General features: G+C 40.7%; 67 protein-coding genes (1 of these 67 running past the window's edge). 9 read left to right on the top strand and 58 right to left on the bottom strand.

The window, feature by feature from the left end; translation table 11 throughout:
* Positions 1-57 precede the first annotated feature (57 nt).
* From FTU62_RS06525 to FTU62_RS06510, 4 genes are all read right to left on the bottom strand, one after another.
* Entirely contained in the window at positions 58-912 is an 855-nt protein-coding gene (locus FTU62_RS06525; RefSeq protein ID WP_180102227.1) for an EamA family transporter, read from the bottom strand.
* Between the two features lie 111 nt (positions 913-1,023).
* Complete coding sequence (fba, locus tag FTU62_RS06520) at positions 1,024-2,061, bottom strand: class II fructose-bisphosphate aldolase (protein ID WP_078193509.1); 1,038 nt, start codon at positions 2,059-2,061, stop codon at positions 1,024-1,026.
* A 121-nt stretch (positions 2,062-2,182) separates the two neighbouring features.
* Positions 2,183-2,458: a hypothetical protein gene (locus FTU62_RS06515; RefSeq protein WP_078193510.1), complete on the bottom strand. Its 276-nt coding sequence runs from the start codon at positions 2,456-2,458 to the stop codon at positions 2,183-2,185.
* A gap of 151 nt (positions 2,459-2,609) precedes the next feature.
* Positions 2,610-3,797 (bottom strand): phosphoglycerate kinase, encoded by a 1,188-nt coding sequence (locus tag FTU62_RS06510; protein WP_180084314.1) that lies wholly within the window; start codon positions 3,795-3,797, stop codon positions 2,610-2,612.
* A 140-nt stretch (positions 3,798-3,937) separates the two neighbouring features.
* On the opposite strand from FTU62_RS06510, the gene FTU62_RS06505 reads away from it, so the two are divergent.
* From FTU62_RS06505 to FTU62_RS06490, 4 genes are all read left to right on the top strand, one after another.
* Positions 3,938-4,321, top strand: coding sequence for a DUF2237 family protein (locus tag FTU62_RS06505; protein ID WP_078193708.1), 384 nt, complete (start codon positions 3,938-3,940; stop codon positions 4,319-4,321).
* Positions 4,321-4,914, top strand: coding sequence for a nucleoside triphosphate pyrophosphatase (locus FTU62_RS06500; RefSeq protein ID WP_078193512.1), 594 nt, complete (start codon positions 4,321-4,323; stop codon positions 4,912-4,914). Before FTU62_RS06505 ends, FTU62_RS06500 begins: the two co-directional genes overlap by 1 nt.
* 106 nt (positions 4,915-5,020) lie before the next feature.
* On the top strand, positions 5,021-5,566 hold the full coding sequence (locus FTU62_RS06495; protein ID WP_162689708.1) for a hypothetical protein: 546 nt from the start codon (positions 5,021-5,023) through the stop codon (positions 5,564-5,566).
* Positions 5,567-5,662: 96 nt separating this feature from the next.
* Positions 5,663-6,829 (top strand): cupin domain-containing protein, encoded by a 1,167-nt coding sequence (locus tag FTU62_RS06490; protein WP_180102226.1) that lies wholly within the window; start codon positions 5,663-5,665, stop codon positions 6,827-6,829.
* Between the two features lie 51 nt (positions 6,830-6,880).
* On the opposite strand, the gene FTU62_RS06485 is transcribed toward FTU62_RS06490, so the two are convergent.
* The 6 genes from FTU62_RS06485 to FTU62_RS06460 all read right to left on the bottom strand — a co-directional run bounded on the left by FTU62_RS06485 (position 6,881) and on the right by FTU62_RS06460 (position 12,515).
* Complete coding sequence (locus FTU62_RS06485; protein ID WP_180102225.1) at positions 6,881-7,576, bottom strand: hypothetical protein; 696 nt, start codon at positions 7,574-7,576, stop codon at positions 6,881-6,883.
* Between the two features lie 23 nt (positions 7,577-7,599).
* Positions 7,600-9,438 (bottom strand): ATP-binding protein, encoded by a 1,839-nt coding sequence (locus FTU62_RS06480; RefSeq protein WP_306670173.1) that lies wholly within the window; start codon positions 9,436-9,438, stop codon positions 7,600-7,602.
* A gap of 53 nt (positions 9,439-9,491) precedes the next feature.
* Positions 9,492-10,175, bottom strand: coding sequence for a response regulator transcription factor (locus FTU62_RS06475; protein WP_078188703.1), 684 nt, complete (start codon positions 10,173-10,175; stop codon positions 9,492-9,494).
* A 225-nt stretch (positions 10,176-10,400) separates the two neighbouring features.
* Positions 10,401-11,180 carry a glutathione S-transferase N-terminal domain-containing protein gene (locus FTU62_RS06470; protein ID WP_180102223.1) on the bottom strand — a complete coding sequence of 260 codons (780 nt, stop codon included), beginning with the start codon at positions 11,178-11,180 and terminating at the stop codon, positions 10,401-10,403.
* Positions 11,181-11,326: 146 nt separating this feature from the next.
* Entirely contained in the window at positions 11,327-11,839 is a 513-nt protein-coding gene (gene rraA, locus FTU62_RS06465) for a ribonuclease E activity regulator RraA (RefSeq protein WP_180034795.1), read from the bottom strand.
* A gap of 10 nt (positions 11,840-11,849) precedes the next feature.
* On the bottom strand, positions 11,850-12,515 hold the full coding sequence (locus FTU62_RS06460; protein WP_180102222.1) for an NAD(P)H-binding protein: 666 nt from the start codon (positions 12,513-12,515) through the stop codon (positions 11,850-11,852).
* A gap of 215 nt (positions 12,516-12,730) precedes the next feature.
* Here FTU62_RS06460 and rpsT point away from each other — a divergent pair, with 215 nt between their 5' ends.
* Entirely contained in the window at positions 12,731-12,997 is a 267-nt protein-coding gene (gene rpsT, locus FTU62_RS06455) for a 30S ribosomal protein S20 (RefSeq protein WP_078188707.1), read from the top strand.
* Between the two features lie 104 nt (positions 12,998-13,101).
* Here rpsT and FTU62_RS06450 read toward each other — a convergent pair whose 3' ends face one another.
* Positions 13,102-15,696, bottom strand: a complete 2,595-nt coding sequence (locus FTU62_RS06450; protein WP_180102221.1) for a M66 family metalloprotease — start codon at positions 15,694-15,696, stop codon at positions 13,102-13,104.
* Positions 15,697-16,140: 444 nt separating this feature from the next.
* Between FTU62_RS06450 and FTU62_RS06445 the strand changes: the two genes are divergently transcribed.
* The gene (locus FTU62_RS06445; protein WP_180102220.1) at positions 16,141-16,584 is read left to right on the top strand and encodes a hypothetical protein; all 444 of its coding nucleotides are present in this window, start codon (positions 16,141-16,143) and stop codon (positions 16,582-16,584) included.
* Between the two features lie 88 nt (positions 16,585-16,672).
* Here FTU62_RS06445 and FTU62_RS06440 read toward each other — a convergent pair whose 3' ends face one another.
* Entirely contained in the window at positions 16,673-17,416 is a 744-nt protein-coding gene (locus FTU62_RS06440) for a histidine phosphatase family protein (RefSeq protein WP_078188709.1), read from the bottom strand.
* A gap of 69 nt (positions 17,417-17,485) precedes the next feature.
* Complete coding sequence (locus FTU62_RS06435) at positions 17,486-18,337, bottom strand: 3'(2'),5'-bisphosphate nucleotidase CysQ (RefSeq protein ID WP_180102219.1); 852 nt, start codon at positions 18,335-18,337, stop codon at positions 17,486-17,488.
* Positions 18,338-18,578: 241 nt separating this feature from the next.
* Here FTU62_RS06435 and FTU62_RS06430 point away from each other — a divergent pair, with 241 nt between their 5' ends.
* Complete coding sequence (locus FTU62_RS06430) at positions 18,579-18,803, top strand: hypothetical protein (RefSeq protein ID WP_180102218.1); 225 nt, start codon at positions 18,579-18,581, stop codon at positions 18,801-18,803.
* A gap of 31 nt (positions 18,804-18,834) precedes the next feature.
* Here FTU62_RS06430 and FTU62_RS06425 read toward each other — a convergent pair whose 3' ends face one another.
* The 14 genes from FTU62_RS06425 to FTU62_RS06360 all read right to left on the bottom strand — a co-directional run bounded on the left by FTU62_RS06425 (position 18,835) and on the right by FTU62_RS06360 (position 34,291).
* Entirely contained in the window at positions 18,835-19,341 is a 507-nt protein-coding gene (locus FTU62_RS06425) for a hypothetical protein (protein WP_180102217.1), read from the bottom strand.
* On the bottom strand, positions 19,338-19,847 hold the full coding sequence (locus tag FTU62_RS06420) for a lysozyme (RefSeq protein ID WP_180102216.1): 510 nt from the start codon (positions 19,845-19,847) through the stop codon (positions 19,338-19,340). The genes FTU62_RS06425 and FTU62_RS06420 overlap by 4 nt, the downstream gene beginning before the upstream one ends.
* Entirely contained in the window at positions 19,831-20,088 is a 258-nt protein-coding gene (locus FTU62_RS06415; RefSeq protein ID WP_180026358.1) for a holin, read from the bottom strand. Before FTU62_RS06415 ends, FTU62_RS06420 begins: the two co-directional genes overlap by 17 nt.
* Before the next feature lie 58 nt (positions 20,089-20,146).
* Entirely contained in the window at positions 20,147-20,380 is a 234-nt protein-coding gene (locus FTU62_RS06410) for a hypothetical protein (protein ID WP_180102215.1), read from the bottom strand.
* The gene (locus FTU62_RS06405; protein ID WP_180102214.1) at positions 20,373-22,460 is read right to left on the bottom strand and encodes a hypothetical protein; all 2,088 of its coding nucleotides are present in this window, start codon (positions 22,458-22,460) and stop codon (positions 20,373-20,375) included. Before FTU62_RS06405 ends, FTU62_RS06410 begins: the two co-directional genes overlap by 8 nt.
* Before the next feature lie 18 nt (positions 22,461-22,478).
* Positions 22,479-22,865, bottom strand: coding sequence for a hypothetical protein (locus FTU62_RS06400; RefSeq protein WP_180102213.1), 387 nt, complete (start codon positions 22,863-22,865; stop codon positions 22,479-22,481).
* Entirely contained in the window at positions 22,862-23,173 is a 312-nt protein-coding gene (locus FTU62_RS06395) for a hypothetical protein (RefSeq protein WP_180102212.1), read from the bottom strand. The genes FTU62_RS06400 and FTU62_RS06395 overlap by 4 nt, the downstream gene beginning before the upstream one ends.
* Positions 23,170-24,429 (bottom strand): hypothetical protein, encoded by a 1,260-nt coding sequence (locus tag FTU62_RS06390; RefSeq protein WP_180102211.1) that lies wholly within the window; start codon positions 24,427-24,429, stop codon positions 23,170-23,172. The genes FTU62_RS06395 and FTU62_RS06390 overlap by 4 nt, the downstream gene beginning before the upstream one ends.
* Positions 24,430-24,483: 54 nt before the next feature.
* A complete protein-coding gene (locus tag FTU62_RS06385) occupies positions 24,484-26,091 on the bottom strand; it encodes a hypothetical protein (protein ID WP_180102210.1) in 1,608 nt (535 codons plus the stop codon).
* Positions 26,092-26,095: 4 nt separating this feature from the next.
* Complete coding sequence (locus FTU62_RS06380) at positions 26,096-28,156, bottom strand: hypothetical protein (RefSeq protein WP_257223087.1); 2,061 nt, start codon at positions 28,154-28,156, stop codon at positions 26,096-26,098.
* Entirely contained in the window at positions 28,156-28,560 is a 405-nt protein-coding gene (locus tag FTU62_RS06375) for a hypothetical protein (protein WP_180102209.1), read from the bottom strand. The genes FTU62_RS06380 and FTU62_RS06375 overlap by 1 nt, the downstream gene beginning before the upstream one ends.
* Positions 28,557-32,750, bottom strand: coding sequence for a tape measure protein (locus FTU62_RS06370; protein WP_180102208.1), 4,194 nt, complete (start codon positions 32,748-32,750; stop codon positions 28,557-28,559). Before FTU62_RS06370 ends, FTU62_RS06375 begins: the two co-directional genes overlap by 4 nt.
* A 392-nt stretch (positions 32,751-33,142) precedes the next feature.
* The gene (locus FTU62_RS06365) at positions 33,143-34,054 is read right to left on the bottom strand and encodes a KilA-N domain-containing protein (protein WP_257223086.1); all 912 of its coding nucleotides are present in this window, start codon (positions 34,052-34,054) and stop codon (positions 33,143-33,145) included.
* A 75-nt stretch (positions 34,055-34,129) separates the two neighbouring features.
* Positions 34,130-34,291: a hypothetical protein gene (locus FTU62_RS06360; RefSeq protein WP_180102207.1), complete on the bottom strand. Its 162-nt coding sequence runs from the start codon at positions 34,289-34,291 to the stop codon at positions 34,130-34,132.
* A 113-nt stretch (positions 34,292-34,404) separates the two neighbouring features.
* On the opposite strand from FTU62_RS06360, the gene FTU62_RS06355 reads away from it, so the two are divergent.
* On the top strand, positions 34,405-34,722 hold the full coding sequence (locus tag FTU62_RS06355; protein WP_180102206.1) for an Arc family DNA-binding protein: 318 nt from the start codon (positions 34,405-34,407) through the stop codon (positions 34,720-34,722).
* Positions 34,723-34,734: 12 nt separating this feature from the next.
* On the opposite strand, the gene FTU62_RS06350 is transcribed toward FTU62_RS06355, so the two are convergent.
* The 20 genes from FTU62_RS06350 to FTU62_RS06255 form a co-directional block, all read right to left on the bottom strand.
* A complete protein-coding gene (locus FTU62_RS06350; RefSeq protein WP_180102205.1) occupies positions 34,735-35,352 on the bottom strand; it encodes a hypothetical protein in 618 nt (205 codons plus the stop codon).
* 2 nt (positions 35,353-35,354) lie between these two features.
* On the bottom strand, positions 35,355-35,576 hold the full coding sequence (locus FTU62_RS06345; RefSeq protein ID WP_171525816.1) for a hypothetical protein: 222 nt from the start codon (positions 35,574-35,576) through the stop codon (positions 35,355-35,357).
* A gap of 118 nt (positions 35,577-35,694) precedes the next feature.
* A complete protein-coding gene (locus FTU62_RS06340; RefSeq protein ID WP_180102204.1) occupies positions 35,695-36,285 on the bottom strand; it encodes a hypothetical protein in 591 nt (196 codons plus the stop codon).
* A gap of 41 nt (positions 36,286-36,326) precedes the next feature.
* The gene (locus FTU62_RS06335) at positions 36,327-36,578 is read right to left on the bottom strand and encodes a hypothetical protein (RefSeq protein WP_180102203.1); all 252 of its coding nucleotides are present in this window, start codon (positions 36,576-36,578) and stop codon (positions 36,327-36,329) included.
* On the bottom strand, positions 36,568-37,110 hold the full coding sequence (locus FTU62_RS06330) for an antA/AntB antirepressor family protein (protein WP_180102202.1): 543 nt from the start codon (positions 37,108-37,110) through the stop codon (positions 36,568-36,570). Before FTU62_RS06330 ends, FTU62_RS06335 begins: the two co-directional genes overlap by 11 nt.
* 266 nt (positions 37,111-37,376) lie before the next feature.
* The gene (locus FTU62_RS06325) at positions 37,377-38,111 is read right to left on the bottom strand and encodes a hypothetical protein (RefSeq protein ID WP_180102201.1); all 735 of its coding nucleotides are present in this window, start codon (positions 38,109-38,111) and stop codon (positions 37,377-37,379) included.
* 172 nt (positions 38,112-38,283) lie between these two features.
* Entirely contained in the window at positions 38,284-38,715 is a 432-nt protein-coding gene (locus FTU62_RS06320; RefSeq protein WP_180102200.1) for a hypothetical protein, read from the bottom strand.
* Entirely contained in the window at positions 38,705-39,256 is a 552-nt protein-coding gene (locus FTU62_RS06315; RefSeq protein ID WP_180102199.1) for a phage virion morphogenesis protein, read from the bottom strand. Before FTU62_RS06315 ends, FTU62_RS06320 begins: the two co-directional genes overlap by 11 nt.
* 7 nt (positions 39,257-39,263) lie before the next feature.
* On the bottom strand, positions 39,264-39,704 hold the full coding sequence (locus FTU62_RS06310) for a gp436 family protein (RefSeq protein ID WP_180102198.1): 441 nt from the start codon (positions 39,702-39,704) through the stop codon (positions 39,264-39,266).
* A 7-nt stretch (positions 39,705-39,711) separates the two neighbouring features.
* Complete coding sequence (locus tag FTU62_RS06305; RefSeq protein ID WP_180102197.1) at positions 39,712-40,068, bottom strand: hypothetical protein; 357 nt, start codon at positions 40,066-40,068, stop codon at positions 39,712-39,714.
* Positions 40,069-40,078: 10 nt separating this feature from the next.
* Positions 40,079-41,155: a major capsid protein gene (locus FTU62_RS06300; protein ID WP_180102196.1), complete on the bottom strand. Its 1,077-nt coding sequence runs from the start codon at positions 41,153-41,155 to the stop codon at positions 40,079-40,081.
* A gap of 3 nt (positions 41,156-41,158) precedes the next feature.
* Complete coding sequence (locus FTU62_RS06295; RefSeq protein ID WP_078193411.1) at positions 41,159-41,542, bottom strand: hypothetical protein; 384 nt, start codon at positions 41,540-41,542, stop codon at positions 41,159-41,161.
* The gene (locus FTU62_RS06290) at positions 41,542-42,507 is read right to left on the bottom strand and encodes a hypothetical protein (protein ID WP_180102195.1); all 966 of its coding nucleotides are present in this window, start codon (positions 42,505-42,507) and stop codon (positions 41,542-41,544) included. The genes FTU62_RS06295 and FTU62_RS06290 overlap by 1 nt, the downstream gene beginning before the upstream one ends.
* Before the next feature lie 54 nt (positions 42,508-42,561).
* Complete coding sequence (locus FTU62_RS06285; protein ID WP_180102194.1) at positions 42,562-43,764, bottom strand: phage minor head protein; 1,203 nt, start codon at positions 43,762-43,764, stop codon at positions 42,562-42,564.
* Positions 43,765-45,225 carry a DUF935 family protein gene (locus FTU62_RS06280; protein ID WP_180102193.1) on the bottom strand — a complete coding sequence of 487 codons (1,461 nt, stop codon included), beginning with the start codon at positions 45,223-45,225 and terminating at the stop codon, positions 43,765-43,767. It abuts the gene before it with no gap.
* Between the two features lie 12 nt (positions 45,226-45,237).
* Positions 45,238-46,485, bottom strand: a complete 1,248-nt coding sequence (locus tag FTU62_RS06275; RefSeq protein ID WP_180102192.1) for a PBSX family phage terminase large subunit — start codon at positions 46,483-46,485, stop codon at positions 45,238-45,240.
* Positions 46,486-46,497: 12 nt separating this feature from the next.
* The gene (locus FTU62_RS06270; protein ID WP_180084059.1) at positions 46,498-46,923 is read right to left on the bottom strand and encodes a DUF2280 domain-containing protein; all 426 of its coding nucleotides are present in this window, start codon (positions 46,921-46,923) and stop codon (positions 46,498-46,500) included.
* Positions 46,924-46,981: 58 nt separating this feature from the next.
* A complete protein-coding gene (locus tag FTU62_RS06265; RefSeq protein ID WP_180102191.1) occupies positions 46,982-47,623 on the bottom strand; it encodes a putative metallopeptidase in 642 nt (213 codons plus the stop codon).
* Positions 47,583-48,020 (bottom strand): hypothetical protein, encoded by a 438-nt coding sequence (locus FTU62_RS06260; RefSeq protein ID WP_180102190.1) that lies wholly within the window; start codon positions 48,018-48,020, stop codon positions 47,583-47,585. The genes FTU62_RS06265 and FTU62_RS06260 overlap by 41 nt, the downstream gene beginning before the upstream one ends.
* 301 nt (positions 48,021-48,321) lie before the next feature.
* On the bottom strand, positions 48,322-48,498 hold the full coding sequence (locus FTU62_RS06255; RefSeq protein ID WP_180102189.1) for a hypothetical protein: 177 nt from the start codon (positions 48,496-48,498) through the stop codon (positions 48,322-48,324).
* Between the two features lie 41 nt (positions 48,499-48,539).
* On the opposite strand from FTU62_RS06255, the gene FTU62_RS06250 reads away from it, so the two are divergent.
* Positions 48,540-49,472 (top strand): IS5 family transposase, encoded by a 933-nt coding sequence (locus tag FTU62_RS06250; protein ID WP_180102188.1) that lies wholly within the window; start codon positions 48,540-48,542, stop codon positions 49,470-49,472.
* Between the two features lie 70 nt (positions 49,473-49,542).
* Here FTU62_RS06250 and FTU62_RS06245 read toward each other — a convergent pair whose 3' ends face one another.
* From FTU62_RS06245 to FTU62_RS06195, 11 genes are all read right to left on the bottom strand, one after another.
* Positions 49,543-49,773, bottom strand: coding sequence for a hypothetical protein (locus FTU62_RS06245; protein ID WP_180102187.1), 231 nt, complete (start codon positions 49,771-49,773; stop codon positions 49,543-49,545).
* Positions 49,774-51,229: 1,456 nt separating this feature from the next.
* The gene (locus FTU62_RS06240; protein ID WP_180102186.1) at positions 51,230-51,679 is read right to left on the bottom strand and encodes an XRE family transcriptional regulator; all 450 of its coding nucleotides are present in this window, start codon (positions 51,677-51,679) and stop codon (positions 51,230-51,232) included.
* Positions 51,676-51,903: a hypothetical protein gene (locus FTU62_RS06235; RefSeq protein ID WP_180102185.1), complete on the bottom strand. Its 228-nt coding sequence runs from the start codon at positions 51,901-51,903 to the stop codon at positions 51,676-51,678. The genes FTU62_RS06240 and FTU62_RS06235 overlap by 4 nt, the downstream gene beginning before the upstream one ends.
* A 123-nt stretch (positions 51,904-52,026) precedes the next feature.
* Complete coding sequence (locus FTU62_RS06230) at positions 52,027-52,518, bottom strand: hypothetical protein (protein WP_180102184.1); 492 nt, start codon at positions 52,516-52,518, stop codon at positions 52,027-52,029.
* The gene (locus tag FTU62_RS06225) at positions 52,515-52,925 is read right to left on the bottom strand and encodes a hypothetical protein (RefSeq protein ID WP_180102183.1); all 411 of its coding nucleotides are present in this window, start codon (positions 52,923-52,925) and stop codon (positions 52,515-52,517) included. The genes FTU62_RS06230 and FTU62_RS06225 overlap by 4 nt, the downstream gene beginning before the upstream one ends.
* Positions 52,925-53,167: a hypothetical protein gene (locus tag FTU62_RS06220; RefSeq protein ID WP_168377690.1), complete on the bottom strand. Its 243-nt coding sequence runs from the start codon at positions 53,165-53,167 to the stop codon at positions 52,925-52,927. Before FTU62_RS06220 ends, FTU62_RS06225 begins: the two co-directional genes overlap by 1 nt.
* The gene (locus tag FTU62_RS06215) at positions 53,164-53,934 is read right to left on the bottom strand and encodes a hypothetical protein (RefSeq protein ID WP_180102182.1); all 771 of its coding nucleotides are present in this window, start codon (positions 53,932-53,934) and stop codon (positions 53,164-53,166) included. The genes FTU62_RS06220 and FTU62_RS06215 overlap by 4 nt, the downstream gene beginning before the upstream one ends.
* Position 53,935: 1 nt before the next feature.
* On the bottom strand, positions 53,936-54,823 hold the full coding sequence (locus FTU62_RS06210; protein ID WP_180102181.1) for a replication protein: 888 nt from the start codon (positions 54,821-54,823) through the stop codon (positions 53,936-53,938).
* Positions 54,820-55,128 (bottom strand): hypothetical protein, encoded by a 309-nt coding sequence (locus FTU62_RS06205; protein ID WP_180102180.1) that lies wholly within the window; start codon positions 55,126-55,128, stop codon positions 54,820-54,822. Before FTU62_RS06205 ends, FTU62_RS06210 begins: the two co-directional genes overlap by 4 nt.
* Complete coding sequence (locus tag FTU62_RS06200) at positions 55,125-55,382, bottom strand: hypothetical protein (protein ID WP_257223084.1); 258 nt, start codon at positions 55,380-55,382, stop codon at positions 55,125-55,127. Before FTU62_RS06200 ends, FTU62_RS06205 begins: the two co-directional genes overlap by 4 nt.
* 44 nt (positions 55,383-55,426) lie before the next feature.
* On the bottom strand, positions 55,427-55,837 hold the 3' portion of the coding sequence (locus tag FTU62_RS06195) for a phage regulatory CII family protein (protein ID WP_111884574.1). Its footprint extends 90 nt past the window's final position; only the last 411 of its 501 coding nucleotides appear in the window; the start codon falls outside the window, past its right edge; its stop codon occupies positions 55,427-55,429.

Genomic DNA, 55,837 nt, shown 5'->3' with positions numbered 1-55,837 from the left:
GCGTGGCTGAATGGGATGATGTACTACAGCACCCAATCGTTTTTGCTAAAAATTATCTTAGACAGACATGGCATATGCTAAGCAAACCACACTCATGATCCCTGCAATCAAACCAAATACGGTTGCGACTCTCAATTTTTCTTTAAAGATGATGAGGCCCGCAACCACACCTAAAACCACGACCAAAATATTCATTCCAGCAAACACGATTGCAGGTGTGTCTTTAAGCAACATGTGGGCTTTCACATACAGTGCGATATTGGCAAAGTTCAAGAGACCTAAGCCCAATCCAGCGAGGATATTTTTGGTCTGCCCCAAACTGCCGTGCTGTACGATGTTATAAATGCTCGAAAGTAAAAATGCACAAATAAACACCAAATTTAAAGTCACCGCAAACTGCATGCCCAAACCTGAAGCAAATTTTAATAGCACATCAATCAGTGCATAGCCTGCCCAAACGCTCAATAAAAATAAAATACCCTGCTTTCCATCAATGCTTCCCTTGCGCTGTGAAAATAAAATCAGCAATACCGCAAGTACACCAAGTGCAATACCAATGAGCTTAATGGCATTAAAATATTCACTGAAAATAAAATAGGCTGCGCTAAGAGAAAGCACAACAGATAAGCGCTGAGCCAATTCGGTTTTTAAAATACCCGCAGTTTGCAGTGAACGTGCTAAGCAATAAAAAATCGTCGGCAGTAATACACCCAAAGCCGCAATTAAAACCCATGGTGTTTTATTAATTGAAATATGCGCTAGATCCGGCTTAAACCACAGAAAACATAAAATACTCGCAGATGAATAATTCCATGTGATCATTTGTGCAGGGTTAAAACCCCGATCACGACAGAGTTTTAGAATTACTGAAACGAGAACACTGCAAATCGCGGCAGCAAAGATCAATCCCATGACACGCTCTTATTCTTGAGTTGTATTTAAAGCAATTTTTCTAAGTTCAAATCAAAGAAAAGCCCACTTAATTGTGGGCTTTTCTTCAAAAATAATCTATCTCAAGACAAATTATTTATAGTGACTCACCATTTTCTCTAAAGAAATTGGACGAATCTTGTCAGCATTACCCGCTGTACCAAATGCTTCATAACGATCGATACAAATTTGTTTCATCGCATCAACAGTTGCAGAGAAGAATTTACGTGGGTCAAATTCAGCTGGTTTTTCAGCCATCATACGGCGCATAGCACCTGTAGAAGCAAGACGTAAGTCAGTATCGATGTTAATTTTACGAACACCGTGTTTGATTGCGTCTACAAGTTGGTCTACTGGAACACCATAAGTTTCGCCGATGTTACCACCGAATTCATTAATTACAGCTAACCATTCTTGTGGCACAGAGCTTGAACCGTGCATTACAAGATGTGTATTTGGTAAAGCAGCGTGAATTTCTTTAATACGGTCAATTGCTAAGATGTCACCTGTAGGTGGGCGAGTAAATTTGTACGCACCGTGTGAAGTACCCACTGCAATTGCAAGTGCATCAACATTAGTATCGGCTACAAATGAACGCGCTTCTTCAACTGAAGTTAAAAGCTGAGAATGATCAAGTACGCCTTCAGCGCCTACACCATCTTCTTCACCAGCCATACCAGTTTCAAGGCTACCTAAACAACCGATTTCGCCTTCTACTGAAACGCCACACGCATGTGCCATTTGAACAGTACGACGAGTCACGTCTACGTTGTATTCGTATGAAGTTGGCGTTTTACCGTCTTCACCTAAAGAACCGTCCATCATCACTGATGAGAAGCCAAGTTGAATAGAACGTTGACATACATCAGGGCTAGTACCATGGTCTTGGTGCATAACCACAGGAATATGTGGCCATTCTTCGATTGCTGCCAAAATCAAATGACGCAAGAACGGAGCACCTGCATACTTACGTGCACCCGCAGATGCTTGTACAATTACAGGTGAATTTGTTGCATCTGCTGCAAGCATAATTGCACGCATTTGTTCTAAGTTGTTTACGTTGAATGCTGGTACGCCGTAAGCATGTTCGCCGGCGTGATCCAAGAGCTGGCGCAATGAAATAAGAGCCATAATATCCTCCCAGGTAATGCCGCATATTCTACATGCTCAATCATTTCAATTCAGCAACAAATAACACTATTTAAAAAAAATCCCTGCATTTGCAGGGACTTTTTAAATAAAGACAACAATCTTAGTGAGCTGCTGCTGCTGAAGCGGCTGTTTCAGCGTCAGCTGTTGCTTCGTCTGCAGGTGCATTTGCAATTTCAGCAGGAACATCTTGGTTCTTTTCATCCAATACTGGCTTATCAAGTTCATCAATGGCTTTTTGTTGTTCTGGCGTTGTTTGAGCATTGTCTACGGCAACAGCAGATGCTTCTGATTCCGTTGGTGCAGACTCTTTTTTAGCACAAGCTGTCAAAGTTAATGGTGCGATTAAAAGTACAGCAAGTGCAAGTTTTAAGTTCATCGTTGTTTCCTACTACTGCGAATTAGGTGTTGCGATGAATTTTATTGCAGAAATATTGCACTTTGATGACGGCAAAATGAATGGGCGATAAAAAAAGGCTGACCGAAGCCAACCTTTTTTAATACTGTACTATCTTATTAATAATACTAAATTAAGCACGGTCAAGAAGCGCTGCTACAGCAGGAAGAGTTTTACCTTCAACGAATTCAAGGAAAGCACCACCACCAGTCGAGATGTAACCAATATTGTCTGCAACTTCATATTTATCAATTGCAGCAAGCGTGTCACCACCACCCGCGATCGAGAAGCCTTCAGATTCAGCAATCGCTAAAGACAATGCTTTAGTGCCTTCGCCGAATTGATCAACTTCAAACACACCTACTGGACCATTCCATAGAATAGTTTTTGAAGTTTTCAAAATCTCAGCAAATGCTTTTGCAGTTTCAGGGCCCACATCCAAAATCATGTCGTTGTCTGTTACATCTTCAACTTTTTTCACGACAGCTTTAGCAGCAGCTAATGAACCGAGGAAGTCTGCAAAATCAATTTCAGCAGCATCAGCAACAACAACATCTGTTGGAAGTGGTACAGATACTTTTGCAGCAATGGCTTTTGCAGTGTCGATCAAGTCATTTTCACAAAGTGATTTACCAACATTGAAGCCTGCAGCAGCTAAGAATGTATTGGCGATACCACCACCCACGATCAATTGATCACAGATGTCAGATAGTGAAGTTAATACATCTAATTTAGTAGAAACTTTTGAGCCAGCAACAATCGCAACCATTGGTTTTGCAGGAGTTTTAAGTGCACGACCTAGCGCGTCAAGCTCAGCAGCAAGTAAAGGACCCGCAGCAGCCACTTTTGCACAACGTGCTACGCCTTCAGTCGATGCTTCTGCACGGTGAGCCGTACCAAATGCATCCATAACGTAAACATCACAAAGTGCTGCATATTTAGCTGATAATTCAGGATTGTTTTTCTTTTCACCCACGTTGAAACGGCAGTTTTCTAGTAAAACCACTTGACCTGGCGCAACGTCAACACCGTCTAAATAATCAGTGATCAGTTGAACATCTTGACCCAAAGCTTCTGTTAAATAAGCGGCTACAGGTGCTAGAGACTGTTCTGCTTTAGGCTCACCTTCAACAGGACGACCTAAGTGTGAATACACCATTACAGCAGCACCTTTTTCTAAAGCTGCTTTAATTGTTGGCAACGCCGCACGTAAACGTGCATCGCTTGTAATCACGCCATTTTTAACTGGTACGTTAAGATCTTCACGGATCAGAACACGTTTACCCGCCAAATCTAGGTCAGTCATACGCTGAAAGTTCATGCATTACTCTCTTTTATTGATATCAAAACGCGACGATTTTAAATGATTATGCAGAAAAACGTTAGCTTCTTTTGCAGAAAAGCTATGTCGAGCCAAAGTTTTGTTATGATAGCGAAAAGCCTTATAAAGATTCAGCGCTTATGTCGATTCATCCAGACCCAAATATTAATCGTTTAAATGTTTTAGGCGAACCCTTGGCAAGCTGTTGTTTTGATCCGATTACCGGATATTTTAGAAATGGCTTTTGCCATACAGCAACAACAGACCTTGGTCAGCATACGATGTGTGCACAAATGACATCTGAATTTTTAAACTTTTCCCAAAAAGTTGGCAATGACCTAATCACACCCTTACCCGAAGTTGGTTTTCCAGGACTACAACCTGGTGACTTCTGGTGTATCTGTGTGACTCGCTGGGTGGAAGCGTATCAAGAAGGATTTGCCCCACCTATTAAAATACAAGCGTGTCACCAAGCGGTGCTGTCTTATGTACCGCTTGATGTACTTATGGAATATGCAGTGTAATGAGTACTTCCAAAATCATTTTGGCTTCTAGCAGCCAAACCCGTAAAGACCTAATGGACCGTTTACGGATTGATTACCTCTCAATCGTACCAGATATAGACGAAACACCTCGTGGTGAGAACCACGCTGATGAGTTAGCAAAGCGACTGGCATTTGAAAAAGCTTCAGCAATTGCAAACCAACACCCAGACGCGATTGTGATTGGTTCTGACCAAGTCGCATGGCGCGAAGGCGCACCAGATATTTTTATCGGTAAACCGCTTTGCGATGAAAAAGCCATTAAGCAGCTTCAAGCCAATTCTGACAAAATCGTTTATTTCAGTACGGCACTCAGTGTCCAACAAAAATCGACAGGTTTTGAACAAACCCTTGTCGAGCACTATAAAGTGAAATTTCGCAAACTTAGCTTGCCTGAAATTGAACGTTATGTTCAGGTTGAACAACCGTTACACTGCGCTGGCAGTTTTAAATGTGAAAGCTTAGGGATTAGCTTATTTGAAGAAATGATCGGGCAAGACCAAACTACACTCATGGGTATGCCGATGATTAAACTCTGCAATATTTTGCGTGAGCTTAAGATCTTAGTCCCATAATTTTAAAATCTTTATCTGTTACAGCATAATAAACACATCATTAGCTCTTTATGGGCTAATGATTAAAAAGTCACTTACTTATTTATTACAACCAAGAACTGAAAACATGAAAACGTTTAATTTAATTTCATCTAGCCTCATTAGCATTAGCCTTCTATTTTGTTCGACAAACGGTCATACCAATACAGTGAATCAAACTGTGACCAACTCTCAGCAATACAACAAAAACTTAGTCAATGAGTGGGTTCAATATAAATTTATCTATGCTGAATTAGAACAACAAGGCGCTGCGATGCAGGAGCAAATCATTCAACAACTGGGCACTAAAACCAAAACCGGTGGTAGTAACACGCCAGAGCAACAAATCAATAAACTAGTTGCTCTAGGCAAACAAAAATTTGAAAGCATTCAACCACAAACAGTTGAAGTGAAAAAACTTCTAAAACTACAAACCGAAAATGTTGAAATGATGGCAAAAGTCATGCCGAATCATTTCAAATTAATGTCTGACAAAGAAAATACTAAAATTGACACCAATGCACATTTTGAGCAATTCATGAAATTTTCAGCGACAACGGCTGCTGCCAATAGCTATGATTTGGAAGTTGAAAAATTAGTCATGCAATATCTCAAAGACAATCCTTTAAAATAGTCTCAAGCTAATCGCAATAATTTAATGAAATAGAGCCTTGCTAAAAACAGGAATCTCAAGGGACAATATATCCATTGAAATTGTATGTATTTAGCTATGGCTCATTCTCTTGACATCCTCGGCGGTATCAGCGCTGAACAATTCCTTGCCGAATATTGGCAAAAAAAACCATTATTGGTTCGTAATGCACTCCCTGAAATTACCCAAATACTTGAACCGAAAGATGTTCTTGAATTGGCTTTAGAAGATAACGTCACTGCACGTCTCATCAAACAAAAAGATCGTGATCCTAACCAATGGACAGTAAAATCTTCTCCACTACTTAAAGCCGATTTTCAAAAAATGCCGAAACTGTGGACTTTATTGGTTCAAGCTGTCGATCATTATTCTTTTGACCTAGCCGAGCTATGGAAGCAGTTTTCATTTATTCCGCAATGGCGTCGTGATGACATCATGGTGTCGTATGCACAAAAAGGTGGCTCTGTCGGGCAACATTTTGATTTTTACGATGTATTCCTCGTACAAGGCTATGGTCACCGCCGTTGGCAATTGGGTCAGATGTGTGATGCAGATACTTCATTTGTCGAAGGTCAACCGCTTCGCTTACTGCCAGAAATGGACGTTCATTTTGATGAAGTACTTGCTCCCGGCGACTTACTTTATGTGCCACCAGGCCTATCACACTATGGCGTAGCTGAAGATGAATGTCTGACGTATTCATTTGGCTTCCGCATGCCAAATGTCACTGAAATGATGGATCGAGTGACAGACAAATTCACAGACAATCCTCTACTTAAAAATCCATTAACTGACATTTTACGTGACCAAATCAGTGCGATTGGCCAAGTGACTGAAAATGAACTTGAGTATTTAAAAGAAAAGTTATTTGAACAATTGCAAAATTCAACCGTACTTGAAGATGCAATCATGAGCTTAATGTCAGAACCTAAATATCCTGACAATATTCCTGAAGCCGAAGAAATCGGCACTGGTGATCTTGAAGAGGCCTTAGATCAAGGCTATCAACTCATGTTAGAACCGGCTTCACGCTTACTATATACAGAGCAAGATGGTGATATTTTGTTTTGGGCAAATGGTGAAGGAATCTGTATCTCAGACGAATTTGCAATGCATTTAAAAACCATTGCCGATGGTCAAAGTCTAGCGCTAGACGAATCTTTATATGATGCTGATATCTTAGAAGATATTGCCATGCTATTAAATGAATCTGTGCTCATGCTTGTCCCAACAGAAGCTGAATAAAATCAATACAAAAGGGAGCGTCATGCTCCCTTTTTATGCTACTGAATAGCATTATTTTCGCTTTCTACGATTTAAAAAATCTTCGACTTGATCGGCTTTTTTCTCTACGATGACGCGATAAACCCATACTATCAACAACACAAATCCAATAAACCAAAGATAACGCATTACGCCGTATTGACTACCTTTGCCTTGCCAAATTTGTAGTTCAATACTTTGAAACTCCACATTCCTCGACTCTAACAAACTCAGTTGACTGGTCATGCTATTTGGGTCGTTGGCAGCATTGACTGAAAAAGGGGCACCGTCCATAACAAAAGTAAATTCTTGTCCTGCATCCAATGTTTCTAATCGTTCAACCTGATCAATACCTGCACCCATTTGCATAAGATTGCTTGAGGTTTGTTGAATAGCGGCATTGTAGTTATCAATTTGAAATTTTACAGATACCTCACCACTGGTCATTGCCCTACCTCTGACCAACAAGACTGCACGATATGGGTTTTGGCTCGATGTCGCCGTGTAATCCACTGCAAATTTTTTAGTGTTTAATGTATTTGTATCGCTTTGACTTTCACTGAGTAATTGTTGAATTTCTTCAGTACTTAACACCGCATGCTGGAACAAAATCTGCCCATACTCACCTGGTTTAGGCGCATGATCCTGCGAACCACAAGCTGCTATAAAAGTGACACAGCAGAAGAATGCAATGCGCTTTAGATGACTTAATATCGAATTGATCATCATTTTTATTATTTCAACATATTATTTTATGCAGCTGATTTTAAATTAATTTCTGTTTGAATAATGGTACAGCCTTGCTGAGAATGAATTTTGAAATTCCCACCTATCCGCTCGACACGCATTTTCATACTTCGCATCCCAATACTCATGCCATGATTAGAAACACTATCAACATCAAAACCGACGCCATCATCTTCAATAGTTAATAACAATGCGCCATTCTCGAACTGTGACAGCGTCACATTGACATGATTTGCTTGGCTATGTTTCACAATATTGGTCAGGCTTTCTTCAATTACTCGTATTAAAGTCAGGCACTGAATTGCCGTTGGTTTGATCGCCCACTGTGAAGGAATGCACCATTTCGCATTCATTTCAACTTCATCCATTAACTGACTAAAGCGATGTCGTACAGGTGCGATCCAGAGCAAAGGTGAATCTGGCACTTTACTGTCTAAAGATGATCCACTATCAATAATTTGCCTTAAATCATCGCGCAATAATTTCAACATCGACAAGAACTGTCTGTTTGGAATATTACTTTCACACTGATCAACCAAGATCATCGAGCGCACAATGGATGCGCCCAGACCATCATGCAGATCATGCGATAATTTAATCCGTTCCTGCAGGCGTACATTACTCAGTTCAAGCTGATGTTTATCATTCAAGCTACTACATAGTTCATCACTGACTTTCTGAACTTCAAATGCCAGATCATCATTATATTTTTCAATTTTCTGTATATTTCGATTGAGTCTCGCCCCCAAGATCACCACTATAAATAAGGTTATAATCGGTGAAGTAAAGGGTGATAAAGGTGTAAAATTTTCTTTTGGAAAGAGTACCAAGACCATGATGTCAGCTATGACTATCACAATTATCGCAGTCAAACAGATTGCTAATAAAATATAGTCCTTTCTTCGTTCTTTGAAACAAATTTTACACAGATAGAGGTAAGTGATAAAAAAGAATGCACAATACAAAAAGAAAATAAGGCTCGAAATATCTGCATTTTGTTCGAATGGCCAAATACACACCACACCAATCAGTGCAGCAGTCAACATTGTAAATGACAGTTCTATTCGTGGAAACTTACGCCCAAGAAAGCGCAAGATATAGATACTAAAGCACTGAAAGTACAGCATTACAAATATCAGATTAGCTTTGGCAGAAAAAACCGAATCTGGGTATGGAAAGGTTTCAGTAGTCAGGGCATTACTGAGAAATAAAATCCACAGCACTGTTGAAAGCGCAAACCAGCCAAAACTGGTATCACGAGGACGCATCAACCAAATGATAAAGCAAATTAGACCCAAGACCCCAGAAAGAAAAATATTTAACTGTAAAATGGTCCGACGTGTAAATGTTGTTTTTTCGGCTTGCTCTACCGTTGCCATTACATTGTTAAATACTACTGGGCCCAAGCCAGCATTTAAACTCGAGTAACCATACACATAGATCAAAGTTTCATTATGATCATGTTTGATTCCACTTATCGGTAAAATCCAATAGCGCGCAACATTCCAACTTTTAGAAATCGGTTCTTGAAGATTTTTATTAGTCCACAGCAAGTCGCCATTCAGAAAGACTGAACCCGTATTAATGATATAATCAATATATAGTACGATGGGTTCTGCCAAACGGGCATTATTTTTACAGTACCAAGACCAGTCTAGTTTATACCAAGCACCACCTTGATAACCTTCCCAGTCTTTATCTTCTTTCCAACGATCAGGTAATTGTGTGGTTTTCCATCCCGTTCTGGGTAATTCTTGATTGGATGGTGTCTTCACCCTTGAAATGCTATTCACAGTTACATTACATTGATCATTTACAGGGAATACTTGCTCTGCATGACTCAAGCTCCCCCATACTAAACAGAGGATAAATAAGAAAAAATATCCTCCTTTACGCATTATAGAATACCCATAGATCTTGCTGTACTCACGGCTTTGGTTCGTTTCGTTACGGCTAATTTTCGGTAAATATGTTTAATATGGCTTTCTACGGTATAGCGTGATACAAAAAGCTGTTCAGCAATCTCACGGTTACTCAAACCTTGAGCAACCAAACATAAAATTTCTTTTTCACGACTGGTCAGCAGGTTTAAGTCTGCTTCATCGGCGACTGTTTGTTCTGGACTTGGTGCTTCAGCTTCGGATATTTGTTTGAGGATTTCTCGTGCAATAAATGGGTCAATCGGCGCCCCACCACGTAAAATACTCCGAATAGATAAAAGTACTTCAGCATCATCACGTTCTTTTAATACATAGCCTGTTGCGCCTGCTTTAATCGCAGCAAATAAGCTTTCTTGTGTACTCCATGCAGAGACAACCAAGATCATAGTATTACTTTCGAGGGAACGTATTTTTTCAATAATTTCGATACCACTGCCATCAGGCAAACCTAAGTCAACTAAGGCTAAGGATATCGGTTGTGTCTCTACGGCTTGAATAGATTCTTTAACATTTTTGGTGAAGATAAGCTCTTCACGCTTATAACCCAGCTCCGTCAAAATTTGACGTAAACGTAATTGAATAATTTCCTCATCTTCAACGACAAGCACCGGTACGGGTAGTATGACTTCTTGTGGTGACATGATTTACTTCCCCCGAAAACATGAAATGTCTTTTACATTAATCAGTTTAATCCTTTTAGGATATCCCTGTAATTAAGTAAATTTCTTATTTTTAATAATTTATTCTAATTCAATTGATGCAGTTATGATGCATTTTTCTTCTAATTTTAGACCCATTTATCATTACAATATGTGTATAGCCATCTGTCTGACTATACACTGCACTTAGCTTAAACTTGAGTAAGATTAGCTCAAATATTGCTTTTTCAGATATTGCACAATTTTTTCAGATTCGAAAAGTTCAACACCAGTATTAGGATCTTTCAAGTATGGCACTTGAATATTGTTCCCCATAATTTTTAACACTTGTTCACGCTTACCACCTTTCAGGGGTACATATTTACCAGGTTTTAAGCGCATCACCGCGAATCCCTGATCTTGCCAACGCTCCTTAGCCACATTATGAAAGGTATATGCCAATTCCATTTCAGACAATGCGCTACGTACAATGCGTGTATACGGACTCGCTTCAAAGCCCCATAGTTCTAAGAGTTGAGTTGGTGCATCACGATGAATAACTTTACGCTGCACCCACACCCCTTGAGCCCCATTAATTAAAGTTCCAACATAGGCAACATACGGAATTTTAGGATAATTGGCATACTTCTTAGGAGTCTGACCTGTTTTGCCATAATGTTTAAATAAATGATGAATAATTTGCTGAGATTCGTACAAACGATCCCCAGTATTGTCATCCACCAAGAAAGGAAATTGTTGTTTTCCACCCAATTTTTGCACGTCTAAACGGTACTTTTTAGCCCCTTTGGGACATGGGTAGACCTCATAATCCAAATTGAGTGTGGTTAGTACTTCTCGTACACGACGACAATAGGGAGACCCTTCAAATTCGTACAGTTTAAGGGCTTTTTCAGGTTGTTTGGGATAAGGCGTCCCATTTGTACCTCGTCCGCCCTCTGCTACGCCTGAGAGCAACGCTTGCGCCACTTTTAATTGATGCAACAACATACTTTTTTCCTTTCTTTTTTTATTTCGTATTTTTATACAACAGCCGAGAGTCCTCAGCTGATGTTTGTATTTTCTTTTTCACATTTATATCGTCGTGTATGAGTAAGAATTACGCTTTAATTCCACGACTAAAAATTCAAATACGCTTATAAAGCAACCAATTGCTCTTTTGAAACAACGATGCCGTTATTATCAGCATAGATAAAATCACCAGACTGAATGTTTACCCCACCAAAACTTAATGGAATATCTGTTTCACCCACGCCTTTGCGGTTACTTTTTTGTGGAATCGCAGCCAAAGCATGCACACCTAAATCAAGTTCGGCTATCGCATCGACATCACGCACACAGCCGTAAATAATGACACCATTCCAATGATTGTTAACTGCAGATTCAGCAATCATATCGCCCATCAAGGCACAGCGCATCGAAGCGCCACCATCCACAACCAATACTTTACCCGTACCATCGGTTGCCAATAATTCTTTAACACGAGAGTTATCTTCAAAACATTTGACCGTCACCACCTGACCGCCAAAACTTTTCCGTGCACCATAACTTTGAAAGAACTTACCATCCAATGACGGGATCACCACTTGTAATTCTTTATCTGGATGATCATCAAGTAAATCACAGGTGACGAATGGAACTGTAGACACGGTATTTCCCTCATTTAATTGTTAGTATGCGTAAATTATCATAAATCTCGAACTTTTCAGTCTGAGTTTGTGCCGCCTCGACCATAGTATGAGCCACTTGCTGTGCTGTCACTGGCTTAAACTTGAAACGGTCAGGTACAAAATGCGAAAAGCGCATATAGAGCTTCTGTGTCGCATCCTCTAAATGTCGAGATTCATGACGCTCACCAAGTAACAGCGAAGGCTTTAATATCGAAAGTTGATTTAACTTTAAGGTTTTTAAATAATATTCCAATTCCCCTTTGACTCGATTATAAAAAAATGCGGAATTGGCGTCAGCGCCCATAGCACTGACAATGATCAATTGTGTATCTGTATATTCTAATAATTCAGCAAAATGCGCATTGATGCTAAAATCAATTTGATAAAAATGATCTTTAGACCCTGCTTTTTTAATGGTCGAGCCTAAACAACTAAAGGCATGACTATAATCTCTCACATCATCCTGAGTCAGAGAAAGAAAGTCACTGATCACCATTTGTTGAACTTTTGCCAGTCCATTCAGTTCATGGTCACGCTGACGTACCACAGCAGTAATATTCTTACATCTTGCATTTTGACTGAGCTGACGAACCAATTCCCGCCCGACCAATCCTGTTGCTCCGATGACAATCGCATTCTCTATACTTTTAGTCATTTTTCATACAATCTCAATCACTTTAGACTAATCTAACGTTTTCTTTAAAATTTTTCTGCATCTAAAATGTTGTCAAAGCATGTCAAGACTTGACTTAAGCGCTTAGTTTAATCACAATATGGCACTTGTTTACGGGCTGGTGATAGTTCTTCTGATGTTGGTTTTCAGATGTAATTTCAGCCCGCCCAGACCAATCTATTTCAAGGAGTGCACGAGTGGCAAACTCTGCTCAAGCAAAAAAACGTGCTCGTCAAAACGTTAAAGCACGTCAACACAACGCAAGCTTACGTTCTATGGTTCGTACTTATCTTAAACGCACAGTAGCTGCTATTGCTGCTGGTGATTACGCTGTCGCTACAGAAGCTTACAAAAAAGCTGTTCCTGTAATCGACCGTATGGCTGATAAAGGCATCATCCATAAAAACAAAGCTGCTCGTCATAAGAGCCGTTTAAATGCACAAGTTAAAGCTTTAGCTAACTAATTTGTTGCGATGAAAAAAGCCCTTTTTAGGGCTTTTTTTGTGCCTATTGATTTTTAAAAGCAAAAAAATAAGGTCCTTATTGGACCTTATTTTCTATTTACAGATTATTTATTAATCAGTTTCATATTCGTCGCTGATAAATATGTCCATAATAAGTTTTTGCTTGCTGTCAAATTTGTCCAACGTTGATTGCCACCATTGGTACAGCTATATCGAATTAAATCCGCACGGTTATTTTGCAAACGTCCCGTATTTAAATCCATGCATTGACCACTTTGACGAATCGTTGTAGTCGCAGGGTCCATGGTCCAAATTTGGTTGGTTTGGTTTAACACGCAACGTTCTAGCGTCACTTTAGCTGAACCACCGTTGCCTGTTACGCATTGATCTGGATTTGACTTACTGTGTATACGGCCAATGGCATCATATACCCACTGTTCCGATTCGTCCGCAGTACATCCGCTTGGGCCACTGATGTATAAATTTAATGTTCCATCAGTTAAGGTTTCAGATTTCAAACAGTTGTTACCATTTTTGATCAATGTCGCCTGCTCGAACAAACCTTCTTGAGTGACTGAAAGCTTTTTCATAAATGCTTCGAGCGCGCTTTGCGCCTCAGGTACTTGATTGGTTAGGTCTTGTGCATACACATTCATCCAACGATTTAGTCGGTATGCTGTGTTTTGTTGCGACTCATAACGGGTTAATTGCTGACGCGCCACACTATTCATCAATGACTTGTCATTTTTATATGACTCATACAGCATTTTTTCAGTTGGATTAAGAGCAACAACAACATTTGCAGCTTGCGCTTCCAAAGCACTTTCTAATTGAGGAAGCTCGATAGCACGCAAAGCACTATAACCATGCTGACGTCCAATTTTGACGGCCGGCTTGATCGCTGTGCTGTAAACTGGAATATCAATATTTGCTAATAATTTGGCTTCTTCACTTGCTTTTTTACAATATAAATTGACCTTCTGTGGTTGATCTGCCAAAGCTAAATTGACATGCAGTTTATTGGCATTACTACCTAGTCGTACAGGTGCTAAAGCAATATTGTTGACTTTATTCGTGTATTGCACATTCAACCAACATGCCGCTTGATCCAAAGCGGTATTGGCAGCATTTAAGTCATACACATTACCCCAGTTTGAACGTGCAGCAGGATACAACAAACCAACTTGATTGACTGGATCATAACCCCCTAAAATGGTAATGACAGGCTGACCAAAGACCCGTGGTCGTGGATAATTTTGATCTGCGTTATACCAAACCGGAGCCGTAGAATTTGGCATCTTCGGTTGAGCGACTTCCATCTCACGAGTGGTTTTGTTCCACTTTTTGTAGCCGGTAGGCGAAGTTTCATCCCAGACATAACGGTCAAAGTGTGGTTGAATTTTCAGGAATGTGCTGTAACCAGTATAGTGTGTGTAGCGTGATACATTACTATCAGGATACCCGCCGGACATGGCATCTTTTCCGTACGGGAACAAATTTTTAAAATTTGGGATACCATTCGCTCCATCCCACTTCCATGTCGCCGTCCATGATAGATTTCCGCGCATCATATTGCGATTGGCAATATAACCCCATCCACTGTCCGCATGATGTGCAGCCCAAAATAGATTGTCACCTACCTGACCAGGGTAATGTCCTAAACCATAGTGATGGCCAATTTCATGGCTAAATTCATTCCCTACAGAATCATAAAGCGTGAGCATGCCATTACCACCACTCAGTCCATGAGTATGCACACCATTGGCATAGTTTCCCTTCGTATGATGGACAACTACTGTTTGGGTTAATTGTGGCTGACTTTGGTTGGCCATAGATGCACTGGTAATACCCCAGTTAGCAAGGTTTATACCAACACTAAAGGTTGATTTACCGACATCCTCACGCATGTCTCCTGCATAAACACCACCATCTCCGGCACTTTTACTGTCATAAATAACACCTGAAGATACCATTGCACGTGTTAACTGAATATCATCATATTGTGCAACCGTCATTTCTGCTGCAGGAATGGTTTGGAAATAATCTGTGCCCGCTTTTTCAGGCTCTAGTAGCATATAGTGGCCGGTAGAATTTGGCTTATCTGCCAACATACCAACACGGATATTATTTAAAACCAATTCACCTGGTGCAGCAAAATCGATTTTATCCTCAGCCAATTCACCGCTGACTTTATTTGCGTCAATAAATTTTAATCTTAGACCGGGTTTAACTTCATCCCAATTGAGCTTCGTGGTCCACGCGCGTTTACTGTACCAAACATCTGGACGACCTCTTTGCCCACTCTGGTCTGAAACAGGCATTTGCGTCGGATCATCCAATGTCGCGGTACGAATTAAGCGGTTGTTTTGATAGATTTCTACTTTGAGTTGCTTGATGTTTTGCATATCAAGTGTTGGCGTCACGATAAGCAGCGCTTCTTTTTCACTGGTTAACCGTGGCATTTTCTTGGATTCGTTCGCATTCGGATCGACGACATGACTTTGACCAAATTGAACTTGCGCTGAAAAGTTGCCGACTAAATCATTTCGTATTTCACGAACAGCATCATTTGCATCGTAGTCATAAAAGCCAATACTGGTATCATCGACTATGTCTTGAGTCGGTTCTGGATAATTTGCAGTTGATGCAGAACCACTTGAACTATCACCACCGCCTCCACCACCACAAGCAACTAACATTAATGACACAATATAAATTGATAATTTGTTATATGAAAAATCTATCACACTTTTCACTTTTATTCCCCAATTAGCCACAAAAGAATCCAATAAAGAGACTTACATAAAATATATAAATCAATAATTTACAACAAAGTTAATGCTATTTTCTTTTTTTTAATCATTCAATTGCCGTGTTTTGTCACTTATTAACAATTCAAATAAAATCTAAATATTTTGTATTGGTAGAATCATTATTAATGTGACAGGTACTTCACTTTTCAACTAAAATTAAGATGTAAACCTGTTAATACAATCGTATATTCCCGATAGAAATTGTCTGGATATTTTTAGAAACTTTGTAAATAAAAATTTTAAGAAAAGGTTTAATCCCATATATTTTTTATGGTATTTTAATTTTCATCCTAGGCAGCCATTGCTGTACAAATGAAAAGAGGGATAAAAATGTCGATTAACCAATTTTTGCCATCATTAGAAAAATTTGCAGAAGCAGAAAATCAATATATTGAATATTTTACAGCGAAAGGTGAAAAAGACATTTTAGGTAAAGTCATTTCAAATATGAAATCGACCGCTGAGATTCAAGCCTCTCAAGGCGTAGATTCATGGTTAGCATATGGCGTGTACTTACCAGCTGTAGAACGTATTTTTGCACTGCATCAAGGGGAAACAGAAGCTGAATTTTTTGAACGCACACAATATCCAGTTGAAATCGTACAAGCGTATAGCATTAAGGATCATGACATTGCGACATTGATTGCTGCAGACAAATACAGTCGAATCCACCAACAGCACCTCCCAGTTAATACTAGCCGCTGGCCTTATAGTGACGACGGTTCAAGTATTGATTTAAATCAATACCCTGCACGAATTAAAGCCAATATTTAATCTTTTACATAATGAAATACTGAAACAGATAAAAAAGGCATCTGCACATGGATGCCTTTTATAAATTTTTTATTATTAGCAAAATTTCTTAAAGTTGCTGTTCAGCTTGCTGAAATTCACGAATATTTAATTCATTTAGTTCACCACGCCAAATCCATTTCAGTTTTGACTCAAGGAATACATCTCCTTCAAACCAAACAAATAAACCTTCCATCATTTTCGGCCAGTCTTCGCGTGTCACGATATTTTTACCTGAAATAATGGCAAGAATTGCAGCCAAAATCGTATCATGACTCACCGCTAGACTCAGACCATAATCATTGGTTGGATGAGTGTTGTAAATCAACTCCAAAACATCTACCACCCCATGAATGGGCTGTTTCATCCCCGGCAAAGCATTATTCACAAAACTATTGATAAAGCCCAAGGCACCTTGCTTTTGAAAATATGGTCCTGCTTTTTTAATATCGAGCACAAAACTTCCCGGCTCGACCAATAATCCTTGTTCAATGATCTCGATATGGTGGGTATTCGGTTCAATCGTGACGTTATCTGCACCTTGAATCATCAATGCTGCCGTATCCACACAGCGCTGAATTGGACTCGAAATACAGTGTTGAATAACACGATCGGTATTTTCAACCAAATAGCTGCCCCACGCTTCAGCTAAATCACGTCCTTGATGGGTCAGTTGCAAGTCATAACCGGCCAAACCCTGTCCTTGTACAACTTCACGAATGGAATGACGTGTAAACAATGTTACAGGCGTCTTTTCATCCGGCAATAAGTCTATTGCTTTCAGCATACTAGGAGGGAGCAAATCTAGGGCCATAATTGACAGTTCTTAAATGCAGGAGATTTAACGGAGTGTACTGACACTATAGCATGAACCCGATTTAGCTCAAGTTTTGTCAGGCATGTTTGCCAAAGCATTTAAGGCCAATTCTTTCATTTCGGCATTTTTAAATGCAATAAATCCACCATTTAATAAAGTCGTACGCTGGTTATATAAAAATGCGCGACCTTTAAAATCAACCAAACCACCACCAATACGCTCGATTAAACATTGTCCAGCGCTCGTATCCCATTCACAGGTGGGATGAAAACGCGGGTAAATATCAACTCGATCTTCTAACATCATACAAAACTTATATGCACTACCAGCATGGTAGGCCTGATAAGGACTTAGTTTTTCTAAAGCGTCTAGATAGTCCCTATAAATCGGCTTATTTTTGGCACTTTGACTCAAGCCAACGTGTACGACATTCTCTACAGAGGTTTGAACATATTCATACCATGTGGTTGACTGGCTATCATATTTCAGCGGCAGTCCCGCAAATGGGCAAATATATACGCTATATTTCCCCGGGATCGCCAATATGGCAAAGGTAGTATTAGCACCCTCAACCAGGCTCAAATTAATAGTAAATTCAGGTCTTTTATGTAAAAACTCTTTGGTACCATCTAAAGGATCAAGCATCCAAAATTTTTGCCATTGCATACGTTCAGACTTGTCACCTTCTTCTGACAATACAGGCAAGTTAGAAACTTTGGATAATGCTTGAGTAATATAGCTATTTGCACGATAGTCAGCTTGCGTTACAGGTGAATCATCACTTTTACGTTCCACATCAAAATCCGCACCTGAGCAATAACGCCGATATTCTTCTCGCAAAATTTCGCAAGCTTGTGTCACAATGGGAACCAACTGCAAAATCAGTGGGTCTTGCGGTGCTGTTGTTGTTTTAAACATAGAATACCTTTATATGCCAAATTACTCAGAAAAGCCGACGATCATTTTCGATATGGACGGATAGCTCAATAAACCATTAATTTAAAATATTTATTTATAAAAAATACTCTAAAATAAGTTTTTATGTACACAATCTTGTACACATTTAATTATCTGCTCTGATTAAGTATAAGCAAAAAGTACTAATTTAATACTTTGAAATTATATAATCTAAGTATTACTAATGAAGTGGTAGCAACACATGATCGTCATGAAGAAAAATAAAAAGTACCTCTCCTATGTAAAACAAGAAGAGGGTCTTGATTATTGGGAATTATCAGAAGTGAATTTTGTAGATCAATCGGGTTGGCATTGGACCAGTGATTATGAGAAAGCCAAATATTTTATGAGCATTCGGGATGCTGATATTTTTCTAGCTAAGAAGAAAGGTGAATTTTGGGAAGGTGTTGAGATAGTTAGTGAGTGATTTAAAGAAGCCCTCACATGAGGGCTTTTTATTATGGCCAAGCATCATTTAATCGTTTTGCATCAGCTGCGTGTTCATCAGCTCGTTGCGCCACTGTTCGATATTCATTGACGCATTTTTCGAGTACGACACCACTGGCACTGGCGTACTCAATGATGGTTTCTCTGGTAGCTGTGGACATACGACTTGAGGCTGTATCGATTTGCTTTGACAGCCGATCAATAGCGGACCTAGCGCTATTGCTATCAGCAATAATTTGTTTGATATCTTCACGATGTTGAATCTCCGCTTTGAGTAGCTTTTCAGACCATTGTTTTTCTTTTGCGATAGCATCTGCTTTCGCTTTTTCGGTTAATGCCTCAGCCTTGGCCAGATCAGTTTGATATTTTGAGTCAAGTAGTGCGTAGTCATTTTGCCAGCTGGAAACTCGCCATGTCTGAACTCCAAATCCAATGAGCGCAAGTAATAAAAAAGCCGCCAATGCAATGATGACGGCTTCATAAAACTTTGTGATAAATCCTGTTATTAATTCTTTCATTGTGCCCCCATGCATTTTTGATGGCGCTCCAATTGTCGAGCCCAAACGCCATAGCAATTGTTTGACCGAACTGAGCAATCACGTTTTGCTGCATATTTCCATTTCAGCAATGAGTTACATGCCTGCACATACTTGCCTTGCTTTAAGTTGCGTAGCATTGAAGATTGTGACCATGCACCTGTTCCAAACTGATAAGTGAAGTCCATATATAGATCATATTCAGTTTGAGAAAGTGGAACACCCAATAGTGTTTTATTGAAAATTTTGGCATCTTTGTTGATGTGAAATTTCAAAAAATCCGTAGCCTGTTTATGTGTAATCTTTGGATCGGTCATTCTTACCTTTTGACCATTTGGGTACACTGTAGTGCCTGTACCAATAGTTGCCACACCAACACTATCTTTATATGGAACTAAAACAGTACCTTCTTTGCTTTGCGTGTAATAAAGGCCGGTGGCACTTATAGCTGTGATCATTGTTACGATCAATTTAGTCTTGTTTGACATTGCATTCACCGTTTAGTTTTCGCTTAGTAAGCTCGTGAATTTCTTTTTCGCGCTGATTTCGTTGCCATGAGAAATAAACATTAATGAGTAAGCCCAGCACAGCAACGCCTATACCTACCCACCCCATCCAATCAATGCCCATAAAAAAACCGGCAAAGCTTGCTGCTCCACCGGTCACTGTTGCTTTTGATCCCAAAGCTGCAGCTGATGTTTCTGCCACCGCTGCTGTCGTTTCGGACATGTTACCCCCTAATTATTGGCAATAAAAAAGCACCTGATGGTGCCATTGTTTAAATGATTCAGACTTCAATCTGACTGTGTTGACCTGATGGAGCTTGCCGTAGGATTTGTTGATTTGAAATGAACACACGCTGACCGAGGTTGTATGTCGCCCCACTCGTGCAAAGCACTGGTCCAGATCCCCCATCCACTTGAACACGATACTCAGGATGGCTTGCAGAAGTGATTGTTCCAATTAACTCAACGTGCGTTGGGTTCAGCAGTTTTCGAAGTTCAAATAAAGGATTAGTCACGATGGATGCGCTCCACTTTGATAGATTCTGTGACTTTGCCATGATTAAATGAACCGCTCACCGAATCAATGACTCCCCACCACTGTCCGTGGAATGCCACAGTTTTACCTGGCAACATCTCACCAATATCTAGTGCGACTGGTAAACCTGACAAGGTGTGAAATTCTTGAATATTGGCTTTGATTAACTCCATCTTGCCAAAGCTTGCACCTGACACAACATCAAACATTGGACCAGTCACCGCTTCAAGAGGAATATCACCTGCAGTATTTCGCTGCTTCACAGTCAAGCTGTTGCCACTTCGACTATTCACGACATTAATGGCATTGTAGTCGGCGATGTAATCCTTGTTCTGCTCAATGGTTTGTTGGATCACGATATTTGGCGCTATCAGAATATCGTAGTCATCCACAGTCATTGCGTCCCAATAGCCTTTTTTATAGCGCGGTAAAATTGAAAGCGTATTGCCTGATTTTTGGCTAAAGATGAAACCACCACCAGCCTCGACCACTTGTTTAATCGCGTCCATCGGTGCAAGTTCAGCATAGCTCAGACTCTCAACCGGTACAATCCAACCAACGTCATCAATCAACTTCCAATCCAATTCGGTACCAGATTGAGATCGATCAATTTCTGCTTGCACGAGCTGTACAGACGTTCGCTCATTGTCTTGAATGAATGATCGTTTAGCTGCGTACTCTGCTGCATTGATTGCTGTGATACTTCGACCATCATAGGTATAAGATTTATTCGCAAACTTAATTGTCTCTGTTTCAGTCTCAAGTAAAACATGATGTTCAAAACCATTGATAATCAACTTCAAAATCACCGGCTGACTATTGATTGGTTGTAACTTCTCTTTTTCCGTGTGCGCCACAGTAATCGAATAAGACCAGCACCACGTACTACGGCTGCAGCTATAAGTGCCATTAATGACTTTAATCGGCTCACCATTATCTAAGCGTTCAGCACTTAAATTATTCACGATATACCACCAATTTCTATTCGGAAGTGCTGGAATACAATCATCCGCACCAAAATTTAAAATGACATTGTGAGCATCAACTTCTGTACATAAACAAATAAAGTTGGGGTTTCCATCACCCTCATATTCAGGAATTTCTGGCTTTGGCCAAGGCAAAATCGGATGCTTGCGATAATGAATCGCTTTGGCTTTGTCCCACGGCAAATCTGACTTGGTGACAATCTCAAGGCTTTTATCCCACTCAAACGAAAAACGATGCTCAAATACTTGAGCCACTTCATGTGAATAAGTAAAAGTCTTGCGCCTACGGATCATTTCTTGCCAAACAGCTTTGCGGTTATGACGTAGCTTGATTGTTTCTTGATGCGCATAGAGCTGATGAATAAAGCGCTTATCAGCTTCTTCCCAGACCATATACGCATCAGAACTTAAACCGGTTGCCTGCTCATGTATCGACCTGATCGCACGATTCAACGACCCTGCTTGCTCATGCCAAATATCCACTTGATTGGAAATTGCCAAGCCCTGTTCATAAAAAAGAGTCTCATTCGAGACTCTTAATATTGGCTTAGCCCATGGTATTTCTGTGGTGCTTAAGACTGCTATGGCCTTCTGATATCGCATGTCAAAACCATAAGACACCCCGACGATGTGATTAATGTCGAATACAGCCTCAACTTGAAACTGAAATGCGGTATCTAAAACAGTATCAATCGTGCATAGGTTTTCAGCGAATTCAGCAACAATTTCAAAGCTAAAACTGGTGTCTAGGACGGTATCAATCTGCCCGACAACATCTGTGTTTTCTTTAAAAACCGCAACGACTTCAAAGTTAAACTCAGTATCCAGTACCGTGTCTATGACTGCAGTATTTACACCACTGTCGGCATAAATTGCAGTGACTTCAAAACTAAAATCAGTCTCTAAAACCGTATCAATGTCTGCAGATACATCATCCCCAAAATTGAGATTGGTCGAACCGTCGGCTAGATGCTCAAAGTTTAGAATAATATTATGGCTATCAGTATTATCAGGTTTAAAGTTCAGGTTCAGGTTGTGAGCATCAACGGTGCCGAGCTTATTTTTAAAATCCACATGAGCACCCTTTTTAAATTAAGGTCTGAGTTTTATTGAAGTGATAGACAGCGTACCGCCAAGGGCTAGATTGGTATTGGCCAGCGCAATATCTGTACCTACGGCTAGATCAGCAGCAACTTCACCAGCACCGTTGTAGATCCGCGCCCATGTTGCAGTACCTGCCTTAATTACAGTGGCAGTATCTGTTGGATGGAGCTCCACATAAGCAGTAGTGGTTTCTTTAATACATGGCTCGGGAAAAGTTAGCGCCACAAGCGTATTGCCTGAGTCTGCTGCAACCACAGGACTAGCGGGCTGCACACCTTCATAAAAAATAACGGTAGCACTTTGGCTACCGTTATCTATAAAACTGGCAAAAGCTTGAATCATAGCAAGCCTGGCATTGACTGATGTTTTACTCATTTTGGCACCACGTTATCTTGGATGACTGCATTGAATTGCTGATTTTGATCAAATGCGACAATAAAGCAGGTGATATCACTATTTAAACCCAAAACTTCATATTTATAATTTTGATCAGGATTCCTTACTGCAATCGGAATCAGAGTTGCTTTGTTAAATACAACCACTGTCGCATTTTGATATTCTTTGCCTAATTTTTTGGTTATACCCTTAATACTAGCCGCTGTATTTTTACCCCCAAAATTACTACCAAAGTTTCCACTCAAATAATCTGAACTGTGCGCAGTTTCCATTGATGTTGGCTTCATTCCAATTCCCCTAGATAAAAATAAACACCTCCACCATAGCTAGTGGTGATGTTTTCCCATAGGTACATACTTGAATCAGCTAGAATCGGAGTTGTGTGGATATTATTGCTTGCTTTTTTACCCGCATAAAAAACATGCTTCAGATTGCCCCTTAGATACTTATTTTCGTCATAAAATGGAATTTCTAGTGCCGGCACATTATTTGCTGTAAATTCATTTAGATTTGCTGATCCAGAACTATAGCTATGAATAATCGGGTAGGCAGTCTTTGAAGCAGCAATCTTGTTAATGGGGTTGTATTCAGGTACCAAAAACTGAGATGCCTCCTCAGTAAAAGATAATGGACTACTATATCTGCTTGATTTTGCCCCCTTTGCTGATGCTTCTGTTAAGTAAGACATAAGAAACCAGTTAGGCACCACTAATCCACTTAAGCTGCTTTTGAACAAACCGCAACCTTTTAAATCCTTGTATTGGGCTTGTGAGTTCTGCGCACTCAAAAGATAAAAACAGTCATCATCCCCCACTAGGGTGAAATTTCTATTTCCGCTTTCAATCCAAGCATTATCTGAAGGGTTGTTTACAAGAATATTGGAGGCTGCCACATACCACCGCCCCCACCCACGAACCACACCCGACTCTGTTCCGGTGATTTTCCAATTTTTTGCAGGATTTGCTGGGCTGAAAGGCAACTGCAATTTGGCTGGATCTTCGTAATCATCAATATGATCCATATGCTCGAGTAACCCCACCATTGCATATTTAGCATAATTAGAATTATAACTATTTACACCATCCGAAATGGTTTCATCAACACGAATATAAGGATGCTGCGCACTTGGATTTTTAGCACGATAAACGCGCTTCACATCATTCGAATCTCGAAAAATCACCTCATAACCAAGTGATGCCAATTTTCCTGTGCCTATTGTGGTAATTGAGCCCCCAATAATATCTAATACAGGTTTTAAAATAAGTTGCGTGGTATTTGGCACACCTTTAATGCGGTATTTCTGATTAAGTGAAGATGGTGCAAAACCTGTCAGTTCAACTACCTGAAATAGCATTGCATTGTGTGCTGCATACAGTGTGATATGTACATCACCTTGGGTATCAATCGATGCTGCTGTGATCTGGGTGAAATCAATGCCCGTCACCAAGGCTTTATCAAGCAGGCGAATCAAGTCACCCCAGTTATTACCAAGGGTTAAGCCATTTAAGTGGCTAAAAAATTGCACATCTACGTCTGTCGTCATTATCGAATATCCATAAAAAAGACCGCACATAGCGGTCGTATTTGAATTGAATTTTTAAACAACGCGGTCAATATCACCACGCAGCATGATCTGGAACTGATCTGATAGAACAGCTGGTTCGGATTGTTTTACTGTACGAATCACCCAGACCGGAAAGTTTGCAGCCACTGTATTGAAGCGCAAGACGTTACCATTGGCCCAACCTTCTTTTTTGATTACAAAGTAAGGTGAACCTGTTACAGGGTTAATTGGGGAAAAGTCAGTGTTAATAGTTCCTGTTGCAATTTGCCCTGTATATTCACCCACGCATTTAAAGTTCGTTGCATCAGTAAACTGTAAATACCAACGCTCCTGAATTGCACCTTTGTTTGTGATCTGAATTGGATACAGTGCATCATTATAATTGGCACTAATCAGCGTACCAGTTGGCTCGTCCAACCATTGATTTGACCAGGCCTGTTGCACGAATTTACGAGTATAACGTGCCTGCATGTCATTAATGACCAATGCAGAACCAACGATCGTATTAACTGCATCGTAGTTGTGGGTTAATGGCTTGGTAAAAGTGACTTGGCCATTAATCTGCACATCTCGAATTTGCCCCATATCTTGATAACGATATTTGGCAGTTAATGGCTCAACCAAGCCCAACAGTGTAAAATCACCACCAAGAGTCACGCGACCGTAATCATAATCTACGGTATACAGGTCATAGCTTACTTTCACGCCGTTTGCATCTTCAAGTTCACACCATGCAATACGTTGGTCATTTAAATCATACGTAGTTCCAGCAATTGCACTTGGTAATTCCTGCGACTTAGTTGAACTGACAATACCAATGCCACCAACACGGAAAATCGGTACACGACCATCGATTGGCAAACGCGTAGCAGACAAACCCAACAATTCAGAATCAATCGGCAGATAGGTATAAGCAATAGCGTTATAGCGAACGCTTGAAGCATCTACCCATACCGGCACATTGATATAAACCTTACCGGCTTCTTCATATTCAAGCAGCGGATCGTACCAGTCTTCAGCCTCTAACTCCGTACGATTAACAACTGTAACTTCAGTTTTGGTGTAGAAATAAATCTGCACAAAACCATTGTCCCAATTCACCAGGCCATGAGCACGGGATGTCTCAATCACCCCGTTCTCATCGGCAGTCAGTGTGTGTTGGCCATACTCAAGCGTGCCTACGACCACGGTCAATGAGCTGGGTCGAAGTGGAATCACGGGCGTTCTGAAGCTAATATGGCTCAGTGGTGGCAGGTCGGTTGTTGTTGCTAATGACTCCAGTGTTAAGATGTTATCTGTGTTGGGTGCCCATGAACTAAGATTTATCTCACCTGTACCATATTTAACCTCACCCGAAAGTGTGCCGCTCCCGTTATTTTGATCAATATTTCTATATAAGGTCCCAGTACGGTCAATATAAGTCTCTCCACCTAATTTGAAACGAATAGAGTTTGGTAAAATCTGTTCACTAAAACCATAAGTTAGATCAAACTTTAAATTCCCGCTAGTGATTGACTTTGCACCTATTGCACCTCCATCCGCATCCCGATAACGAGCTTTAATTCCCGTTGTTTCTGAGTATGCTTTATATGTCACAGAGGATTGAACTATATTCTTAACTGATGACTGATAAATTGTCATTTTTTTAACCTGCTACATAATTTGCCCAAGGATTTGTTTTTGGTGCATATGTGACTGAATTTTCGATCTTAGCCACGGTTTTTCCTGGGCTGCTCGAACTTCCTTCGATCGTCACACTTGAAAGATTGTTGTTTACTATTTCTTTCTCATAAAAGTAACTCGATAAAATCATAGGTGACATTACTACAGCACCAGTTGTGTAATTCACTGTTCCTTGTGCTTGACCAAATGCGTCAACTAGCGCTCCAGATCCATTATCAGTTACAACAAAAACTATAGTGTCACCAAGTGCTGAAGTTAGTGGCACTTCAAGCATGATTGAGTTTGGTTGAAGTGCCGCACCAGTACCTATCGTAAAAGCTAACTGCTGGTTTGTATTGGGAATCGCAGCTGGCACATCCTGAATTTTTGCATCCCCAAATTGATAAGAAAAATTAAAAACCGTACCCTTTTGCGGTAGTTTTTTGGGTATTAATGTGCCTCGTCCCAACGCAAAATTAACAAATCCCTCAGCGTCACCAACAAATTGACCAGCATTGTTTGATGTTGCTGTTTTTGCTACACCCTCAAGCATCCATGTGACCGATACAGTACCTGCTACAAGCGCCTCCTGCTCAAGATCAAATTCAAACTTAGCCGGTAATACTGGCAAGTTTGAGCGAATAAATGTTGAAATTGGTGTACCCCAAAGAAGTATTATTGAGCTATCCACATCGGGCAATGCGCCTGTTGTTAAAATCCAAGATCCAGTTTCATAATTAATCATGCCTGAACCAAATGATGGGTTGGAGCCTTTAAGTTGCCCAGCACCATCGTCCTTAAGTTCGTAGAACTTTCCCTGACTCATATAGGTGATAGATAAAGCCCCTGGGGTTGGGGTTGGCATCAACACACCCGTGTAATTCATAGCTTGGGTTTGTTTTGTCACTGGTAGTGAATATGACTGATAGTATTGATTCGGAGCTGAAGCTGGGGTAAAGCTGATAGCTAAGGTTGTGGTCCCTGTACCCGCAGAATCAGTCCATTTAATGTGACCTTTCTGGTAGTCAATTGTTCCGACCTGGGTGCCTGCGGGAGTTTTCAAAAGCCCAGCCTGATCGGCTATTGATTGTCCAAACAATGTAAATGACATGCTAGATGGCATTACAGACGAACCTATAAAAATGTTTTGATTCGAACCAATAGTTGCTGTGAAATTAGCAGTAATTCGACCATCACTGCCCGGCACCAACACAACACTCTCACCTGCAGCATTTACATCAATGATCGGTGTTTCACTTTGAGCAGATGGAATGAGCTGCGTAAACATTGAATCCGCATTAACCGTGTATTCACCAACATGAGCATCAGATGCCAGTTGAGTAGATGAATAATACAAACCAGTATCAGCAACAAGCGTATCGCGAAGAACCGTTTTGGACGGTGTATTACCGGCGTACCACTGACGTGCTGACAAGCCTACAAAGTCACGTTCTAATGGATCATTGATTTGATAAGTCGCTACCTTGTATTCAACAGTTTTTTGATCAACCACCATCACTGCCGTGCGGGTATCAACCTTAGTAATCCGCACATACTGTTCGAATTGTAGTGCTTTACCTTCATCTGAAATCAACACGATCGTATCACCGACACTGGATTCAGTTTCTTGTGGAAACATTACCACTTGCAGTGATGACATACCTTGCCAGTGCGTATCAAGTGGCGTGCCGGCAATCTGACCACCTTTAGCCAAGTAATTTTCAACTCGGTTTTGTGCGGCCTGGCGTTCGTCGGTCCATGACTCAGTGCTGAATAATAATGCTGATACGTTTGGATCCTCGGGTAACTCAGATACAAATACTGTGGCACCCATAAGTAAGTCAGTATCATTCGTGGTCACAGCTGGGAAGATCTTACGCATCGATACATCACCGATTGTACGATCTAGTTCAGAAATGTCATTGAATAAGTTATTACTTAATCCGTCTGCCACAATCTGACCGTTATATTTCCCACCACCATCGCTATTATCGGTGTCACGTTCAGCGTGATAGATCACTAAATCTTTGGTTTCAATTGGCATTATTCACTCCAAAATCTGAGCGTTAAATTCATAGGATCATCAAGTGATACAGGTGGAATACCTTTCACCGGTGTTGCCTCTAAAGCACCATCTACATGATTAAAAACCACGTTAAACTTCCGTGTGTCATGCGCCCACTCAAATTGCAGTTCAAACTTTTCATTCAACACTGACCAAGCTTGCAACTTACGGACGACACCTAATGAAGCCCACCCCATACCACTGTCCGCCGGCTGCAAAGTTATTGGCTGACCTGAGAGTTTGGTGCCTTCCTGAATAATTGGCGTGCCATCCATGGCATATTCCAAAGATTGCTCCTTGGCTTTCCAGCTAAATTCATCAGACCAAAAAAAACCGTCTTCAATTGAGACGGTTTCTGATGTTGAGATGCGTTTTATTTTCATGTTGATTTACTCAATGTACCTAACTGCTTAAGCATCGCTTCAAGGCTTGATTGACTCTCAGGCGATCCTGTTAGTTGCACTGTTTCATTACCTAGTTTGAGTTCATATGAAATACTCTTTGATGAAGATCCTAAGCCACTGGCCTTTGTAGAAACATTATTAGGCGCATATTGCTGCATACGCTCTAACTCTGCATTCACTTGCTCTACGTTGCTTAGGCCACCAAAGAATCCAAAGCCCGATGATTTATAGCCATTCACACCTTTGGTCCCTTCATAGATATCTTTTGCATGCTGTTTAGCAGCCGCATCCGAATATCCCATGGCTTTAAGCTCAGCTTCGATATCTTCAGCATTTTTAGCCATCTTGCCTTTGGTACCTTTTCGAGTCTCATGCATTCCACTTGATGCTGCACTAACCGCTTCTTCCCACGCGCTTTTAACTGAATCCGCTTCATCTCGACCTGTTTGGCCAAGGTTGCGGAATCCATCTTCAGCGCCAGAAGTTGCATTTTTTACCTTGTGCATTGTCTGTTCAAGGTTTGACATTGATACAACCGAGGCTTTACCTGTTTCGTCAACCTGAATCTTCAAACCCAGTGAAGCTGCTTTAGAATTTGCAGCAGCAATTGCTTGTGCATCTCCAGATGCATAAGCTAAACGAATAGTTTCTTCATAGGCTTTCTGGAGATCTTCTTGTGTCGCTTGCCCACTCTTGCGGACAAGCTCAAAGTCAGCTAAAGCCAATTGTGCTGCAAGCTTAAGCTGCTCTTTGGTTTTAATACCAAGTCGCTCAAAAGCTTTTCCAGTTTCATCCAAATCATCGGGTAGTTCGGAGTTCGCCCGTTTTATTGCAATGATGCCTAACTCGACCTGCTTGGTTGAAAATACCCCTTGCGCTTCAAACTCGCGCATTTTGGCATTTGCAGCATCAATCTCAACCTGACTTTTGGCCTTGCTTAGCCAATCCTCCCATGCCTGATAAAGAACATCTCCAGCCTGTTTGCCAGTAACTCCTGCTTCACTCAGTCGGTTTCTAAACTCATCTAACTCATTCCCAGAACTCGAAAATGATTTAGATACTTTGTTCAATGAGACATCAAGATCAACGCCAAAAAGTTTCGCTGCTGCTGAAGCTCTTGAGTACGCAGATTCAGCAACTTGACCAGAACCAGTTGTAGCATTATTGAGTTCGGCAATGCGAATATCACGATTAGCCTTAAGCTCATTCTCTTTTGCATTAATAGCATCAATAGAGCTTTGTGCTGAAGCTAATGCATTTAAGTCACCAGTCTTTTTAGCCTCCTCGATCTGCTTATCCAACAAAACTCGCTCAACTGCAGCTTGTTTTTGGTAGGCAAGTAATTCTTCGTCAGCTTTTTTGACATTGTCCTTGGCTAGCTTTAAGGCCTCTTCTTTTACTCTGGCATTTTCTGCTGCCTGCGCTGCGCTTTCACCTGCCTGAACTGAAACCTTACCAGCTTCATCAATGGTGACGATGTAGCCCTTGGTTAATAGATCGGCTTGCATCACGCCATCCATCACACCGCCATTGGCGGCAATGGCTGCTTCTGCAGTTGCTTGAGCTGATGCTAATAAATCGCTATCCAGTTTTGCTTTGGCTGTGGCATGTTCTTTTTCACGAGCTTCCAGTTCATTGGATTTCTGAAGGATTGAATCAATGGTGGACTGGTTGCCGTCCTTGCGAGCCTGATTGAGCTGTGCATCGATACTTTGACGCTCCGTGGCAAGCTCTTTGGACTTCTGGGTTAATTCCTCGTTTTGTTTGGTTAATTCAGCGAAAGTTGCCTTGTTGTTTTCAACTGTTTCGGCGTTTTTTTGCTCTTGGGTTTTATTAATATCTTTATAAGTTTCAACTACTGCCCATTTGTGCTCAGTACTAAGCTGAATAGCTCCACGCATATTCTTTTCAGCTTGTGCAAACATGCGATCAGATGATTTCTCAGCTTCGTCTGCTAAGTCTCCCATGAATGGAATATAGTCAAGCGTTGCAGAGATAAGACTATATACACCTCCAGCCAAAAACTGAACAGATGCCAACAACACCTTTAAGCCAATATTGAGGCCAAAACTAGCATCACTAATAGCAGCCATAGCCATTCGTAGCACATTAAAAAGAGTTGTAAGACCACTTACACTCTCCCCACCACCTAGTAACACATTAAATACAGGAGATACTGCATCCAGAGCTGTTGTAAATGCACTCCAAATAGTTTCTCCAAGATCAGCTACATATCTAATATTCTGCTTAATATTTTCATAGATTTGCGTCAAAGTATCTCTTAAGGCATTTAATGTGCTTGGATCAATGTCATCAAACTTGGATGTGAAATAACCAACCCCTTCTGCCACATCATCAAAAAATACTTTTAATATCCCCAGATTATCCGCGATGATCGACAGTGCGTTAGCTACCGCTGCGCTTGAACCATTAGCCTGATCCATCTCCCCAATCAAAATCTGCCATTGTGTGGAAATTTTCTGTAAAGCATTACCAATGGTTGTTGGAAATTTAGCGTAATCCGCTTCAATCGCTGCCGACTGATCTTGCAGCGCTTTAATTACTTTTTCTGCTGACAGCTCACCATTTTCAGCCATCTTGCGCAGCTCACCAGTGGTAACACCTAGAGACTTGGCTAATGCTGTTGAAATGCCTGGAGCTTGCTCCATGATCGAGTTGAACTCATCACCACGTAGTACGCCAGATTGCAGAGCCTGAGTTAATTGCACAATTGCGGCTTCACTCGCTTGCGCCGATCCACCACCTGTTTGGATGGCCATGTTAATGGTCTTGACCAGATCTAAGCTTTGCTGCTGAGTCATCCCCATTTGCTTGCCAACATCATTCACTTTCGTGAATAGGCCTGCTGTGGCGTCAAGGCTTGTATTTGTCATCAATGCGACTTGATGAACACCAGCCATGGCCTGGGTAAAATTACCACCCTCACTGGTTGCAATGTTGATACGTGCTGAAAGGTTGGTGTATGCGTCCGCAGTTTCAGCAAGTTCACGAATACCCAGGCCAATGCCGACTGTAGCCAACGCCCCTACTAACGCAGTAACTGCAAATTTGGCACCATCCATGCCTTTTGATAAAGCAGACACACCGGAATTAGCCTTTTGTGCGGCAGGATCTATTCCATTTAATTCATTCTTTAACCTTGCGATCTCTTGCTCAGTGGCCTGAGTTACACGTGCTACTTCTTCTGCAGGAAGCTTACTATTGGCTTTAAAATCCTCAAGTTTTCTTGATAAATCAGCTATTGCATCATTAATTACAGTTGGTGGCTTAATCCCTAATGCACTGTAAATATCATCACCAGCCTGTTTAGCGCTATTAGAGGCTTTATCTGTGCTGGCGGTAACACTTTGCATTGCTGACGATGCTTTTACATTAAACTCACTAAATGCGGATTTGGTTAAAGTTAATGCGTCTTCTAAGGCATCCACTTTTGTTTTGGCATCGTTAAATTTTTCAAAAGAAACGGCTTCGGATGACTGGGTGAGTGCCTTAAACTCAGTTGTTGCTACTGCTAGTTCACGCTCAAGCGCATTGATGCTATCTGTACCAATATTGCCAATTCGCTCCACCTCTTTGGTTGAAACAACGGCACCGTCACCCATGCTGTCAATTGCACGAGTGGCGCTCTGAGCTTCAGAAACAATATTGGTTAAATCCACTGACGTAAATTTTTGAACTTCAGAAATAGTTTTACTTGCGGCTTTATCTACACCAACCATTGCATCGGTGGCAGTTGCTTCATAAATACCAAATGCAGCCTCTACACTTTGGATCGATGCTTTAAGGTCAGCAACGCGATTTACAGCATTCTGAATGTCTGACGGCGTAGCTTTTGTTTGTGATAGTTCAACAAGCTCGGCCTGGGCACCTACAAGCTCAGTATTCAATGCTCCAATCATTTGTTGGCTTTGCATCGACATATCACGAAGCTGGCTTGCACTTACCGTGCTCTTATCACCAAGATTGCTAATTTCTTTAGTGGCTTTATTGAGCTCACCAACCAATGCATCCACTTGAACATTCTTTGCTTCAGTTCTAATGGTTTCGAATACTTTTTTAGTGACTTCTTCAGACTGCTTTGCAGCAGCTACCAGACCTTTGCTATCGCCATCCAGAATAAGTTTGAACGTTAGATTTTTACCAGACATGGCAACCTCAATTTTTTGGCATAAAAAAAGCGCCTAGAAGCGCGCGGACATTAAAAAAACCAACCTTGTTTTGGGTTGGTTTTATAAATTTAGCTTCATGATTTTCACAAAATGTACTTAAAAAAAGCTGTTATAGCTGTTACTGCTCCAGCCAAGCTGCCAATGACAAGGGAGATTGACTTCCCCCAAGCCATAATAATGGCAACTTTTCCTGTATCCTGTTCGCTCATTTTACCCTCTATGCTTATATTGGGTTTGGTGTTAAAATTGTTGGGCATAGATATTTTTCTAATCCTTTCATTAAAGTTTTGGAAATAAAAAACCCCGATGCGCTAACATCGGGGTTTTTCTTTGGGTATAAAAAAACCACTCCGAAGAGTGGTTTTTTTATGTTACTTAGCTAAATACCATTCAATAGTGTGTATCGGTTGCCCACCTAATTGGTCATAATGCGTTAATCCGTTCTTTCGAGCAGCTCGGTTTAATAAATTTGCGTGACAAGCTGCTTCCTGTGCATAACCTATAAGCTGTGCTGAATACTCACTCCTTAACATTGAAAGCGCAGGATAAATATCATTTTTTATGATCTTTGCAAGTTTAGGCACGTACCACATCAGAAACTGCACATTCTCATCCTGCCAAGGCCGATATTGTTGGTTGCTTGTATCATCAAACCCAAAATAACTAGCCTCCTTTTTCCCTTTTAAATCCATCACTTCTAAATAATGCTTTGCATCTTCAAAGTGAATGGCACGTAATTCACGGTAGCTTGCTGAATATTTAAAATGATTCTTTAAACGACTCCACATTTGCACAATGAGATTTTTATTCTCTCCAGCGCGTGTATGAACAATGTTGTAAAGAATGCCTGCTTGTTCTGGTGAGATGGTTTGCTTACCGCCGATCATCCATTCCATGACTTGTGCTCTATAAGCACGGATAACCATTAAGTGGAATTTTGCAGAAATCCACATTGCGTATGAGTAGACTAAATCCTCTACAACATACATGCCTTGCTTAACCCCACCCTTTATAGTATTGATTGCTTTTTGACCGATGCTCATATTTGAGCATCGGTCAAAATTCGCACTACTCACATCTGAGACTTGCTCAATCTCAACAATTAACTCTTGAGTTTGTTGATTGCGGATAAAATTCGATGGTTTGTGTTTAGCTAAACCACCACTAGCTTTATGAAGATCATTCAAGCAGTAACGCCCATCTTCATCCTGACGAATTGAAAATTCACCAATAACCAATGGTTGAGTGTTTGGGTTTGCAAAGTTTTGTGTTAAATTAGACATAGTTACTTCTCTTAGTAATGACATCAATCAAGCCCGACCGTCCAAAGTTCTGGGCTTTTTTGTTGTCTATTGATTTCATGCTTTCGCATTCTCTTCTTTCAAAAACTTTTTAATCGCCTGATTAATTAAATAATTCAACGAACGATCTTCCTTTTTTGCAACTTCCTTAAGCTCTTTATGATCCTTATCATCCAAGAATCTTAATTTGTATTGCTGGCCTTTTTGGTTTGCGCTCATGCTTCCCTCTTTAATACCTAGTAGGTTTGATAAATATAAAACCTACTAGGTTTATTGTCAACACCTTATAGGTGCATTAACATCGTTTTCATTCCAGAAGCTAAGATTTTGTTATGTCAAAAGACTACTATCATCAGACTGACCCGCAATACAAACTCAGATGGTCGGCTGAGTTGCGCGATAAGATTCAAGAATCAGCAAAAGAACACAACCGCTCAATTAATGCCGAAATATGTACTCGTTTAGAGCAAAGTTTTCTGCAAAACCAAAACGATTTTAATGCTGGTTATAATGCTTGTATGGTTCAGATGGTAATTGCAACATCAAAAGCTATGTCTGAAAAAGGCATTCCTTGGGAAGATGTTCAAAAAGCCTTAATTGAGGTAATAGATGACTTCCAGAAAAATTCCAATAATAAAAAAGCGCCTTGAGGCGCTTTTTTATTAAGAATTCTTACATGCTGTATTTTGCTCAATAGCATCAGCCAGTTTGTTGAAATATGAGATCTTAAGTTTCTCCATTGTTTTTGCAGACCTAATATCATTTTGCATAAAATAGACAAACATTAAAATTTCATCATCCATAGCTGACATCAATTGACTCTTAGCCCCAACTAAACACCCTGTTATCTGCAAAAGATTCAGCTCATCTCTTATTTTTCTCAACTCAGTGACAGGTGTTGCAATTGAAACACGAGCTGTTGAAGATGCTATATTATCTTGAGTCATCCACTTATCAAAAACTATTTTAAAGGCTTTTAATTCGTTTTCCTCTTTTTCTTTTGCTGCTATTCGCGCCTTTTCACTATTTTGAACTTTATGATACTGATCTTGTCTCTCTTTCTCTGCTTTCAAGGCTTTTGTCTTTTCCAACTCGGCTTGTCGTTGAGCGGATAATTGGAGAGCTTTCGCCTCATCAACTTTCTCTTGCTCCAGCTTCTGTTGATGCGCAACTTCAGCTTGCTTCAGACGTTCGATATCAGCCTTATTGCTCTGATTAACGAAGTAAAACAACCCACCAGCAATTAATACAGCAGCTACAATTAAAACCTTAAGGTTCACTATCAACGCTCCCAATTAATCTTGTAAACATTGCCACCAATAACAGTAATGGTGTAGGTCTGGCCATCTACTTTATAAATGTAGATTGTGCCCTTATGTGGCCATCCGTTGCGGTCGTGCACAACTTGACGATCTACAGATTCAGGTTGTCCAAGTACATCCTTGAGTTTTGCTTCTGAATTACCAAGCTCAACAAAACCATTGCTACCACGCAGTGCTCTCATATCTACTGCAAATGCTTGTGCAGACACACATAGAGCCAATATTAAAACTAACTTTTTCACCCCAACACCCTCAATATATAATTATTGAGCACATATTAAGTGAAAACCGTAACTTACATCAATGTTTAGATAACTCATCTTGGAACGTTGTAAATCCTTTTTTATCTGCATGGTGTGCGGCTCGGATAATATTTGAATCAAACTTTCCACGATTACACTGATACTTCTGAGCAGACTTTAAGTAATTGATGAATGTGCCATAGGTCATTTGCAGAATATCGTCTTGTCGATGGCCATACGTTATCAAGTACTGGAATGAATCAAACCAAGTTTGTTCAACACTACCTTTCTTTTTATGTATTTTAGGGCCTGGCTTAACGTCTTCATTGAAATATGCACCATTTACTTCGATCACATGTTTAAGAAGATGGCTAAACTCCAACGAATCTGATTCAGCGAGATCTAATAGCGTCTCTATTTCAGTGTTTGTACACATTGAGCAAAGTTGAAATACATGCGCGCCATAATCTTTAACCAGGCTTGCGCCGATTAAATCTGAATAATCACTTTGCTTTAGTCTGTCACGAATAACTGATGCAATTGGTGACCAGATATCAAAGTTATGCATCTGCAATTGCTTCACTTCCACATCATTGCCAAGCACTTTGATTGTGATCAAGCGGTTATTCGCTAAAAAGAAATCATTCATGATTGAATCTCTAAAAAGCCACCCGTAGGTGGCGATAATTATCAACCTTGCGTCACACCTTGTATGCCTTTGCATAATTTCAAGATGCTTTCGGCATGCAGCGTGATGTGTCGATGGTTCGGCTTAGTTCGTTCGATATCAATAGCTATTAGCATTGCTGCGCGTAGGCTTTCTGCCGGCTCTACACTTTCAAAAATGTAGGTGTCGTTATGAACAACAATATCAGCATAACCATCCTCTTCTGTGCTTGGTCTGCACTCCACCACAATGTAAGCAGGAACATTATTTGTCATTATCTTTATCCTGATCAAAATCTAAGGATGGTTGCGCCTCTTTAATCAGTTCATCTAATTCTTTAAGCATAGCTGGTTTGGTCTGCTTACCTTCTACAGACAAAAACCACCCTGCCTCAGACAAGCACTGTGTAATCAGCTCAACTTGTGCTGAAAGCTTACCAATGCGCACCTGTAGCCCATCTTTGAGCTGACGAGCTAATTCTTCTTGCTCGATATAGTATTTTCGAATCTCATGACCTTTTTTATTGCGCTCCATCATTCCAAGGTGTTTAGTCATATCTACTGAGATGATGTATTCGTTTAAATATTTTGCACCTGACACCTGCTCCTCTTTTTTGAGGACAAGGGTGTAATCAAAATTCTCTTCAAAACCACATTGTTTAATGCGTCGCTTAATCCAATCCGAAAAGTCCGTCTTAACCTCTAGCATTTTATGCAGGTCGCGCGCATTCACACCGAGCTGAATTTTTCCATTTAATTCAACTTCGATAAATGGAGTTTGATTTTCAATTTTTACGATTGCATTCATTGATCTGCTCCGACTACTCATTAAAAAAGAAACACTGGCAAGAAGATGCAATGAATAGTCGAAACGACCATCTTCTTTTCGGGGATCAGCCTAGCCAGTGGTTTGCCCAAATTTCAGGCATTAAAAAAGCCGACTTGTTAGGCCGGCTTCGCTTTGAAAAATATAGATTCTTGTCAAGGGTTTCGTAAAACCCTACAGGGGGTCACCTAAAACTCAGGCACAAAAAAAGACGCATATGCGCCGTGGAGTTCTTTGTGCCTGAGGTTTTACACTTTCGGAATTGTCACAACGTGGCCATATAGACCAAGTGTTTCATCTGATCCTTTGCTTACATCAGATAAGGCTTGACCTGAAATTTCATATTGGCCAAGGTCTTCATGAATTAATGGGAACGTTGTCTCAGGTGATTTCTTCGTACGCCATAAGCGAACAGCCATATTGTCACCAGTTGCTGTGTTAATCCCTTTAAAGAACAGTTCATATTCTTTATTGAAGTCACTCGCAATGGTGGTATGACTTACTGCACCAGTGGTGTAGGTTGCCGTTACTGGTTCTGCAATCGTTTCTTTAAAGATCACAGTACCAAAAACTGAATCAAGTTCATATTTCAATTCATCAATAGCTGCAGAACCAGCTTTAAACGAAACTGTTGTAAGGCTATAGCCATTGAGCTTTATTTCTTCACCGACTTTCACGGCACCAAGTGCTTGATCAGTCACTGTATCGCTAGCAACTTCTGACTTCATACCAGAAAGGATGTACTGAAGGTTGGCATCATCCACTTCTTCAAGTTGTCCTGAAAAGTTCACACCAGTGGTCTTTGTAAGCACAAAGTCTGTTGTACGCTGACCGGATGTGCTTTCTGTGTGCTCAACCTGATCAGTTGTAATTTCAAGCTCAAATTCAGGCACGTTACCAATATGGCGCATCGCACCTGCAACACCATTTGCAATCTCAGATAAATAGAATTTACCTTGGAGTGAAATATAATTTTTAGCCATCGGTTTTTACCTCTTTAGCGGGTTTATTTGGAGCAGATGGCTTCACTTCTTCAATGATTTTATCTGCGAGTAATTTGCTGATTTGATTCTCTGTCAGCCCACCAACAATCTCGCCGGCAGAAAAACGCCCGACGGGTTGCCGGGCTTTATATTGTTTTTCTATGAATGGCTCCTATACAAACATTTTTGATTCAAACACCAAAGTGATATATACACACGTTGGTGAATAATCTTCTTCGATCGCGACCATACTTAATGGACGATTACTGGATGCAGGCTTCCAACCGGATAAAAGCTTTAATACTTTCATCGTTAACTTGCCTACACGATCCAATACAGCCGAACCATCTTTTTGCTGTGAAGCAGCATGACGTTCGCAAATTGTGACTTCCCATTGCTGCCCTAAACTCATCATTGCAGATCGCCCAACATCATCTGACTTACGTACGCGACGATAATAAATTTGAGCATTTGGTGTGACCTGTGACAGCTCTGTTACTTTTGCAGAATTAGCCGGTGTATAGATCTTCTTGAAATCAGGAATTTCTTTTAGCTTTTCTTCAATTTCACTTCGTACAGCAAAGAAATTATCTTCATCCGTCATTTGTTAAGTGCTCCACGATTAAATCCATCACTTTCAATTCATCACTTTCCGTTAAGCCGAGGAATGGTCTACGTGGCATATTTACCTTGTAGGCCTTACCCATCGTTTCCTGCATGAAGTTGGAACGCGCTTTACGTACAAACTTATTGCCAACCAGGCCGGTGCGTTGATTTTGTCGAAAGTAGGTGCGACGCATACGCGCTTCATAATGGATTTCACCACCAAAATGATGAGTAGCGCCATATTCCACGTCAGTTCCAATTTCAACACCACCACCTAGTACATTATGAGTAATAGAATTCATAAGCCTTGATGTATCACGCAAAGTGGTACCACCTTTACGGGCAACCCGACCTGATAAACGCCACTTACCTTCCAAGCCCTCACCATTGGTCCACCGGTTGCGAATATTGCTCACAACCGAATGACCAATAGCATCAAAGAGCTTTGGTTTGCTTTGATCGAAATTTGATAAACGTTCCAAAGCCTGCATAACGGCAGACTCACCATCTGCCTCAATGGTAATTGCTACGCCTGACATATCAGCCTCACTTGATGCTAGGCATCATATTTAAGACATCATCACCAAATACTCCACCACGATAAGTACTACCAATAGGTAGCGTTGATGGACTATTTACCGGCTTCTCTTCAGTAACTTCGTTTTGGGGATTGAGGATGTTTAAAGTAGCTTTACCATCAGCAACTCGTTTTAAGAAATCAATTTCCGCCTTATAGCGGTTCTCAACTTCATCTGTTGGATGCTGAAAGTAAAGTCTGTATCGCGCAATGTTGCACGCAATACGCTTTAAAGTGCTAGGAGTACTTGGCAATGGCAGCACATAACGAACAGCGATATAACTGTCTATTTCCTCTGATGCATCCTGCAGGGTTTCTTCAATCGAATTCCCTGCAGTTTGCATCGCCTCTAACTCTTCTAGTTCACCCTCACCAAATCGCGCTACCAAGTCAGATTTAGTCGCATACATAGGTCACCTACTTGGCTTCTGAAGCAGCCTTCTTCGCTTCGGCAGTTGCTTTTTTCAGGGCAGCTTCAGATGCAGCCAATGCTTTTTCAAGCTCTGCAACCTTCGCTTTAAGCTCACCATTCTCCTGATCTGATTTGACCTTTTCATCAGTCATCAGCTTATTTGCTGCAATAAGATCAGTATTGGCTTTTTCCAGTTCAGCTAAGCGTGCGGCTGAACCATCAGCCTCAGGTTCTTCTGGAGCCTTTTCTTCTTCAATCGCCCCAGATGTTAAAAGGGCCTGAAGTTGTTTAGCTTCAAGCCCTGTGATTTCTTGGCCTGGACGAAAGTGTCCAAGCGACTGCTTTGCAATGTACTTCGTCATAATATTTTCCTTATACGAACCCGCGACCGCCTACCAGGCCATTCTTATTGTTTGGAATCGCCAGTGGAGATGATTCAGCAAGCATTTGAATGCTTGAAGGGTTCTTTTCTTGCCATTGGCTTAGATAGAACTCTAGAGCTTGGCCAAAAGCCTCTACGTTTTGGATAGCACAGTGAGCGATCCAACCATTAGCATCAGAGATCAGTCCAAAGAAGTCTTCTGGAATAAATCGTTCCGGTGTACCGCCACCAATACTGTGTTGAACGTCATACGTCCAAATTTCAATGTTGTCGACCGTACCACGGAACTGCGGTTTATCCATTTGATCAAAGGTTGGAGTCAAAGGAACACTAATACCCGCATATGGTGCAATGAACTTCTCTTTAAACTCTGGATCTTTGATTAACGTGTTGTACACCTTAGATGTTGTAAGCGCCATTATTGGAGAGGTACCAGAATGTTCTACTGATAGATCAATCATGGTCTGGAAATCTTTTACTGGTGTAGCACCAACCTGCCCCCATTTGATCAATGGAGCAAATGTACAAGCTGCATTACGCTCATAATCTACTTCATACATTGGGAAGTCAGCAGAAGCGAATGTTGTCTTACCATAGAGCAATACATCACGAGCAATCAGCAACTTTCGATTTTCAATGGACTGGCGCAGGTATAAAGCCTTTTGAGCCTGATCAATCAATAGAAGATCTGCATCGCTTAAACGGTTTGAACCTGTTGCAATGACACCAAATTTACGCAGTTGAGTGATTAGCGCAGTATTTTGCACATCACTTGGCATGACCGTCATCATCGGCTTTAAATAAGCCGGTTTAACAAATTTCACGTTGCCAGATTCACCGACTTTAATTTGGCGACCAGCAGCTGTTGGTGTCACGAATGGCGCGAGCGGCGTTGCTGTATTTAACTCACCTACAGGAACTTCTTTTTTGGTGTACGAGACACGTTGAGGAAAGAAGCGATCCATTAACCACGTGTCTACCTTCTGAGTAGTATCCGTTAATAACACCAACTGAGGCACATCCAATAGTTCAACCGGTGCGTTCTGAAATGTAAAAGTTTGACTCATTGATTATTTCCCCACGACTTTACGAAGTTCGATTTTGTTGATTAAGGCCTGGGCACGTACTGCGTCATATTGAGCTTCCGTTAACGGCGTACCATTCACGGTTACCACAGCAATATCAAATGCACCCTGTACGTAAATTGGCATTTCCAGGCCATTGGCCGCATGGTACGTAGCCTGCTCCACAGTCATATCTGTATTGGCAATGGCATTCCAATCACCAACTACACCTTCTGTTACCACGGGGTGATCTGCAAGGTTGTTTGTAGCCACCTTCAACAAATCACCGCGTTTATATGCAGTCGCCGTTTTTACTTTGGCGTTTTCTGTACGAACGCCATCACCCACTACAAGCTGTGTAGTCGTGATTGTTTGAGTAATGGTTCCCATTATTTTTTTGCTCCTTGTTGCGCTGCAGCAAATTGGTTAAACGCATGATCTAAGGCTGTACCTTGCTGATCGCCTTGGCCTTGTTGCCCACTTTGATTGCTATTCGCTTGATGAGTGAATAAGTGTGCGAATTGCGGTGGGATCTGCTGTTGTTGCTGACCAGATGGTGGTTGCTGGCTACCTGCAGAAAATTGCTTTAATTGCTGTGCCATAAATGCGAATGCAGAATCATCCATATCTGTATAGGATTTCTTTTCTTCAGCACTGAATTGCTTATTCATTGCTGTTTCAAGCGACTTGATGTCTTCTTCACGCTTATCGGCTTTGAATTTTTTAAGTTCGGCTTGTGCAGCATCACGATCAATTTCAGCCTGCTTTAATGCGGCCTGGGCTTTTTCTAATTCGGTCACGTCTGTGTCCTCTTTGCTAGTTTGTGTTGGGTTGTGGCTGGCTGCCACGGCGTTTGTGTTGTCATCTGCACCCAAAGCACAGAAAGACACTTCACGAATGCGACCACCACGAAATACCGTGATTGGTCCTTGGTGAACTTTTCCATTGACTGTGACAGATGCATCAGCCTGAATTTCTTCTACAGATGACGGCTCAATGCGTACTGACATTTGCCACGGAAAACCATCGTCAGAATCCTGAGCAACTTCGGTGCCGAACTCGTTACTCATTAAGTCACCTGAAACGACTAAACCTTGTTGATGATTAATGCTGTGTTCATTGATGACACCTGCACGCTGACGTGGTGAGTGATCGAGTAATGCGGGAATACGCCCCTTAATTTTCATTGAATCCAAATCAAAAATGATTCGATCCCAATACCAATGGTCTGTAATCACTTCACCGCTATATGCCACGCCTGTGAATGTGCGTTTTTTCTTGCCGTCTTCGGCTTGATTGACGTTCAGATCGCCAAGCCGAAAGCAATATTTGTCCTGTGTTTCCTCTACTGGCATTTTCATGCTCCATAAAAAAACCGCCCTTTCGGACGGTCTCTAGTTAATTTCAATTTAATTTACCAATGCCTTCAGTGTAAAAACCATCACCCCTTCAACCATCTCCATCGAAACAACTTCAAATGAGACTCCCAAAGGTAGCAAGACACCTTCACCGGCATTCAACTGATCAAGATCAATCCCCAGGCCTTTGGCATTCTCAATTTGAAGCATGATGTTTGACTGACCTGCTAAAAGCATTGGTGCATCTAGAGTCACCACCTTACCCACTTCAAGTGAAGCTGCGTAAGCCAGTGTGGTTGTGCCGGTAACAACTTCAGCAGTGTTTTTAGCAACAGCATGAATCGCTGCTATATCCTGAACCAACCACTGCTTAAGCAATTGGTCAGCCTTAGAAATAGCTTTGCTATTCAAATAGCCTGTAATGGCCTGGTCATTGCCTTGCACATAATCCAAGAAAGTACGAATAGCACTTGGTCGAATGCTTGGATCAAGTGGAATCACAGTATTGGCCACCGTATCGAATAAGTCCCGAGTCTTATCATCCATCGGAGCAAATAGGCTCGTAAGCTTTTTCGATGCAGTCCATTCAGCCTTGATGGCTTCTTTCTGCTCGAGGAGGTATTCCTTATCCAACACTGACACATTGATCTTTTTATCAACCAATGATTCCAAATCACCAAACTGCAAAGGATGCGATGACCAGTCCAATGCTTCAGCAACTTCAGGCAACTTATCATCAGGTGTAATACCGTATTTGAGTGCCTGAGCCTCTGTGAGAGCAATGCAGCTACACCGGCAGCGGAACGCAACGGGCGGGTAATGCGTCAGCCAAAATGGATGATCAATCGGCAGTACAATTCGATTCAATGCCAAATGTGCTGGGCGTACACGACTATCATCGATTGCCGAGTACATTAGATAAGGGCGTTTATCCTTATTGCGATTCTGTTGCTGCCATCGCCCATGACCATAAGCACTTTGGATATTGGTGCGAAATACAGTATCTAGATAATGCTTAGGTAGAATGATCTCTGATTCAGCAACGAGCTTCTGAAAATCGTTAAATGTCCCACCATTCGCCAATGTTTTATTCAGTGACTTAATCACTGTCTCAACTTGCTCTAGACTTGATAGAAAGCTCACTGTTGTCGCCATCTGCCGAGTCTTTAAGTCCATTGAGTAAAACTCATCAGGTAGCACAATCTTTTTGTCATGCGCGTACTGAAGCGCCTCAAGGAACGTGACTGGTTGCATCTATTTCCCCTTAGCAGCAGTCGCATACCCCAATACATCTGCAGCATATAAAGCCTGATCTAAATTGGCCTTAAACTGAGATTCAGATACCGATGGAATTAACTGCATTAAATTGAATGCCAGGCCTTCAGGACTATCAGACTCAGCAATGAGCTGCTTAATCTGCTCATTACTTAAAAGCTGCAGATCCTTTTGGCCATCGGTTAATTCCTCAACTTCTTGCTGTTCAGCAGAAAGTTTATTGGCCTGGGCTTTAAAGCTGAATGCACGATTAGGTATCGCTGAGAATTGGGTGTTTAGAAGAGGTTGGTTTGACTCAGCAATATCACCATCCTGAAGCCCGTACTCACGCTGAAAATACTGTGGCGTTAGGTTTGCACCAGCATTCTTAAGATGAGCATCACGCTCAGCTTGATCCTTATTGAGTGGTTTAGGTTTTTCACCGAGCATAACCTCATACACACCCCAACCATTTAGAGCGCATAGTGCATTCACCACTGCTTGCAAAGTAGGCGTAACCAGTCGAATGTCAGATTTGAGTTTATCCATCCTTACATTTTCATGGACTTGACCTAATGCTCTGCTACCAACACCATCAGTCCCACTAGTAAGTGTTTGCCCTAAGATGACTTTTTGAATCTGTCGTACAAGCTGATTATTGAAAGACTCAAACGCAGCTCCAGCAGTACCACTCGCACCAGATGTACCCAGTACCTGAACATCGTCTTCAGCATCGATCGACAATACACTTTGAGCATGAGCATTTAATAATGCTCTATTCATGTCTTCAGTTTCGGTATCTTTACATTTACCTAAAAGAATTGGCGTACCAAACCGCTCTAAGAATTTAGCCCAAAATTTGAATCCATTCTGCTTAAAGAAAAATAGCCAATACAGTGTTGCTAGCAATGCTTTTCCATAAGGTTGTTCATATGAAGCTTTACGACGCGTTAGGAAGAATTTAAATACTTGATCGACCTCCTGCTCATTAGCAGCCCCCTCCTGACGGTAAATTAGTCGACCATCATTTTTAGGTTCAAACCATTGCATTGGCTTTTCACCAATCCATTCCAGGCCGATGTAACCCTCTGGTTTAAGTTCATAAACAGCTTCTTGAACCGAATAACCAAAAAACAAGGCATTCAAAGAACCGGCTGCAATCTCATGAAACCATTCTTTAAGAACAAGTGTTAATTTCGCAGCCTCATCTGTATCACTTGGCTCAACTCTTAACGGTGTAGCCAGTAGTGCATCTATGCGAGTCTCAACGGCCTGGGCAACTTCATCATCATCTAGCAATACGCGTAATCTGTGACGTGTAATGCCCGCTTTGCGTAATACTTCATCCGTATCAGGCTGTTTGCCAAAGTTCACCAGAAACTGAGTGACCGCTTCTTGAGTGTATAGGTTGCCAAGAGACAAAGCCTTCTTTGACGCTTTGTCTTTTTTAGACTTTGCCATGTGTTTTCCTTATCAATAAGTTCGACTACCTGCACCAGCAGGTTTTTTGCTGCTTCGACCCTTAATCAATGGCTGTAAGCCATAGCGAATACCATCCATATGATGGTTGTTGAGATCCAAAATATCCGGCAGTACATCACCTGCACGATTGACCTTGTATGAATACAACTTGAACTCTCTAGCTGTTTCAGGGCAATCAGGGTGAATAATGATTTGCTTGAATTTCTTCATATACGTCACACCGTCTTCTACAGATCCAGGCCATTTGTCTGCTGCCTTAATCTTGAAACCTTGGCGTTTCATATAGCTAATAGTTTCAGGTCGCGAATTATCAGCTCTGATTTCGTGAGTACGTACGCCCGGCACTTCATCAAAAAGATTCGGAAGATGATCAATCTCACAACCCACTTGATGAGCTTCATTACGTATATAGAGAATATCGTCATGAATAAAAATACGGTTTAGTGTTGTTGGATCTTGTGAGAACCCCCAATCGGAACCGTAGTACACTTCTGTCCAGTCAGCATCAGGTTCAAACTCATCAACCACATAACGACCAGAGAAGATAATGGCCTGGCTAAATTCAAGGTAAGCACCATGCCAAACATGCTCAAACATAGGCCATGCATTTTCATCACCTGCAGCCTGCATCCTAATTGCACGCTTACGATCTTCCCCGTATTCGTCCAACAGTGTTTGCGGAGCAAATGGGTTGTTGTTGATGTTTACTTCAATAACGATGGAGTCTTCAGGTGCAAACTCACCACGTAGAAAATCATCTATAGGGTCGTCTTTCGATTCGGGGTTCCATGTCGCCCAAATTTGTGACCCCTCAGCACGCATTGTTGGACGTAATAGTCTGAGAGATTTTGCTGAAAGCCTATTAGCTTCTTCAATCCAAGCTATCTTAAAACCCTCAAGGGATTTGATTGAATCAGCTGTGTGGTCTTGCATACCCTGAAAAAGAATTACTCCCTCACCACCCTTTCGCTTGATTAGGTCACGTTGCACATCAAACAGATGTGATACGCCTAGAGCCTTAATCTTGTCCTCAATAAGCTGCTTACTTGAGTACTTAATCGATTTCTGAATCTCACGAATACATACAGCGCGAAGATCTTTATCAATGACGCATTCCTCTACCAGCTGCTCACCTACAAAATGTGACTTACCTGATCCACGCCCCCCATGAGCACCCTTATATCGTGCTGTCTTAAACCAAGGTTTTGACCAACGTGGAGTTTTGATTCTAAGCTCCACAGTGGAATCCTTCTAATCTATAAACTCTCGAATAACTTTGATTTCCAAGTCAGCACCATCTTTACCAGTGTGCTCCTGACGAATTGTCCTGCCATCAGTTTCTTGATGTGCAAGCTTTAATAACTTTTGTTTTGCGACTTTGTTCTTCCCAGAGTCGTCATACATCTTTTGGATTTCTTTCAAACGGTAGAACTTGTTCGCAATTGGAATATCGATTAATCCTGCATCGAAATCCTGACGGGTTTTCTCAAACAATTGGACATATTTCTTGCTTAGGTTTTTCCCACGTCGCTTGGTTGGATCGTACAAAGCCACCTGAGATCGATCGAGAATCAGGTCAAACTCTTGCTTCACAAGATCCGCGACTTCTTGAGGGGTGTCACGGCAAGCAAGAGACTGAATTATAAAAATTTTCACAGGCTCTTTAAGTGTTGCCATAAATTCCTCTTTGTGTCGCTACGTGTCGCAAGATAGGCAAAAAAAAGAGCCTTTCGGCTCAGTTAATCACACAATTCCCACAACACGCTGCAATGTTTGTCTCCGATACAAATGGAGCATTTTTAGCAATATTCAATAGTCGTTGTACTGAGCTATCGATTCCGTGCTGACGTATTTCACCAAAGAAAACTTCAACATCATGGCCAGCCAAATAATGCTTCGGTAAGCCAGTCATATCGCTATAAATGATCTCACCATCTTCATCGCGCTCAACCCCAATGTGGTAAAGCTCATGTTCAATCAAACGGCAGAATTCGCGATCAGAGGTTTGCTCACAGAATGCTGCATCAATCGTTATTAAGTACTGAGGTACAAAGCCAAACCAGTCTCGCATTTGTTGTTCTTGACGAGCTTTCTTCCACCCGCCTTGGTTAAACATCACCTTTTCACACTGGCCTAGTACCATTCTCTTTTTAGCCATAGCCGCAGATGATGCCCATGCAAATGCTAAAAACTCTTCATTATCATGAATCAGCTCAGCGATATGATCATGGTCTGGGTTATGGAGTTGGCCACCAATAGTCAAATAATTATCTTTCACCCAGGCCAATAATTCTTGTGCTGGTGCAAGACGTATAGCGTCTTCTTCCTCAGCTTGATCAATCAGGTCTGTTGGTGGGAATGGTCTGATCTGTTCCATCTTCTAATCTCTCTAACTGCGACTTGATCCAACGAATCACACTGCCCGATTCAATTGCATGTGGCTCAAAACGCTGAATCTTATAACCCATATCTTCAGCCAAATCATACTTATTGAATGAGTTTGCTATCTTTCGACCACCGCGACCAACCGACCATGGACTACCTGCGATTTCTATAAGAAGATTCAATTTCACAATATAAAAATCAAACCGCCAATTTTTGGTTGATTCAAATTGAAACTTCCGACGATAACCAATTCGATATTCTTCTAATTCCTGAAATAGAGTTTCTTCTGCCTCTAAGTATTTTTCTTTTGCTTTAGGTAATGGCTTAGTGCGTGGCTTAGTTTTATGTGGGCGTTTCTTGGTTTTCCAGAAATAGTCATCTATGTCCATAAATTTCGCCCATTAAAAAACCTCCCGAAGGAGGCTGTGATATAAAACCACTTATGCAATTTTTTGCTTAGCTGGGATTCATGTAATAGAAATAAACCAGAATAAATATTAACAATACAAAAGCTAAAAAAAGATAAGTATTGATCGTATTAAAACTTTTAATAAACTTCCACCACATAATATGTGCAAATCTCACATTTTTAAATCAATGTGAATTAGATCACAAAAACACAATAGGTACAATTTTGAAAACTAACCTCAATAGTTCAATAGCAATCGAACCGCAGCCAGTCTTTTTGAATCACACATACAACGCTTCACGCAAATTCTTAATACGCTCTTTCAGCTTAATCATAATGCCGTCAATTGCGATGAGCTCGCTTCGAGTTAATCCTGTCCGACTCAAATTCTGATACTTAGACAGCTCAGCACTGCAAAATTCTAAGTCGTGTTTTGCCTGTACTTGGCTTTGTTGCACAAACCTATCTGTAAAGGCTTTCTCAGCGATATAATTTTCAAATGAAGAAGCCTACACACAAAATCTATCGCACAACCAATTGGCCCGCATATAACCGAGCACTCATGAGTCGCGGAAATATTGCCATTTGGTTTGATCCTGCTACGCAATGGTATGCTCCATCAAAAGGCAAACAAGGGCGAAATCAAACCTACTCCGACGCAGCTATCCAATGCTGCTTAATGATTAAATCCTTATTCCGTCTATCTTTACGTATGGTCACTGGCTTTGTGCAAAGTCTGATTAAACTTTGTGGATTAAATTGGACCGCACCAGATTCCAGTACGCTTTGTAGAAGACAAAAGCCTATTGATATTGCAATCAGCTACCAAAAAAGTAGCGATGGGCTGCATCTACTCATAGATTCTACAGGCATGAGGTTTCTAGGTGAGGGCGAATGGAAACGCAAGAAACATGGACCTGAATATCGTCGCCAATCGCGTAAGCTGCATATTGCTATAGATGCTGAAACCCTTCAAATACGCGCTATTCAGCTCACAACCAATAATGTCAGTGATTCACAAGTGCTTGGTGATTTACTCGATCAGATTCCACAAGATGAGCAGATTGACTCTGTTTATACCGATGGCGCTTATGACACCAAGCAATGCCGTCAGGTCATTGCAGATCGGCAAGCGCATGCGGTGATTCCACCTAGAAAAAATGCGAAACCATGGAAAGATACAAAGATCAGCTCGCTAGCGCGAAATGAATTACTTCGAACAGTTAAACGTTTAGGCAGGACATTATGGAAAAAATGGTCCGGCTATCATTGCCGAAGTTTGGTCGAAACTAAGATGCATTGCATCAAATTATTGGGGGATAAACTCAGTGCAAGAAAATTTGATAGCCAAGTCAATGAAATTCATGCACGTGTAGCAGTCCTCAACAGATTTACGAAATTAGGTCGACCACTTACCCAAGTTACGCCTTAAATTTGGCTCAATTAGGGGGCTTTGTATTTCAAATCTTTGTGCAACAAAGCCGCTATAAACTATACATTTTTCACCAAGGTACACAAAAGCTTAACCAGTCTTTTCTAAGTTGCAATAAATCCTCTTGTACCAATTTTTGGGATGTATATATGTAATAAGTAATTTTTGAATTTTCAATTATGTTGCGATGATAACGGACGTTAGAGACAATAATTTCTTCTGGGATATACCAATTCGGCCAAATTTTTTCATCAAACTGATATTCACCATATTTGTCTTTATTGGCAATCCAAATAGCCATATCACCAAATCTCAATATTATTAAACTCACACGCATCATATACTAAAATTTGTAATACAAAATCACATTAATAACATTTTTTGAGACATGCATTTAACTACGCTTTCGAAAGTCACATCTATTGAATATGTATTAATCGTGCAAATAAATCGTTAGACGAAAAACTCATAAAAAGGTGTATGACTTTTTATCTGCAATTAAGAGTTCATTTCATGAGAGATGTTGCTAAAAAAAATCATCAAATTGCAGCTAATGAATAAATATTTACCTGAAAATAGAATTTTCATATATTTATCTTATGGTTTTGTCTTATTTATTTAATAGTTATAAATCAAATATATTGATAATTTCTTTCAATTTACCTTATATATCATTTAGTTAAAAATCATACAAAAATAGTTGGTTTTTATTTTTAAAAACAATATCTTACTTGAACATTAATTATATTTGTCTATTATGTATTCAGAATAAAAAAACTTATCAGGGATTGAGTCAGTGCAATCGACCTATGAGTCAACTCGGTGGACTCATAGGTTTTTTTTAATGTCTATAGAGGGCATATACTTATAAAAAACAAAGTTTTCGTTAAACCAAAATCTCTACTATAAAAGCCCTATATCTCTATAGGGCTTTTAACCTTTATCTTTTGCGCTGACTTAGGTGCTTGTTTAGCTAAATTATTTTATAAATTTACATAAAAATTGTAAATAATTTAAAAAGCATAAACGCAAAAAAGTCTACTCTTTAGAAAACTGTAATATAAATTTATTTTTGACACTCTAATGTTTATGCTGAGTATTGATAATCCCCTATCATTTTTTCAACCCAATTAATAAAATTCTTTTTATCTTTAAATTCTGGTGCAGCATGACCGTATATGTTCTTTTCTACCCCAGAATATACTCCTTTGTAATTAAACGGCTTACTAGCAATGAACGTACATGGACTACCTTCGTGCATCTGTTCAAAAAAATAGCTAACTGCATGTACTGGCTTTTTGATGCCATCCCCTTTTTCTCGGCAAAAAATTATAAATCTGCTCTATGGTTATTTTAGAATTAGGCATATTAATTCTCGAGTATCTCTATTTCACTCTAAATTACAGATTTTTAATCAAAATACAATAGGAAGCAATGCACTTTAAACCCTTATTTTTTATAAGTATTTCTACAATCTAATAAGTTTATTTAAACAAATTTAATAATACTCTGATTATAAAAAAATACCCGCCAGTAGAAGATCTAGCGGGTATATAAACTGTATAAAAAATACCTGGCAACGTAGGAAGCTTCAGGTATATAAATTTTGCAAAAAAATACCCACGAATTTGGGCTGTGGGTATATAAACTGGAATCTTAAAAAAGCCCACCATTTGGCGAGCTTTTAAACTTAGTGAATTACTATAACTTCGTCCACTATAGCAGAAATATAGCACACTGCCTGTACAGGTCAATATCTAAATTGCCGCATTTGCAACTTCGTAATGAGATCTATTTAATTTACCCTGTTCAAATAACCAAGTTGCAACCTCTGGCCAAGAATACATGGTTGATTTTGACGCTAGGCCATACATAGGTTTAGGAAAGCTTCCATCACCACGTTTGTTTTGAGCATATAGTGACAAGGCTTGACGAGTCATACCTGCGCGTTCAGCCATTTCAGCTAAGGTTGAAAAACCTTTCTCTTCAACAATCAGGTCTTTGTATCCAAGAGATTGAATGTTTTCCAATGCTGATTGAATAGCGAATTCAGCGCTTTCTGCTTCGCGATCGAATTCCAAATATACTGTGCCATTGTAAGTGCAAAGTAATGCATCATCACAGCCAGCTTCAAAAAATTTATCTTCTAATTCAGATAGATCAGAACGTGCATCCCGTACCACAACAGTAAAGTGATAGTTATTCATGATTCATCTCCATTGCATTGCCGAATCTTTGCCTTGATCTGCTTTGCATGATTTTCAGGATTCTTAGGGGTACTCCAAACACTCATCTGGTGATCAGAATGACCCAAAATACATTTTAAGCGACAAAAAGCATGTCCTGAGTTACCAGTCTCAACCACATCCCAACCATTTTCAATAGCATACTCAATTGCCTCTCGAATATGCTTATTGGGATGTTTACTCATGCCTAATGCCTTATATTGTTATGGGAATTATATACACATGTTGACATACGTCAACACTATTTACAAATTATAACAACCAGGCACAAATAAATCCAACTAAAAAATCATCTGAATAGATATCTCTTACTTATTGTAAATAATGAATTGATAGCGTACATGCAACGCCGCCAGGCCACACTTAACATCCATGCGAGCATCCATCTGTGTACGTTCTTCATTTGCCATAGCAGACCATGAATTCCCATAAAAATAACGGCAAATGATGGCGTCTAGCCATTCATCCAACACCTCAGATTGCCCTTGCATGTCCAATATTAAACGCTGCACTGCGCGAGCTTCATTGTCATCAATCTGACAAGTTATTTTAGTGCGAGATAACTTTGGCTGAGCTTCAGATAAGAAATGAGCGGCTATAATTTCTTTCTTTTGCTCTTCCGTAAGTTTCTTGATTTTCTGCTTCACTACTGCCTGATCCATGGATACAGCAATAGGATTCACACTTTTCCCACATGTCCCAGATACTGAATTCATCCAAGCCCCAAACTGATACAACCAACCCTCCAAATCAAAACGCGTCCAATCTACCGACTGCATAATCGATACTGCTGCATTCATCCCAAATCCCCTACCATCTTCTCAATCTGCTGAATTGCTAAACCTGACTTCACTTGCTCTGTACTAAACCGTATAACCTGATAACCCAGCATTGTTGCCGCGTTATATTTCTCCATATCACCGATATACCCTTTACCCCTTGTATGCCGTCCACCACTCCAAATGCCACCTTCAACTTCAATCAAAATCATTCTTCCCTTTAGGTGGAAATCAGCCCTCCATTTGCGACTCTGGTGAAACTTAAATTCCTGTTCGAAATCTATCTTTAATGCTTTAAGTTCTAGCGCAAATTTCGCTTCAAACTCATTGGGTACCTTTTGACTTTTAACCTTAGGTCTTTTGGTACCTCGTTTAGATTTGGCACCACCGATCATTTGTTTGTATTCAGCAATTGAGTAGCTGGTCACTACTTCACTCCAAATAACTGCTTTGTTTTGTTAGTAGCGGTATAAGCACGTTCTACTTGCTTGCCATTACTCTGCAGATACCCAGCTTCTACAAGTTTCTTAAGATGTAAATTTAATTGGCAACGCCCCCAATCAGTCACGTTTTCCTCAAGCTCTAAAGCAGTCACCTCAGCAGTAGAAAATGCGATGTATACAAGTACGTTTTTAATCTCTTCAAATTTTTTAACGAATGAGGTGTTCATGAAGCACCGCCCAATACACGATTAAATCCATTCGCCATCATTGATTGATATTCACTTGGGTTTTCAAATGGATCTGGCCATTCGTTTTGAATCACTGCCTTTGCTTTATTTGCCTCTAATTTTTGGGGCTTCGGCACTTGGCGATTTCGAACATTTATTTTGGCTTTCAGATTGGCCAGCTGTTGTAGAGCTTCATCATTCGCAACCGGTACATGTTTTTTCTCAGATTCACTCCAGGCCAAACTTGGTCTTTCTTGATACCACTCTTGAAATCGCCCCTTGATCTGAGCTTCCAACACATAGGCCTCATACAAGCGAATAAATTCTTCTTTAGCTCGGTACATTTCACCATCATTGATGAGAAGCATGACTTGATCTAATGCGAACTTGGCCAAGGTCGTAATGTCTCGGTATTGAGAACTTCCATCTGCCAAAATAACCGGTTTAGGCTTCGTAATTTTTGTGTACTCACATGCTTTGATCCAAGCTTTTTGAGCATTCCACCAATCTTCGCCAATACACATTGTTCGGAAGTCAGCAAAGCTCGGCATGTACTTATTTCCACTGGTACTCAACAAGAGCAAACCACGTTGAAACTGTTCCGTAGTCACCCCAATCATGGCTTTAGCAACTCGGTCTTCAACAACTTGCATTGGGATTGAGTTCTTACCCTCTGCTGGGAAGTTTTTATTGAACTGTGATGCGTAGAGTGTTCGCAAAGTTGCAATCAACTCATGTACGTCGTCACGACAAACCAAGTGATTCATCTCAATATCCTCCCACCAAAGCGTAATCATCGGGTGTTACGTCGATAATGCTCGATCCACCTTGTTGATCAAAAGACTGAGCGAAATAACTCGGCTCCTGAATTCCAGTTAGATCTTGCTGCAGATTCTGCTGTTTTGGAGGGAAAACCCCTTGGTAGTTTCCAATGATTGAGTTTTCCAAGGATTGGTCTGCCAGAGATCCGTATGACTCGAGTTTTTTCAAAATGAGTTTTACAGCGTTTTCAGTGAGTGGCTTTTTAGCAGCTGTTCGCATATCCACAAATTGATTCCATAGATCCTGATTTACCAATCTTGGTAATTCACATGATTTCGGGTCATATGATTTTTGAGTTTCAACTTTTGGTTTTTCAGTCGAAGGTTGTTCTGAAACACGGGATCTTTTTTTATTTATTTTTTTATTTTGATTAGTGTCTTTTGATAGTGTTTTTTGTGTGTAAAAATTTTTTACTAGCAATGGTAAAAATTCTTTACTAGCGGGGTAAAATTTTTTTACTAGCAGTGGTAAAGAATCTTTACTAGCAACGGCTGCTTTTTCACCTAGTAAAAATTTTTTACTAGGGAATTTTACAGTCCAACCAACACTTGTTTCGTCACCAAGTTTGAAGGTATTTCCATAAATCGTGCTTGGTAATTCAACTAGCAAGCCAACATTAATCAGCTCGTTTTTTGCCTTGATGACTGTTGGACGGCTCTTACCCGTAATTTCCTCTAACTGGCTTAATGATATCGAATCCATCACTTTGTTCCAGCCACGTGTTTTACGGCACACCACAAGATAAATCTTGCATGCAGCATCCGAAATTTGGTTAAGCACTTCGTCCACAAATGCGTTAGGCACTTGAAAGCTATTGGGCGTAAATTGGCTCATTTTGAGTTCACCCCTTCATTAATCCATATAAAGCGTCCAAACATCAAAATCATTTCTGAACGCAGTAAGCTTGAGATAATTTCACCGGCATACCAGGCCGAGATCCGATGTTCATTGGTTAGCATTTCGATAAACTCATCACGTGTGACTGCAGCATTGGCTTCATCACGATTGATCTTGCGTAAGTTGGCCTTTCGGATATCCAATAAACCATTGAGCGTGCGTAGCGCTGGGTTATACCAACTCTGAACGCCTTGCAGGTGTTTGTGCTCAGGCTGCTTTTTAATTGCCTTGTTGGTGATCATGGAACCTCCGCAAGCGCTTGTTCAGCAGCAGTCAAACGACGTTTAGCCAAGACTTCAGCAACCGTTGCCGGACGCACTAAATGGCTCAGCGCAAAGTTGTGATTTCCATCCAGTAGTACACCATCACCTTGGACTTTATGTACGGTCATTAGATGGCCTGGTTTGATTGGGTCTGTGAAGACCACGACGTCGCCATTCAGGAATCCATCGTTTGCCATGTCATTGTTTTGTGGTATATTTGGTTTCAGATTCATTTATGATTCCCTCATAACTTGAATTAAAAGCCTGATCTTGACCATCAGGCTTTTTCTATTTCTAAATTTGATGTGTATTTTTTCATTTGCTTAAGCGCAGCCTGATCTACTGCTGCAATCAATTCTGTTAAGCCCTGCGTTAACTGGTGAATTTCTTCATATTCCGCAGGTGTAATAACGCCATCCTCATAAGCCTCATACACAACATGGTTTGCTTTGCCGCTTTTAATGTTGTGTTGCATCATTGCCTCAAAAATTGATAACTCATGATGTTTGCTTGAATCACAACCGACTGGCACAAGCGCATAACCCAACTGATGTGCCCATACGCGTAAAATTTCAGGATTTTGCGTATACATCATGATGGTCTCGAGCTTTTTTAAACTCGGTAAATGGTTTGGCATGCCTACGTTTCCGTAGTTGCAAATCGTGTTATGTGAATCACCAGTAACTTG

The organism is Acinetobacter sp. YH12126 (assembly GCF_013418745.1).
GTDB lineage: Bacteria > Pseudomonadota > Gammaproteobacteria > Pseudomonadales > Moraxellaceae > Acinetobacter > Acinetobacter amyesii.
This window is presented reverse-complemented; position numbering and strand designations above follow the sequence as displayed.

What these genes read in the sequence shown, in the direction of transcription:
- FTU62_RS06400 (WP_180102213.1), bottom strand. Translation starts at nt 22,865, where the DNA reads ATGAGTAAAACATCAGTCAATGCCAGGCTTGCTATGATTCAAGCTTTT.
- FTU62_RS06295 (WP_078193411.1), bottom strand. Translation starts at nt 41,542, where the DNA reads ATGGGAACCATTACTCAAACAATCACGACTACACAGCTTGTAGTGGGT.
- FTU62_RS06270 (WP_180084059.1), bottom strand. Translation starts at nt 46,923, where the DNA reads ATGGCAACACTTAAAGAGCCTGTGAAAATTTTTATAATTCAGTCTCTT.
- FTU62_RS06395 (WP_180102212.1), bottom strand. Translation starts at nt 23,173, where the DNA reads ATGAAGCCAACATCAATGGAAACTGCGCACAGTTCAGATTATTTGAGT.
- FTU62_RS06445 (WP_180102220.1), top strand. Translation starts at nt 16,141, where the DNA reads ATGTCGATTAACCAATTTTTGCCATCATTAGAAAAATTTGCAGAAGCA.
- FTU62_RS06335 (WP_180102203.1), bottom strand. Translation starts at nt 36,578, where the DNA reads ATGACAAATAATGTTCCTGCTTACATTGTGGTGGAGTGCAGACCAAGC.
- FTU62_RS06235 (WP_180102185.1), bottom strand. Translation starts at nt 51,903, where the DNA reads ATGAGTAAACATCCCAATAAGCATATTCGAGAGGCAATTGAGTATGCT.
- FTU62_RS06310 (WP_180102198.1), bottom strand. Translation starts at nt 39,704, where the DNA reads ATGTATGCGACTAAATCTGACTTGGTAGCGCGATTTGGTGAGGGTGAA.
- FTU62_RS06365 (WP_257223086.1), bottom strand. Translation starts at nt 34,054, where the DNA reads ATGTCTAATTTAACACAAAACTTTGCAAACCCAAACACTCAACCATTG.
- FTU62_RS06430 (WP_180102218.1), top strand. Translation starts at nt 18,579, where the DNA reads ATGATCGTCATGAAGAAAAATAAAAAGTACCTCTCCTATGTAAAACAA.
- FTU62_RS06440 (WP_078188709.1), bottom strand. Translation starts at nt 17,416, where the DNA reads ATGGCCCTAGATTTGCTCCCTCCTAGTATGCTGAAAGCAATAGACTTA.
- FTU62_RS06460 (WP_180102222.1), bottom strand. Translation starts at nt 12,515, where the DNA reads ATGACTAAAAGTATAGAGAATGCGATTGTCATCGGAGCAACAGGATTG.
- FTU62_RS06370 (WP_180102208.1), bottom strand. Translation starts at nt 32,750, where the DNA reads ATGTCTGGTAAAAATCTAACGTTCAAACTTATTCTGGATGGCGATAGC.
- FTU62_RS06340 (WP_180102204.1), bottom strand. Translation starts at nt 36,285, where the DNA reads ATGAATGATTTCTTTTTAGCGAATAACCGCTTGATCACAATCAAAGTG.
- FTU62_RS06415 (WP_180026358.1), bottom strand. Translation starts at nt 20,088, where the DNA reads ATGTCCGAAACGACAGCAGCGGTGGCAGAAACATCAGCTGCAGCTTTG.
- FTU62_RS06450 (WP_180102221.1), bottom strand. Translation starts at nt 15,696, where the DNA reads ATGTTAGTTGCTTGTGGTGGTGGAGGCGGTGGTGATAGTTCAAGTGGT.
- FTU62_RS06510 (WP_180084314.1), bottom strand. Translation starts at nt 3,797, where the DNA reads ATGAACTTTCAGCGTATGACTGACCTAGATTTGGCGGGTAAACGTGTT.
- FTU62_RS06380 (WP_257223087.1), bottom strand. Translation starts at nt 28,156, where the DNA reads ATGCCAATTGAAACCAAAGATTTAGTGATCTATCACGCTGAACGTGAC.
- FTU62_RS06385 (WP_180102210.1), bottom strand. Translation starts at nt 26,091, where the DNA reads ATGACAATTTATCAGTCATCAGTTAAGAATATAGTTCAATCCTCTGTG.
- FTU62_RS06345 (WP_171525816.1), bottom strand. Translation starts at nt 35,576, where the DNA reads ATGAGAGCACTGCGTGGTAGCAATGGTTTTGTTGAGCTTGGTAATTCA.
- FTU62_RS06315 (WP_180102199.1), bottom strand. Translation starts at nt 39,256, where the DNA reads ATGTCAGGCGTAGCAATTACCATTGAGGCAGATGGTGAGTCTGCCGTT.
- FTU62_RS06300 (WP_180102196.1), bottom strand. Translation starts at nt 41,155, where the DNA reads ATGAGTCAAACTTTTACATTTCAGAACGCACCGGTTGAACTATTGGAT.
- FTU62_RS06325 (WP_180102201.1), bottom strand. Translation starts at nt 38,111, where the DNA reads ATGGCTAAAAATTATATTTCACTCCAAGGTAAATTCTATTTATCTGAG.
- fba (WP_078193509.1), bottom strand. Translation starts at nt 2,061, where the DNA reads ATGGCTCTTATTTCATTGCGCCAGCTCTTGGATCACGCCGGCGAACAT.
- FTU62_RS06250 (WP_180102188.1), top strand. Translation starts at nt 48,540, where the DNA reads ATGAAGAAGCCTACACACAAAATCTATCGCACAACCAATTGGCCCGCA.
- FTU62_RS06355 (WP_180102206.1), top strand. Translation starts at nt 34,405, where the DNA reads ATGTCAAAAGACTACTATCATCAGACTGACCCGCAATACAAACTCAGA.
- FTU62_RS06320 (WP_180102200.1), bottom strand. Translation starts at nt 38,715, where the DNA reads ATGACGGATGAAGATAATTTCTTTGCTGTACGAAGTGAAATTGAAGAA.
- FTU62_RS06215 (WP_180102182.1), bottom strand. Translation starts at nt 53,934, where the DNA reads ATGAATCACTTGGTTTGTCGTGACGACGTACATGAGTTGATTGCAACT.
- FTU62_RS06245 (WP_180102187.1), bottom strand. Translation starts at nt 49,773, where the DNA reads ATGGCTATTTGGATTGCCAATAAAGACAAATATGGTGAATATCAGTTT.
- FTU62_RS06505 (WP_078193708.1), top strand. Translation starts at nt 3,938, where the DNA reads ATGTCGATTCATCCAGACCCAAATATTAATCGTTTAAATGTTTTAGGC.
- FTU62_RS06485 (WP_180102225.1), bottom strand. Translation starts at nt 7,576, where the DNA reads ATGATGATCAATTCGATATTAAGTCATCTAAAGCGCATTGCATTCTTC.
- FTU62_RS06470 (WP_180102223.1), bottom strand. Translation starts at nt 11,180, where the DNA reads ATGTTGTTGCATCAATTAAAAGTGGCGCAAGCGTTGCTCTCAGGCGTA.
- FTU62_RS06240 (WP_180102186.1), bottom strand. Translation starts at nt 51,679, where the DNA reads ATGAATAACTATCACTTTACTGTTGTGGTACGGGATGCACGTTCTGAT.
- FTU62_RS06285 (WP_180102194.1), bottom strand. Translation starts at nt 43,764, where the DNA reads ATGCAACCAGTCACGTTCCTTGAGGCGCTTCAGTACGCGCATGACAAA.
- FTU62_RS06420 (WP_180102216.1), bottom strand. Translation starts at nt 19,847, where the DNA reads ATGTCAAACAAGACTAAATTGATCGTAACAATGATCACAGCTATAAGT.
- FTU62_RS06435 (WP_180102219.1), bottom strand. Translation starts at nt 18,337, where the DNA reads ATGTTTAAAACAACAACAGCACCGCAAGACCCACTGATTTTGCAGTTG.
- FTU62_RS06265 (WP_180102191.1), bottom strand. Translation starts at nt 47,623, where the DNA reads ATGGAACAGATCAGACCATTCCCACCAACAGACCTGATTGATCAAGCT.
- FTU62_RS06230 (WP_180102184.1), bottom strand. Translation starts at nt 52,518, where the DNA reads ATGAATGCAGCAGTATCGATTATGCAGTCGGTAGATTGGACGCGTTTT.
- FTU62_RS06515 (WP_078193510.1), bottom strand. Translation starts at nt 2,458, where the DNA reads ATGAACTTAAAACTTGCACTTGCTGTACTTTTAATCGCACCATTAACT.
- FTU62_RS06375 (WP_180102209.1), bottom strand. Translation starts at nt 28,560, where the DNA reads ATGAAAATAAAACGCATCTCAACATCAGAAACCGTCTCAATTGAAGAC.
- FTU62_RS06525 (WP_180102227.1), bottom strand. Translation starts at nt 912, where the DNA reads ATGGGATTGATCTTTGCTGCCGCGATTTGCAGTGTTCTCGTTTCAGTA.
- FTU62_RS06210 (WP_180102181.1), bottom strand. Translation starts at nt 54,823, where the DNA reads ATGAGCCAATTTACGCCCAATAGCTTTCAAGTGCCTAACGCATTTGTG.
- FTU62_RS06360 (WP_180102207.1), bottom strand. Translation starts at nt 34,291, where the DNA reads ATGAGCGCAAACCAAAAAGGCCAGCAATACAAATTAAGATTCTTGGAT.
- FTU62_RS06200 (WP_257223084.1), bottom strand. Translation starts at nt 55,382, where the DNA reads ATGAATCTGAAACCAAATATACCACAAAACAATGACATGGCAAACGAT.
- FTU62_RS06260 (WP_180102190.1), bottom strand. Translation starts at nt 48,020, where the DNA reads ATGGACATAGATGACTATTTCTGGAAAACCAAGAAACGCCCACATAAA.
- FTU62_RS06425 (WP_180102217.1), bottom strand. Translation starts at nt 19,341, where the DNA reads ATGAAAGAATTAATAACAGGATTTATCACAAAGTTTTATGAAGCCGTC.
- FTU62_RS06290 (WP_180102195.1), bottom strand. Translation starts at nt 42,507, where the DNA reads ATGCCAGTAGAGGAAACACAGGACAAATATTGCTTTCGGCTTGGCGAT.
- FTU62_RS06495 (WP_162689708.1), top strand. Translation starts at nt 5,021, where the DNA reads ATGAAAACGTTTAATTTAATTTCATCTAGCCTCATTAGCATTAGCCTT.
- FTU62_RS06500 (WP_078193512.1), top strand. Translation starts at nt 4,321, where the DNA reads ATGAGTACTTCCAAAATCATTTTGGCTTCTAGCAGCCAAACCCGTAAA.
- FTU62_RS06205 (WP_180102180.1), bottom strand. Translation starts at nt 55,128, where the DNA reads ATGATCACCAACAAGGCAATTAAAAAGCAGCCTGAGCACAAACACCTG.
- FTU62_RS06220 (WP_168377690.1), bottom strand. Translation starts at nt 53,167, where the DNA reads ATGAACACCTCATTCGTTAAAAAATTTGAAGAGATTAAAAACGTACTT.
- FTU62_RS06390 (WP_180102211.1), bottom strand. Translation starts at nt 24,429, where the DNA reads ATGACGACAGACGTAGATGTGCAATTTTTTAGCCACTTAAATGGCTTA.
- FTU62_RS06490 (WP_180102226.1), top strand. Translation starts at nt 5,663, where the DNA reads ATGGCTCATTCTCTTGACATCCTCGGCGGTATCAGCGCTGAACAATTC.
- FTU62_RS06280 (WP_180102193.1), bottom strand. Translation starts at nt 45,225, where the DNA reads ATGGCAAAGTCTAAAAAAGACAAAGCGTCAAAGAAGGCTTTGTCTCTT.
- FTU62_RS06305 (WP_180102197.1), bottom strand. Translation starts at nt 40,068, where the DNA reads ATGACGAAGTACATTGCAAAGCAGTCGCTTGGACACTTTCGTCCAGGC.
- FTU62_RS06475 (WP_078188703.1), bottom strand. Translation starts at nt 10,175, where the DNA reads ATGTCACCACAAGAAGTCATACTACCCGTACCGGTGCTTGTCGTTGAA.
- FTU62_RS06330 (WP_180102202.1), bottom strand. Translation starts at nt 37,110, where the DNA reads ATGAATGCAATCGTAAAAATTGAAAATCAAACTCCATTTATCGAAGTT.